Annotated in this window: 56 protein-coding genes and 9 pseudogenes (1 of these 65 running past the window's edge); 18 read left to right on the forward strand and 47 right to left on the reverse strand. The window is 56.1% G+C overall.

Going from position 1 to position 55,995, the window contains the following annotated elements; translation table 11 throughout:
* Nucleotides 1-809 (forward strand): annotated as a pseudogene (gene mepK, locus AC0L7S_RS11895) (peptidoglycan L,D-endopeptidase MepK); it begins 945 nt to the left of the window's first position.
* A 464-nt stretch (nt 810-1,273) separates the two neighbouring features.
* On the opposite strand, the gene AC0L7S_RS11900 reads toward mepK, so the two are convergent.
* Nucleotides 1,274-1,921, reverse strand: coding sequence for a 2-dehydro-3-deoxy-phosphogluconate aldolase (locus AC0L7S_RS11900; protein WP_473471134.1), 648 nt, complete (start codon nt 1,919-1,921; stop codon nt 1,274-1,276).
* An 87-nt stretch (nt 1,922-2,008) separates the two neighbouring features.
* Nucleotides 2,009-2,902, reverse strand: coding sequence for an N-acetylmuramidase domain-containing protein (locus AC0L7S_RS11905; protein ID WP_473471136.1), 894 nt, complete (start codon nt 2,900-2,902; stop codon nt 2,009-2,011).
* 185 nt (nt 2,903-3,087) lie between these two features.
* On the opposite strand from AC0L7S_RS11905, the gene trhO reads away from it, so the two are divergent.
* The 3 genes and pseudogenes from trhO to AC0L7S_RS11920 all read left to right on the forward strand — a co-directional run bounded on the left by trhO (nt 3,088) and on the right by AC0L7S_RS11920 (nt 5,833).
* Nucleotides 3,088-4,017, forward strand: a complete 930-nt coding sequence (trhO, locus tag AC0L7S_RS11910) for an oxygen-dependent tRNA uridine(34) hydroxylase TrhO (RefSeq protein WP_473471138.1) — start codon at nt 3,088-3,090, stop codon at nt 4,015-4,017.
* Between the two features lie 104 nt (nt 4,018-4,121).
* On the forward strand, nt 4,122-4,862 hold the full coding sequence (locus tag AC0L7S_RS11915) for a tellurite resistance TerB family protein (protein WP_473471140.1): 741 nt from the start codon (nt 4,122-4,124) through the stop codon (nt 4,860-4,862).
* 217 nt (nt 4,863-5,079) lie between these two features.
* A pseudogene (locus AC0L7S_RS11920) lies at nt 5,080-5,833 on the forward strand (SDR family oxidoreductase).
* A gap of 25 nt (nt 5,834-5,858) precedes the next feature.
* On the opposite strand, the pseudogene AC0L7S_RS11925 reads toward AC0L7S_RS11920, so the two are convergent.
* Nucleotides 5,859-7,051, reverse strand: a pseudogene (locus AC0L7S_RS11925) (pyridoxal phosphate-dependent aminotransferase).
* Nucleotides 7,052-7,191: 140 nt separating this feature from the next.
* On the opposite strand from AC0L7S_RS11925, the gene AC0L7S_RS11930 reads away from it, so the two are divergent.
* From AC0L7S_RS11930 to denD, 4 genes and pseudogenes are all read left to right on the forward strand, one after another.
* A complete protein-coding gene (locus AC0L7S_RS11930) occupies nt 7,192-7,824 on the forward strand; it encodes a GNAT family N-acetyltransferase (protein ID WP_473474278.1) in 633 nt (210 codons plus the stop codon).
* Between the two features lie 14 nt (nt 7,825-7,838).
* The gene (locus AC0L7S_RS11935) at nt 7,839-8,819 is read left to right on the forward strand and encodes a cation diffusion facilitator family transporter (protein ID WP_473471141.1); all 981 of its coding nucleotides are present in this window, start codon (nt 7,839-7,841) and stop codon (nt 8,817-8,819) included.
* Between the two features lie 45 nt (nt 8,820-8,864).
* Complete coding sequence (locus AC0L7S_RS11940; RefSeq protein ID WP_473471143.1) at nt 8,865-9,074, forward strand: hypothetical protein; 210 nt, start codon at nt 8,865-8,867, stop codon at nt 9,072-9,074.
* A 1-nt stretch (nt 9,075) separates the two neighbouring features.
* Nucleotides 9,076-10,046, forward strand: a pseudogene (gene denD, locus AC0L7S_RS11945) (D-erythronate dehydrogenase).
* A gap of 165 nt (nt 10,047-10,211) precedes the next feature.
* On the opposite strand, the gene AC0L7S_RS11950 reads toward denD, so the two are convergent.
* Genes AC0L7S_RS11950 through AC0L7S_RS11960 form a run of 3 tightly spaced genes read right to left on the reverse strand, consistent with a single transcriptional unit; the run spans nt 10,212 to nt 12,888 of the window.
* A complete protein-coding gene (locus AC0L7S_RS11950) occupies nt 10,212-11,237 on the reverse strand; it encodes a nickel/cobalt transporter (RefSeq protein WP_473471145.1) in 1,026 nt (341 codons plus the stop codon).
* Between the two features lie 4 nt (nt 11,238-11,241).
* Nucleotides 11,242-11,904: a DUF1007 family protein gene (locus AC0L7S_RS11955; RefSeq protein WP_473471147.1), complete on the reverse strand. Its 663-nt coding sequence runs from the start codon at nt 11,902-11,904 to the stop codon at nt 11,242-11,244.
* A gap of 39 nt (nt 11,905-11,943) precedes the next feature.
* On the reverse strand, nt 11,944-12,888 hold the full coding sequence (locus AC0L7S_RS11960) for a LysR family transcriptional regulator (RefSeq protein ID WP_473471149.1): 945 nt from the start codon (nt 12,886-12,888) through the stop codon (nt 11,944-11,946).
* A 714-nt stretch (nt 12,889-13,602) separates the two neighbouring features.
* Between AC0L7S_RS11960 and AC0L7S_RS11965 the strand changes: the two genes are divergently transcribed.
* Together AC0L7S_RS11965 and AC0L7S_RS11970 are read left to right on the forward strand one after the other, a co-directional pair.
* Nucleotides 13,603-14,736: a type III PLP-dependent enzyme gene (locus AC0L7S_RS11965; protein ID WP_473471151.1), complete on the forward strand. Its 1,134-nt coding sequence runs from the start codon at nt 13,603-13,605 to the stop codon at nt 14,734-14,736.
* A gap of 62 nt (nt 14,737-14,798) precedes the next feature.
* Nucleotides 14,799-15,365, forward strand: coding sequence for a GNAT family N-acetyltransferase (locus AC0L7S_RS11970; protein WP_473471153.1), 567 nt, complete (start codon nt 14,799-14,801; stop codon nt 15,363-15,365).
* Nucleotides 15,366-15,489: 124 nt separating this feature from the next.
* Here AC0L7S_RS11970 and AC0L7S_RS11975 read toward each other — a convergent pair whose 3' ends face one another.
* From AC0L7S_RS11975 to flhA, 7 genes are all read right to left on the reverse strand, one after another.
* Complete coding sequence (locus AC0L7S_RS11975) at nt 15,490-15,774, reverse strand: SCP2 sterol-binding domain-containing protein (protein ID WP_473471155.1); 285 nt, start codon at nt 15,772-15,774, stop codon at nt 15,490-15,492.
* A gap of 198 nt (nt 15,775-15,972) precedes the next feature.
* Nucleotides 15,973-16,494 (reverse strand): hypothetical protein, encoded by a 522-nt coding sequence (locus AC0L7S_RS11980; RefSeq protein WP_473471157.1) that lies wholly within the window; start codon nt 16,492-16,494, stop codon nt 15,973-15,975.
* An 18-nt stretch (nt 16,495-16,512) separates the two neighbouring features.
* On the reverse strand, nt 16,513-16,938 hold the full coding sequence (locus AC0L7S_RS11985) for a hypothetical protein (protein WP_473471158.1): 426 nt from the start codon (nt 16,936-16,938) through the stop codon (nt 16,513-16,515).
* Nucleotides 16,939-16,941: 3 nt separating this feature from the next.
* Nucleotides 16,942-17,496: a rod-binding protein gene (locus AC0L7S_RS11990; protein WP_473471160.1), complete on the reverse strand. Its 555-nt coding sequence runs from the start codon at nt 17,494-17,496 to the stop codon at nt 16,942-16,944.
* A 106-nt stretch (nt 17,497-17,602) separates the two neighbouring features.
* Complete coding sequence (locus AC0L7S_RS11995; protein ID WP_473471162.1) at nt 17,603-17,986, reverse strand: hypothetical protein; 384 nt, start codon at nt 17,984-17,986, stop codon at nt 17,603-17,605.
* Between the two features lie 5 nt (nt 17,987-17,991).
* Nucleotides 17,992-18,744 (reverse strand): flagellar biosynthetic protein FliR, encoded by a 753-nt coding sequence (fliR, locus tag AC0L7S_RS12000; RefSeq protein WP_473471164.1) that lies wholly within the window; start codon nt 18,742-18,744, stop codon nt 17,992-17,994.
* Complete coding sequence (flhA, locus tag AC0L7S_RS12005) at nt 18,741-20,828, reverse strand: flagellar biosynthesis protein FlhA (RefSeq protein ID WP_473471165.1); 2,088 nt, start codon at nt 20,826-20,828, stop codon at nt 18,741-18,743. Before flhA ends, fliR begins: the two co-directional genes overlap by 4 nt.
* Nucleotides 20,829-21,187: 359 nt before the next feature.
* Here flhA and AC0L7S_RS12010 point away from each other — a divergent pair.
* Nucleotides 21,188-22,950: pseudogene (locus tag AC0L7S_RS12010) on the forward strand (chloride channel protein).
* 102 nt (nt 22,951-23,052) lie between these two features.
* On the opposite strand, the gene AC0L7S_RS12015 reads toward AC0L7S_RS12010, so the two are convergent.
* The 33 genes and pseudogenes from AC0L7S_RS12015 to AC0L7S_RS12175 form a co-directional block, all read right to left on the reverse strand.
* Complete coding sequence (locus AC0L7S_RS12015; RefSeq protein ID WP_473471167.1) at nt 23,053-24,699, reverse strand: MFS transporter; 1,647 nt, start codon at nt 24,697-24,699, stop codon at nt 23,053-23,055.
* 144 nt (nt 24,700-24,843) lie between these two features.
* Nucleotides 24,844-25,110 carry a flagellar biosynthesis protein FliQ gene (gene fliQ / locus AC0L7S_RS12020; protein ID WP_473471169.1) on the reverse strand — a complete coding sequence of 89 codons (267 nt, stop codon included), beginning with the start codon at nt 25,108-25,110 and terminating at the stop codon, nt 24,844-24,846.
* 87 nt (nt 25,111-25,197) lie between these two features.
* Nucleotides 25,198-25,602: a flagellar hook assembly protein FlgD gene (gene flgD / locus AC0L7S_RS12025; protein WP_473471171.1), complete on the reverse strand. Its 405-nt coding sequence runs from the start codon at nt 25,600-25,602 to the stop codon at nt 25,198-25,200.
* Nucleotides 25,603-25,604: 2 nt separating this feature from the next.
* Complete coding sequence (flbT, locus tag AC0L7S_RS12030; RefSeq protein ID WP_473471173.1) at nt 25,605-26,045, reverse strand: flagellar biosynthesis repressor FlbT; 441 nt, start codon at nt 26,043-26,045, stop codon at nt 25,605-25,607.
* Entirely contained in the window at nt 26,042-26,389 is a 348-nt protein-coding gene (gene flaF / locus AC0L7S_RS12035; protein WP_473471174.1) for a flagellar biosynthesis regulator FlaF, read from the reverse strand. Before flaF ends, flbT begins: the two co-directional genes overlap by 4 nt.
* A 14-nt stretch (nt 26,390-26,403) precedes the next feature.
* Nucleotides 26,404-27,453, reverse strand: a complete 1,050-nt coding sequence (locus AC0L7S_RS12040; protein WP_473471176.1) for a flagellar hook-associated family protein — start codon at nt 27,451-27,453, stop codon at nt 26,404-26,406.
* A 2-nt stretch (nt 27,454-27,455) separates the two neighbouring features.
* Nucleotides 27,456-28,906: pseudogene (flgK, locus tag AC0L7S_RS12045) on the reverse strand (flagellar hook-associated protein FlgK).
* Between the two features lie 30 nt (nt 28,907-28,936).
* A complete protein-coding gene (locus tag AC0L7S_RS12050; protein WP_473471178.1) occupies nt 28,937-30,193 on the reverse strand; it encodes a flagellar hook protein FlgE in 1,257 nt (418 codons plus the stop codon).
* Between the two features lie 95 nt (nt 30,194-30,288).
* Nucleotides 30,289-30,956, reverse strand: a pseudogene (locus AC0L7S_RS12055) (response regulator transcription factor).
* Nucleotides 30,957-31,164: 208 nt separating this feature from the next.
* A complete protein-coding gene (locus AC0L7S_RS12060; RefSeq protein WP_473474279.1) occupies nt 31,165-31,731 on the reverse strand; it encodes a transglycosylase SLT domain-containing protein in 567 nt (188 codons plus the stop codon).
* On the reverse strand, nt 31,685-32,050 hold the full coding sequence (locus AC0L7S_RS12065) for a hypothetical protein (protein ID WP_473474280.1): 366 nt from the start codon (nt 32,048-32,050) through the stop codon (nt 31,685-31,687). The genes AC0L7S_RS12060 and AC0L7S_RS12065 overlap by 47 nt, the downstream gene beginning before the upstream one ends.
* Complete coding sequence (locus AC0L7S_RS12070; RefSeq protein WP_473471180.1) at nt 32,040-33,083, reverse strand: hypothetical protein; 1,044 nt, start codon at nt 33,081-33,083, stop codon at nt 32,040-32,042. Before AC0L7S_RS12070 ends, AC0L7S_RS12065 begins: the two co-directional genes overlap by 11 nt.
* Nucleotides 33,080-34,450 carry a chemotaxis protein MotC gene (locus tag AC0L7S_RS12075; protein WP_473471181.1) on the reverse strand — a complete coding sequence of 457 codons (1,371 nt, stop codon included), beginning with the start codon at nt 34,448-34,450 and terminating at the stop codon, nt 33,080-33,082. Before AC0L7S_RS12075 ends, AC0L7S_RS12070 begins: the two co-directional genes overlap by 4 nt.
* Complete coding sequence (locus AC0L7S_RS12080; protein ID WP_473471183.1) at nt 34,447-35,769, reverse strand: MotB family protein; 1,323 nt, start codon at nt 35,767-35,769, stop codon at nt 34,447-34,449. Before AC0L7S_RS12080 ends, AC0L7S_RS12075 begins: the two co-directional genes overlap by 4 nt.
* Nucleotides 35,766-36,380 (reverse strand): hypothetical protein, encoded by a 615-nt coding sequence (locus AC0L7S_RS12085; protein ID WP_473471185.1) that lies wholly within the window; start codon nt 36,378-36,380, stop codon nt 35,766-35,768. The genes AC0L7S_RS12080 and AC0L7S_RS12085 overlap by 4 nt, the downstream gene beginning before the upstream one ends.
* Before the next feature lie 8 nt (nt 36,381-36,388).
* A pseudogene (fliF, locus tag AC0L7S_RS12090) lies at nt 36,389-38,046 on the reverse strand (flagellar basal-body MS-ring/collar protein FliF).
* Between the two features lie 123 nt (nt 38,047-38,169).
* Nucleotides 38,170-39,156, reverse strand: a complete 987-nt coding sequence (locus AC0L7S_RS12095; protein ID WP_473471187.1) for a flagellin N-terminal helical domain-containing protein — start codon at nt 39,154-39,156, stop codon at nt 38,170-38,172.
* Between the two features lie 309 nt (nt 39,157-39,465).
* Nucleotides 39,466-40,464: a flagellin N-terminal helical domain-containing protein gene (locus AC0L7S_RS12100; RefSeq protein ID WP_473471189.1), complete on the reverse strand. Its 999-nt coding sequence runs from the start codon at nt 40,462-40,464 to the stop codon at nt 39,466-39,468.
* 351 nt (nt 40,465-40,815) lie between these two features.
* Nucleotides 40,816-41,547: a flagellar type III secretion system pore protein FliP gene (gene fliP, locus AC0L7S_RS12105; protein ID WP_473471191.1), complete on the reverse strand. Its 732-nt coding sequence runs from the start codon at nt 41,545-41,547 to the stop codon at nt 40,816-40,818.
* The gene (locus AC0L7S_RS12110; protein WP_473471192.1) at nt 41,544-42,035 is read right to left on the reverse strand and encodes a flagellar basal body-associated FliL family protein; all 492 of its coding nucleotides are present in this window, start codon (nt 42,033-42,035) and stop codon (nt 41,544-41,546) included. The genes fliP and AC0L7S_RS12110 overlap by 4 nt, the downstream gene beginning before the upstream one ends.
* 24 nt (nt 42,036-42,059) lie before the next feature.
* Nucleotides 42,060-42,764, reverse strand: coding sequence for a flagellar basal body L-ring protein FlgH (gene flgH / locus AC0L7S_RS12115; protein WP_473471194.1), 705 nt, complete (start codon nt 42,762-42,764; stop codon nt 42,060-42,062).
* The gene (locus tag AC0L7S_RS12120) at nt 42,761-43,348 is read right to left on the reverse strand and encodes a MotE family protein (RefSeq protein WP_473471196.1); all 588 of its coding nucleotides are present in this window, start codon (nt 43,346-43,348) and stop codon (nt 42,761-42,763) included. Before AC0L7S_RS12120 ends, flgH begins: the two co-directional genes overlap by 4 nt.
* A 9-nt stretch (nt 43,349-43,357) precedes the next feature.
* Nucleotides 43,358-44,416: a flagellar basal body P-ring protein FlgI gene (locus AC0L7S_RS12125; RefSeq protein ID WP_473474281.1), complete on the reverse strand. Its 1,059-nt coding sequence runs from the start codon at nt 44,414-44,416 to the stop codon at nt 43,358-43,360.
* Nucleotides 44,386-44,595 (reverse strand): hypothetical protein, encoded by a 210-nt coding sequence (locus AC0L7S_RS12130; RefSeq protein WP_473471197.1) that lies wholly within the window; start codon nt 44,593-44,595, stop codon nt 44,386-44,388. The genes AC0L7S_RS12125 and AC0L7S_RS12130 overlap by 31 nt, the downstream gene beginning before the upstream one ends.
* On the reverse strand, nt 44,592-45,065 hold the full coding sequence (flgA, locus tag AC0L7S_RS12135) for a flagellar basal body P-ring formation chaperone FlgA (RefSeq protein ID WP_473471199.1): 474 nt from the start codon (nt 45,063-45,065) through the stop codon (nt 44,592-44,594). The genes AC0L7S_RS12130 and flgA overlap by 4 nt, the downstream gene beginning before the upstream one ends.
* A 10-nt stretch (nt 45,066-45,075) precedes the next feature.
* Nucleotides 45,076-45,864: a flagellar basal-body rod protein FlgG gene (flgG, locus tag AC0L7S_RS12140; protein ID WP_473471201.1), complete on the reverse strand. Its 789-nt coding sequence runs from the start codon at nt 45,862-45,864 to the stop codon at nt 45,076-45,078.
* Nucleotides 45,865-45,875: 11 nt separating this feature from the next.
* On the reverse strand, nt 45,876-46,205 hold the full coding sequence (gene fliE / locus AC0L7S_RS12145) for a flagellar hook-basal body complex protein FliE (protein ID WP_473471203.1): 330 nt from the start codon (nt 46,203-46,205) through the stop codon (nt 45,876-45,878).
* The gene (gene flgC / locus AC0L7S_RS12150) at nt 46,205-46,621 is read right to left on the reverse strand and encodes a flagellar basal body rod protein FlgC (RefSeq protein ID WP_473471205.1); all 417 of its coding nucleotides are present in this window, start codon (nt 46,619-46,621) and stop codon (nt 46,205-46,207) included. The genes fliE and flgC overlap by 1 nt, the downstream gene beginning before the upstream one ends.
* Before the next feature lie 6 nt (nt 46,622-46,627).
* Nucleotides 46,628-47,008 carry a flagellar basal body rod protein FlgB gene (flgB, locus tag AC0L7S_RS12155; RefSeq protein ID WP_473471206.1) on the reverse strand — a complete coding sequence of 127 codons (381 nt, stop codon included), beginning with the start codon at nt 47,006-47,008 and terminating at the stop codon, nt 46,628-46,630.
* 82 nt (nt 47,009-47,090) lie between these two features.
* Entirely contained in the window at nt 47,091-47,801 is a 711-nt protein-coding gene (locus tag AC0L7S_RS12160) for a hypothetical protein (RefSeq protein ID WP_473471208.1), read from the reverse strand.
* The gene (fliI, locus tag AC0L7S_RS12165) at nt 47,782-49,182 is read right to left on the reverse strand and encodes a flagellar protein export ATPase FliI (protein ID WP_473471210.1); all 1,401 of its coding nucleotides are present in this window, start codon (nt 49,180-49,182) and stop codon (nt 47,782-47,784) included. Before fliI ends, AC0L7S_RS12160 begins: the two co-directional genes overlap by 20 nt.
* Before the next feature lie 33 nt (nt 49,183-49,215).
* Nucleotides 49,216-49,937: pseudogene (gene flgF / locus AC0L7S_RS12170) on the reverse strand (flagellar basal-body rod protein FlgF).
* A 6-nt stretch (nt 49,938-49,943) separates the two neighbouring features.
* Nucleotides 49,944-50,750, reverse strand: coding sequence for a DUF1217 domain-containing protein (locus tag AC0L7S_RS12175; protein WP_473471211.1), 807 nt, complete (start codon nt 50,748-50,750; stop codon nt 49,944-49,946).
* Between the two features lie 111 nt (nt 50,751-50,861).
* Between AC0L7S_RS12175 and motA the strand changes: the two genes are divergently transcribed.
* The 7 genes from motA to AC0L7S_RS12210 are packed head-to-tail and all read left to right on the forward strand — an operon-like array spanning nt 50,862 to nt 55,761.
* Entirely contained in the window at nt 50,862-51,737 is an 876-nt protein-coding gene (gene motA, locus AC0L7S_RS12180) for a flagellar motor stator protein MotA (RefSeq protein WP_473471213.1), read from the forward strand.
* 35 nt (nt 51,738-51,772) lie between these two features.
* Nucleotides 51,773-52,123 carry a hypothetical protein gene (locus AC0L7S_RS12185; RefSeq protein ID WP_473471215.1) on the forward strand — a complete coding sequence of 117 codons (351 nt, stop codon included), beginning with the start codon at nt 51,773-51,775 and terminating at the stop codon, nt 52,121-52,123.
* A 29-nt stretch (nt 52,124-52,152) separates the two neighbouring features.
* Nucleotides 52,153-52,698, forward strand: coding sequence for a FliM/FliN family flagellar motor switch protein (locus tag AC0L7S_RS12190; RefSeq protein WP_473471217.1), 546 nt, complete (start codon nt 52,153-52,155; stop codon nt 52,696-52,698).
* A gap of 39 nt (nt 52,699-52,737) precedes the next feature.
* Nucleotides 52,738-53,169: a flagellar motor switch protein FliN gene (gene fliN, locus AC0L7S_RS12195; RefSeq protein ID WP_473471219.1), complete on the forward strand. Its 432-nt coding sequence runs from the start codon at nt 52,738-52,740 to the stop codon at nt 53,167-53,169.
* A gap of 46 nt (nt 53,170-53,215) precedes the next feature.
* Nucleotides 53,216-54,232, forward strand: coding sequence for a flagellar motor switch protein FliG (locus tag AC0L7S_RS12200; RefSeq protein WP_473471221.1), 1,017 nt, complete (start codon nt 53,216-53,218; stop codon nt 54,230-54,232).
* Nucleotides 54,233-54,247: 15 nt separating this feature from the next.
* Nucleotides 54,248-55,330: a flagellar biosynthesis protein FlhB gene (flhB, locus tag AC0L7S_RS12205; RefSeq protein WP_473471223.1), complete on the forward strand. Its 1,083-nt coding sequence runs from the start codon at nt 54,248-54,250 to the stop codon at nt 55,328-55,330.
* Nucleotides 55,327-55,761: a hypothetical protein gene (locus AC0L7S_RS12210; RefSeq protein ID WP_473471225.1), complete on the forward strand. Its 435-nt coding sequence runs from the start codon at nt 55,327-55,329 to the stop codon at nt 55,759-55,761. Before flhB ends, AC0L7S_RS12210 begins: the two co-directional genes overlap by 4 nt.
* Nucleotides 55,762-55,766: 5 nt before the next feature.
* Here the strand turns inward: AC0L7S_RS12210 and AC0L7S_RS12215 are convergent, their stop codons facing one another.
* Complete coding sequence (locus AC0L7S_RS12215; protein WP_473471227.1) at nt 55,767-55,964, reverse strand: response regulator transcription factor; 198 nt, start codon at nt 55,962-55,964, stop codon at nt 55,767-55,769.
* Between the last annotated feature and the right edge of the window lie 31 nt (nt 55,965-55,995).

The raw sequence follows: 55,995 nt of genomic DNA on the forward strand, positions 1-55,995 counted from the left end.
CTCGTCCAAAAGCCGATGTTGGCGTTCAGACACCCGACAACGTACCTTTCGCTGTTGCTGATGCGGGTGATTCGACGGCTTCGGTACAGGCGACGCCTGTGGCGCAAGCACCGACCGATATTCCTTTCGGTTCAGCCAAAGCCGATGCGGCTCAGAACGCGGAAAACTCGGAAGCACCCATCGCCGTTGCCTCCATTGTTCCGCTGCCAACCTGGCGTCCTGATGGCAGTCTCCCAGCGCAGGGGAATGACACGACGACGCTTCTGGCGCTGGCGGCGACTTCGCGCTCAGATGATACGAAGGCGTTTTCCGCACTGCCTTCGCTGCGCCCGGACGACGAAGTCAAGACTTTACTCGAAAAAGCGTCGGCTGAAGAATATCAGGTTGCGTCTTTGTCGAGTGAACGCTCCGCATTCAATGACCCGACCGGTGTCGATGCGGCTACGCCTCGCATGGCTGTGATGAAGCGCTCCGCTGGCTCTGACCCTGCATCAGTGATTGGTGGAACCGTCAAGACGACGCGCAAGGAAGCACGCGCCAAGGCGAGCGACCACAAGCCTGAAGCAAAACCCGTGGTGGTCGCGGCGGCACCAAACTCTGCCCGCTGGGTTCTGCACAGCAATGATTATGTTGCTGAGGTTTCAAACCCCACCACCGCGCCACGCTTTGCCTACAATCTCGTTCGCAGGGCTCCAAGTGAAGTCTATACGGATGGGTTCAAGTCGGGAACCAGGGTGGCCAATGTCAACCATTTCACCGGTATGGCTGTGAACTTCCTGTCGGTAGCGCGTTTCGGACCAAGTAGCTGATAATTTGGGGGCATTGGCCTCTCCTTACGGCAACCGTTCTCTTAAAATGACAAAAACCGCGTCTGGCTGCCAGACGCGGTTCTTTTCTGATAGAATTACCGAGCCGCTCCACCTATTTGTTTTCACGCAATTCCAGGAAGATCGCGGCACACTTTCCCTGAGATTTTCCCAACAACTACTGTTGCAGAATTCAGTTCTGCGGTCATCACGGCCTATGTGGCCCCCCTCTGCCCTGCCAAGTTTGCTCAAGGCGGCATCTCCCCCTCAGGTGGGGAGATCAGCTTTCATTATGTCTTTCGCCAATCACCGACCTTGCGCAACAAGCACCATCAACGGCGATTGGCAATCTCCCCCTTGAGGGGGAGATGTCCGGCAGGACAGAGGGGGCGCGAAGGACGCAAACCTATATGCAATTGAAACCTGGAAGCAGTTTATTCCTAATGTCCGAACATAAGGCGCTGCGGTCATGCCGCCTTGCGCTGGTGCAAGCTCGCGGCGTTTCGTGCCAGAGCCTCGATCTGGTCCCATTTGCCATCCGTGACCAATTCATCGGGAGCGACCCAGGAGCCGCCAACGCAAATGACGTTTGGCAGGCTCAGATAGTCACCGGCGTTGTTTGCGCTGACGCCTCCCGTCGGGCAGAATTTTACATCGGAAAGAGGTGAAGCCAGAGCCTTGAGAAATGGCGCGCCGCCAGCCTGCTCTGCTGGGAAAAATTTCAGAAAGCGCAGACCGGCTTCGCGTGCGGCCATTATTTCCCCCGGCGTTATCGCACCGGGCAGGAAGGGAACGTCACTGTTATTAGAGGCTGCGAGCAATTGTGGCGTGATGCCGGGGCTGACGATGAATCTGGAGCCGGCAGATGCTGCGGCTTCAAATTGCCGAGCGTCCAGAATGGTTCCGGCCCCGACGATTGCTTCCTCGACCTCAGCGGCAACGCGCCTGATCGCCTCAAGCGCATCAACGGTTCTAAGTGTGATCTCGATTGCCGGAAGTCCGCCGCGCGCCAGCGCACGAGCCAATGGAACGGCGTCGGCAATGTTGGTTATCTTCAATACCGGAATAACTGGCTGGCCATTGAGAAGTGCTGGGAAATCTTCGGTTTTCGGCATGGGTGGACCTTCGCGGAGGCTTCAGAATTCACAATTCAACCGATTTAACAGAAGCGGCATTGTGAGTCCACGAGGGTGTGCCGGTGCTCACATTCGGCTGGAAAATTTCTTGATGAGCAAAACAAGGAACGAAAAGAACCGGATGATCGTGCTTTGTGCAGGTCGCGATGTGTGGAGGGCCGTTCTCGTCTTTTTGCCCACTATACCATCAGCACGAAGACCGTGGTCAGACTGGAATCGGGTGGTGGCGGCAAGGGTCGCTCCACCAAAGATACCATCGGCGTCCACCGGATAACCGTGTGCAGTGAGGCTGTGTTGCAGATCGACAATTGCGCTGCTGCGCGCGCCGCGTCGCAGGACTGCCGGTTGCACGGTTGCCGGACCACCAGTCGATTGGTCGCTGCTATAGCGGCGGTAGGCGTCGGCAATCTTCAGGTGGTAGGCGCTCTTTTTGTAGGCCGGGCCGTTGTAGCCCAGTGCAAATGCCTGCCAATCATGTGTGCGCAATGCACTAGCAAGGCCGGATTTTTCGATTAAGCGGACCATCAACATTATCTGACCGGTTGCGCCGGAGCGCGCGTCTGCGACAAGCGCATCGACACTGGCGTAACCCAACCATGCCCAATGCGCACCCATGACCTGCCCGAGACCCCAGGAAACCGACTCGTAGGCGGCGTTCTTGTCGATGGAAGCGGCCTGCCGCAACAATTGCCAACGACCAGCTTGCGTCGGTGGATTGGCAATGGTGCCTGCCACGGGAGAGGCAAGACCGAGTTTACGTGCATTCGTGCGCCGATCTCCGCTTAGCCTCCGGTCGAAATAGTGCGCTTCAAAGCGGATCAGCGGTTCTTCTGCGCCATCGACAATGGCAAATACATTGCCTGCGCTTTCAACTTCGGCAACCGCCAGCAGACTTGCCGGTTCAATGTCGGCATCAGTGGCCGCTGCAGTGATTTCACGGATGACGCTTAGGCTGAACATGATTGGCTCTATCCCCGGCTGTGTTCGTGGAGGAATTGTCAGGGGTCGGGATCAGGTGGGGACAAATGATATGGGTTCGTTTCGGGTTCGCCAGCCAACGCACTGAATAACAAGCATGGTTTTTGTTTATCGAAATTTGTGATGTGGCTTGAATCCACGCCTGCGACGCGATACCGCCTATCGCCATGACCGCTTGCGCCACTCAGCAGACATACAGCGTTGCCGCGCTCTACCGGTTTTGCCGGTTGGCGCGCTTTGAAAGCCTGCGCTCGCCGCTTGCTGCTTTCTGTCGTGAGAACGGCATAAAGGGTACGCTGTTATTGGCCCCGGAAGGCATCAATGGCACGATTGCCGGAACGGAAGATGGTATTTCTGAAGCGATCGCCTATTTGCGGTCCATCCCCGAATTTGAAGGTCTTGAGGTCAAGTTCAGCAATTCGTCCGATATGCCCTTTCATCGCATGAAGGTGCGGCTCAAGCGCGAAATCGTCACGATGGGCGTCGAGACGATTGACCCGATGCAAAGCGTTGGCGCCTATGTTGCGCCTGGAGACTGGAATGCGCTGATTTCCAATCCTGATACCGTCGTCATCGACACGCGGAATTCTTACGAAGTGTCGATTGGGACATTCAAGGGCGCGATTGACCCTGAAACGACGAGTTTTCGCGAATTTCCGGAATGGGTGGAAAAGCATCGTGAAGAACTCGACGGTAAACAGGTGGCCATGTTCTGCACCGGAGGTATCCGTTGCGAGAAGGCGACCGCATATCTGAAATCTCTTGGCATCAGGGATGTTTTCCACCTCAAGGGCGGCATACTCAAATATCTGGAGGACGTTCCAGACAACCAAAGCCTGTGGCAGGGCGAATGCTTCGTTTTCGACGAGCGTGTTTCGGTGTCGCACGGGCTCGTCGAAGGTGACATTGAGCTTTGCAGGGCATGCCGGCATCCCTTGACGCCAGATGAGCGACTTTCGCCAAAATATGTAACGGGCATTTCGTGTTCGCATTGTCATGACACGCGCACAGAAGCTGATCGGGCGCGCTATGCTGAGCGTCAACGGCAGGTCGAGATCGCCGAACGGCGAGGCAAGGGCCGCCATATCGGCAATTGACGGGTGTCGGCAAAGCGGTTGTGCGTCATTGTAATGTCAAGGTTTGAAACCTACCTCATCAATGCGTGAAATGAGCCCGCGCCGGGCCAACTCTGGAGGTACTGATGTTCGATCCCAAGAAACTGCTTGACGATCTGCTTGGCTCCACGATTCCAGGCACCGCGTCCACCGTGCGCGAAAAAGCAGGGCAAGCGGCTCAATACGCAAAGGACAATCCATTGGCTGCAGGCGCGCTGGCCGCAGTGCTGCTTGGGACGGGGGCAGGTCGTCGGGTTACTGGCACTGCCGTCAGGCTCGGTGGGTTGGCGGCAATCGGCGGGCTCGCCTACAAGGCCTATCAGAATTATCAGAATGGCAAGGCACCGGCTGACACATCAGTTAATGGTGAGCCGGAATTGTTGCCTGCTCCCACGGATACCGCGTTTCATCCTTCACAAGCACCGCAAGGTGAAAGTGAGTTTGCGCTGATGCTGGTGCGGGCGATGATTGCCGCTGCCAAGGCAGATGGCCGCATTGATGATGAAGAGCGACGCAAGATCGGCGACAAGCTTAGCCTGTCCGGCCTTGGAGCGGATGTCGAGACCTTTTTGAGGACCGAATTGGAAGCGCCGCTTGATGTCGATTCTCTCGTGGCTGCTGCCCAGACTGAAGCTCAAAGGGTGGAGCTTTATACAGCTTCCCGGCTTGCCGTTGATCCCGATACGCGTGCCGAGCGCGGCTATCTCGATCTTCTTGCAGGGCGTCTTGGTTTGCCGGATGCGCTGATCGAGCATGTGGAGGCAACTGTTTCGGCGGCAAAAGCGCCCGCATCGGCGACGCCCGAGAATACAGGTTCGCCGTGGTAGGGTGATCACTGTATAGGGAGAACGCGCGCAACTTCATTGCTGTGTTAGCAATTCGTTAACCCATCTGGCGCATCATTTTTGGCAGTCGGATCGGTTTTCCTCCTCCCAACTGGTCCAGATCGGGGCGGTCGCCAATGACCGCCCTTTTCCTTTCAGGTCACTGCGTTGAGTTGTCTCACGACACGCATATCCTGAAAACGCGCGAATGAGAGCAGTCATGGCAACCAATAGAACCGCTATTGTAACAGGAGCGGGCACCGGCGTTGGCAAGAGTGTTGCTAACGCCTTGCTCAAGGCTGGGTGGAATACGGTTTTTTGCGGCCGGCGCAAGGAACGCCTCGACGAAGCCGTGTCACAAGCAGGAACGACGGAGGCCGATGCCTTGGCCGTCGCGTGCGATATCAGCAAGGCTGATCAGGTTGAAGCGTTGTTTGATGCGGCGGTTTCTGCCTATGGGCGGGTCGATCTTCTCTTTAACAATGCAGGAATGAGCTACAAATCGACGTTGATCGACGAGATACCGGTCGATGTCTGGAACGATGTGGTAGGCGTCAACCTCACCGGCTCGTTTTTATGCGCGCGCCGCATTTGGTGTCATGCGTCATCAGCAACCCATGGGTGGACGCATCATCAACAATGGTTCGGTGTCGGCTTATGTACCGCGCCCTGGTTCCGTTCCTTATACCGCGACGAAGCACGCGATTACCGGTCTTACCAAAACATTGGCGCTGGACGGCAGGCCCTTCGACATCGCATGCGGCCAGATCGACATCGGCAATGCTTTGACGGAAATGGCAGCACCCATGACGGTTGGCGTGCCGCAGGCCAATGGCACGATCGCTGCCGAAGCGGTGATGGATGTTGACCGGATTGCGGATGCGGTCGTTCACATGGCAAGCCTGCCGCTTGATACTAATGTCCTGTTCATGACGGTAATGGCAACCAAGATGCCCTATGTCGGACGTGGATGAGGGGTGATGAGGGCTGAAGACTGCTTCAGCCCATGCCTTTCGCTAGAAATCTTTCAATCCGCTCCAGTGCGCGTAGGATATTTTCTTCCGAGTTGGCATAGGAAAGGCGCATATAGCCTTCGCCCAATATCCCGAAATCCGGACCTCCGATCAACGCGACCCCCTCTTCTTCGAGCAGGGCGGCGGCCAGTTTTTTGGCCTTCCAGCCGGTCTCGGCGATATTGGGGAATGCGTAGAATGCCCCTTTGGCGTGATGCAGGAAACGCCGGGCAAAGCGTTCAAGCCCTCGACCACCACTTTGCGGCGGCGGTCAAAGGCACGCATCATCTTCTCAACCTCGTCTTGAGGTCCGTCGATGGCGGCAATGCCGGCGTGTTGGCTTGGGGCGTTGACACAGGACCAGCAATTGACCGCCAGCTTGCGCACCTTGTCATAGAGATGGGCGCTTGGCCCGGTGTTCGGCCAGATTGACCATCCCATCCGCCAGCCGGTCATTGCCCAGGTCTTGGACCAGCCATTGAGCACAATAAGGCGGTCGCGAATTTCAGGAAACTGCAACAGCGAACAGTGTTCTTGTGCGTCATAAGTCATGACGTCATATATTTCGTCGGAAAGGATTGCCACATCCGGGTGGGCTTCCAAACCTTTGACGAGCTTTTTAATTTCGTTTCCAGGCGTCACGCCGCCGGTTGGATTGGCAGGTGAATTCAAAATCAGGAGACGTGTCCTGGGCGTAATCAGCGCAAGCGTTTCCTCGGCAGAAAAGGCAAAGCCGTTTTCCTCACGGATCGGCACGGGGACGGGCTTTGCTCCGGTAAATTCGATCATCGAACGATAAATGGGGAAACCGGGGTCAGGATAGAGAATTTCGGCACCCTCCTCGCCAAACATCAAAATTGCCGCAAACATGGTGGGCTTGCCGCCGGGCAGGATCATGATATTTTCCGGCGATATTTCCACACCGGTGGTGGTATGTGTCCGGCGCGCGACCGCCTCACGTGTGGCCAGCAGGCCATTTGCCGGTGTGTAGCCATGATGGCCATCGCGCAAAGCCTTGATCGCTGCCTCGACGATGTGTTCGGGGGTCTGGAAATCGGGCTGACCGATGCCCAGATTGACAATGTCTCGTCCTTCGTGGGCAAGTGCGGTGGCTCGTGCCAGAACCGCGAACGCATTTTCCTCGCCGAGACGATCGAAAGCCGAAATTGTGTGGAGCATTTTTCCTGTCCGTTTGGTTCTTACCGCCTGGATGCTTTCATGTGAGCCTGCTGCAGCAATGTCAAATGGAATGGAGTGGGCCTGTGACTGATGAAGCTTTGAGGGGATGGCAGCCGCGTCCACGGCCCGAACGCAAGGTTATGGAGGGGCGTTTCGTGCGGCTTGAACCACTGGATTCAACCTCGCATGGCGACGGTCTTTATGAAGCTTCTGCTGTGCCTGACGCGGCAACGCGATTTCGCTGGCTTTTCGAGGAACCGCCCGTCAGCCGTGAGGCATTTCAGTTGTGGCTGGCTAAAGCCGAGACAAGTCTGGACCCGTTGGTATTTGCCGTCATCGACAAGGCCACCGGCAAGGTTGCGGGCCGTCAGACGCTGATGCGGATCAAGCCGGTTCATGGGGTTATCGAAATCGGCAGTATTTATTGGGGGCCGCTCATGTCTCGCAAACCCGCAGCGACGGAAGCGCAGTTCCTGTTTACGCGATACGCGTTCGACGATCTGGGATATCGGCGCTACGAGTGGAAATGTGACAATGACAACGCGCCGTCAAAGCGGGCTGCCGAGCGGTTCGGCTTCAAGTTCGAAGGCATCTTCCGCCAGCATATGGTGGTAAAAGACAAGAATCGCGACACAGCATGGTATGCGATACTCGACGAGGAATGGCCTGCACTGCGAAAGGCATATGAGGCATGGCTTTCTCCCGAAAATTTCGATGGCGAGGGTCAGCAAAAAAGACGGCTTGAGGACTACCGCGCCGACTTCGGTGCCTGAAAGGCAAGCAAAGAATGGCACACACGCATCCCCACGACGATGGATCGCATGATCACAGCCACGGTATTGGTGGCGGGCATGTACATGGTTCGACCGACAAGGGCAGGGTGCTGATTGTCGCCTGCCTGACCGGCGGGTTCATGATTGCCGAAGCCCTGGGTGGGTGGCTTACCGGGTCGCTCGCTCTTCTGGCCGATGCCGGCCACATGCTGACCGATAGTCTGGCGCTCGGCCTTGCCTGGTATGCGTTTCACCTTGCAGAGCGGCCCGCCACGGGCCGCCTGACCTATGGGTTTGGCCGGGTCAAAACGCTGGTTGCCTATACCAACGGTGTCGCCATATTCGTGATCGCGCTCTGGATCGTCTATGAAGCCTGGCAACGCTTTGTCGATCCGCCTCCGGTTCTTGGCGGACCGATGCTGGTTATTGCTACGATTGGGTTGGTCGTCAACATTGTCGGATTTCTTGTCTTGCACGGGGGTGATCGTGAGAGCCTGAATATGCGCGGTGCGCTGTTGCATGTGCTGGGCGATCTGCTTGGCTCGGTTGCGGCCATTGCCGCGGCCATTGTCATTCTCGCTACGGGCTGGACCCCGATCGACCCAATCCTATCAGTGTTCGTGGCGGTGATTATCCTGTCTACCGCGTGGAAACTGATGCGTGAGGCCGCCCATTTGCTTCTTGAAGGCGCGCCTGCAAGTTTGGACAGGGACGACATCGTTGATGATCTGGAGGCAAATATTGCCGGATTGCGCGAGGTACACCACATGCATGTGTGGTCGCTTGACGGGACCAAGAACATAGCAACTCTGCATGCCTGCCTCGACAATGGTGTTGATGCGCATCAGGCTGTCAGTGCAATCAAGAAACGGCTTGCTGCCAGTCATGGGATCAGTCATGCGACCGTTGAGCCGGAGTTCGAGCATTGCGCCGATAGCGTGGACGAGCATGATCATTCACATGATGGAGCCGCGTCTTTTGGTCATAGCCGTTAGAGGCGGAACAATGATACATGGGTTCCATATTCAAGCTGAGTTTTGATGATGGATCGTGAAACCAGAAGCACGGTAATTGCGGCCTTCCTGATCGTGGTGGGGTTCGCAGCCTTTGCATATTATCTTCCCACGATAATGCTGGCGGCTGGCAGTGTGTCGACACTGCTGGCAATTGCAGTTGCCGTTGTCTTCCTGTTCATTTTGTTTGTGTTGTTCTGGCTGCGTGGACGTAGCCAACGCAGCCGTGGGGACTGACATGCGCGTCCTGATCACAGGTGCAGCCGGTATGATCGGCCGCAAATTGACTGCGCGATTGATCGGTGATGGCGAACTATGTGGCCGGAAGATATCTGCGCTCGACCTGCACGATATTGTCGACGTGCAAGCACCAATACAGGCAGGGATAAAGACCGCCACCCATACCAGAGATATGGCCTCACCTGGCGCGGCCGCAGCATTGATCGCGTCACGACCCGATATGATTTTTCACCTTGCCAGTGTCGTCTCGGGTGAGGCGGAAGCGAATTACGAACTTGGCTACCGGGTCAATCTGGACGGCACCCGCTCGCTCCTTGATGCGATCAGAGAAGCCGCCTACAAACCGCGCCTCGTCTTCACGTCGTCAATTGCCGTATTTGGAGCCCCCTTTCCAAAGCTTATCCCTGACGACTACCACCAAACGCCTTTGACATCTTATGGCACGCAGAAGCTGGTTGGTGAGGCATTGCTTGCCGATTATACGCGGCGCGGTTTTCTTGATGGCGTCGGTATCCGGCTTCCCACGATTTGTGTTCGACCGGGCAAACCCAACAAGGCGGCGTCCAGCTTTTTTCCGGTATCATCCGCGAACCGCTCAACGGTATCGAGGCAATATTGCCTGTGCCTCGCGCGGTAATACACACGCATGCCAGCCCGCGCTCCGCAGTGAATTTTCTTGTTCACGCAGCGCAAATCGACGGAGAGATGGTGGGGCCGCATCGCAACCTTACCATGCCAGGAGTCGGGGTTAGCGTTGGTGAACAGATCGAGGCATTGGAGCGGATCGCTGGTCGCGAAGTGGTGGAATTGATTCGTGAGGAGCGTGACGAGGCAATCTGGTCGATTGTCAAAAACTGGCCAACCCGGTTCGAGGCGCGGCGAGCAAAAGAACTCGGGTTCAAGGCGGAAACGACCTTTGATGAAATTATCCGCGCCTATATCGACGACGAGTTAGGCGAACGGCACTAACACATTGTGTCGTGACCTGGATGCTCCAGCATTTTAATGGAGCATGGGACTTAGCCGAGAGGCGGATTCCACTTTCGGTCCCGCACCCTTGATTGGCAATCAATATATTGATTCTGGAAACATCTTTAGCTTTTTGTTTTTGCAGTATTTTCAGGATCGAGTTTTTCAGGCGCTGAGACTTGCCGACAGGAGCAGCAAACCCAGCACGAAAATAAAAGCGGCGCCGCCAATCTCGACTGCGGTATGGATACGGTTCCCGAGTTTGCCGCCACCAGCAAGCAGCACGGCCCAGTTCTTGGCACTCACAGCCAAAATTGCCAAAGCTGAAACGGTGATCGCAGTTCCCATTGCCATGGCAAGCACCGAGAGAATGCCGGCGGCCCACAACCCGTTCAGCAAAGCAAATGAAAGGACGATGAGTGCGCCTGAACAGGGGCGGATGCCAACGGCTGCGACGGCTGACCATGCGGTGCGCCAATCAAAGCGGTCGCCAGTAAGCAGGGCAGGATCGGGGGCGTGCGAGTGGCCGCAGGTTGAACAGATGTCTCCATCATGGCTGTGTCCATCATCATGGAGATGGTGATCGTGGCCATGGTGATGGTTAGGGTGGGCGGCTGACAGATCGTGGGCAGGGCTTGCGCCGAACAGGCGGCGGATTGCCGGCCCGGCTTTTCTCCATAAAAGCCACGCACCAAAAGCGGTGACAAATACATAGCTGGTAATCTCAAGGAACCATGCCGCATCGGTCATCGAAACTGATGTACCGCGCAGGATGAAATAGGCGAGCAGCATCACCACAATTGCTGTCACTGCCTGCAAAAGCGCGGACACAAATGAGAGCAATACGCCGCGCCGCAGCGCCACCTCATTGGCTACCATGTAAGACGATATAACTGCTTTGCCGTGGCCGGGGCCGGCAGCGTGGAAAATGCCATAGGCAAATGACAAGCCGACGAGCAGCCACAATTTGCTGCCATCGGTGCGCATGGCTTTCATCGCTGCAGCCAGTGACCGGTAGAACGCTTGCTGGTGCTGGTTGATCCATAAGAGCCAGTGCGCAAACAAGCCGGTTGAGGGAACCATTGTGTCATTGGTGCCGATGCCGAGAGAGCTTTGCGCATGGGCGTTTGTGACCAGATGGATTGCCAGAAAGGCAAGCACCATGCGTGGGAGCGTTATCTTCAATGGCATGTCTTCACGCCTGGCAGTTGAGTTCGAGCTTGGTCGCAAAAATCTTGCTCATATCGGTGCCGGTCGGGTCATTGAAGAAGGCGTCCGTCAGTGAACTCTGATTTTGAGAGATCGCGGTGTCGGGGTCGGGGCGAATGACGGTTTTCGTGCAATTTGAGGGCAAGCCGTCGACCGCCATATTGGCATCTTCGGTGAAATCGATGGCCGTGTAGAAGGTTGGATCATAGACACCGAAATCGATCTTGCCCGACAGATTGATTGGCGTTGCCGGTTCGGATTCGAACAGGATGATGAGTTGATCGCCGTCGATATTGGCCATGAGATGCGTGGGAGCATTCATCTTCACGTCTTTGCCGTTGACCGTGACGAGTTGGAAATAATCATATTCGGCAAGTGAAGCAAAGACAGTGTCGGCCACGTCTTTCAACTCACCGTCATCCAGTTTCAGGTCGGAGTTCTTGTCGAACTCCAGCATCACCGTGCTGGTGAACAGATCATCGAAGCGCCACAGATGCCTGAGCGACTTTACCGACCGGTGATCCGCATTCAGTTCAACGTCAAGACGCGCTTCGGCAAAAACGTGGGGGTGCACGCGCGCGGGCGTTGTCGTGGTCAGAAGTGTCGTCGAGACCAGGGCCGTCATGAGTGATAGGTATTTCAGGTGCATGTCAGGCGCGAATCCTTGCGACGATGAATTCAGCGACGATCACCATAAAACGGGCGAATTTGGGACCAGTGAGGTTTCTTCTTGCTCAGTTTTTTCATATGCCTTGAACCACTGGGCAAGGAAATCGACAAAAACACGTACCTTTGCCGGCAGGTAGCGCCGATGCGGGTAGACTGCAAAGATGCCGCCACCTTCAGGAACCCGCTCATCCATGATGGGAACCAGAGTGCCCTTGGCGATTTCGGGAGCCGCGATGAAGTCGGGCAATACCGTGAAGCCCAATCCTGAAACAGCGGCGGCGCGTGCTGCCATCGGACTGTTGACCTCAATCGGACCCGACACGGCGATGCTGATCATATCGCCGGTTTCACTGCGGAAGGGCCAGTTGGTGAGCCAGCGCCCGTTGGTGTCGATGATGCATGGCAGGCGAGCGAAGTCTTGCGGACGTGTGGGCATGCCATGTTTGGCAATCAGTTCTGGAGAGCCGCAGATACGAACAGAAAACGGTGCCAGCCGTTTGGCAATGAGCGATGAGTTTTCAAGCCGAGAGATACGAATTGCCAGGTCGAAGCCTTCTTCGACAAGGTCGACAAAACGGTCGTCCAGATGAATGTCGAGGACGATGTCTGCGTGATCCTTGGCAAAGTCCACCAGCGACTGGCCAATCGGTGCGTCGGCGAATGTACGCGGGGCCGACAATTTTATCCGTCCGCGCACGTCGCCAGAGGATTCGCGAACCGTTTCGGAAAGAGTGTCTACCTCGCGCACGATTTCCGAGGCGCGCCGGTAATAGGTGTGGCCGGTTTCGGTCAGTGAGAACTGGCGGGTGGTGCGATTGAGCAGAAGTGCGCCCAACTCATCTTCCAGTTCACGCACATATTTCGACAAAAGCGCCTTGGAGCGACCAATCTTGCGTGCGGCGGCGGAGAAGCCTTCTGCCTCGACCACATCGATGAAAGCGCGCATTCGGGTCAGCGTATCCATGCGGTCTTATATCCTTATTGAATACCGGAAGTATGGAGGCTTGGCGAATCATTGATACGCCTCATCGCAGCCGTGTTTTGGTTACGTCGTATTGCAAACTGGCGACAGGGATTTGGCGACGATCGGCTGCCAATTCAAGGCAAAAAGGGCGCGCATGACGCAGATATTGGAGAAGATGCGCGATACCCGATTAACGGGCGATGCAGATTTTTCAGTTTTCCGGCAGAATTCTATTGATTGTGAAAGACAATTTCCCTATATCGCGCTTGCCCAAAGTCGCACGTGCCTGTGGGTGTCCGCTGATCCTCGAATGGCGAGGAAATCGGTAAGGTAACTGGAGCTAACCCCTCCAGTCGGTTTAGCGGCCAACCGCAAAATCGAGGACATCTTGAAGCAACGACGGTGCGGGCCTTTCTGGTTCTCTTCCGGCTGTCCAAAAGCCGGGGTTACTGAAGAGGCACACCATCATTGCCGGCAGTGCGGACGGGTCTTCTCCCTCAGAGATATCCTGACCAAGCCAAGGCAGACAAAGCGAGCCGAGGCCGGGCAAGGCCAAGGTTCACCGCCGCGAGACGGTATTTCATGGTTCCGGTGTTTCCACCGGCTGGTTCCGTGGAATTTCGTATCGCCTTTGTCCATTGCGTACTCATACGGCTGATGGCCGGTGTTTGCGCAGCCTTTGTGCACGCTTGAAAAGCGTGTTTGGAGAGACCTATGGCCACTCAGCGTATCCTCGATTTCCTCGCCACCCGACGTCCCGGCGGTCCTTGCCTGGTTGTCGATCTCGATGTCGTGCGTGACAATTACCAGGCTTTCGAAAGGGCAATTCCGGGTTCGCGTATCTATTATGCCGTGAAGGCGAACCCGGCCCCGGAAATCTTGCGCTTGCTCGCGTCGATGGGATCATCCTTCGATACGGCATCCGTTGCCGAAGTCGAGATGGCGCTTGATGCTGGCGCGTCTGCATCGCGCATTTCATTTGGCAACACCATCAAGAAAGAGCGCGACATTCTTCGCGCATACGAACTGGGTATCCGCCTTTTTGCCGTTGATTGCGTCGAAGAAGTTGAAAAGGTCGCCCGCGCGGCCCCTGGTTCACGCGTTTTTTGCCGCGTTTTGACGGACGGCGAAGGTGCCGAATGGCCGCTTTCGCGTAAATTCGGTTGCGTGCCGGCAATGGCTGTCGATGTGCTGCGGCGCGCGCGCGCGCTTGGCCTTGACGCTTATGGGGTATCTTTCCACGTTGGGTCGCAGCAAACCGATCTGGCGGCCTGGGATCGTGCCCTGAATGATGCAGCGCAGGTGTTTGCTATCCTGGCCAATGAAGGCATTGTGCTTAAGATGGTCAATATGGGCGGTGGATTTCCGACGCGCTACCTGAAGGATGTACCTGAAGCCAAGGCTTATGGGCAGGCGATATTCGATGCGCTGTCCAGGCATTTCGGCAATCGTATTCCCGAGACAATCATTGAGCCGGGCCGTGGCATGGTGGGCAATGCAGGCGTCATCAAGTCTGAAGTCGTGCTGATTTCAAAGAAGGCCGACAATGACAATTTGCGCTGGGTCTATCTCGATATCGGCAAATTCGGTGGGCTTGCCGAGACGATGGATGAAGCCATTCGCTATCCAATTCTAACCCGGTACGATGGTAGCGAAGTCGCGCCATGTGTTCTTGCCGGACCCACATGCGATTCTGCTGACGTGATGTATGAGAAAACGCCTTATCCGTTGCCTCTGTCCCTGACCATTGGTGATGAGGTTCTGATCGAGGGAACGGGTGCCTACACAACCACCTATTCCGCGGTTGCCTTCAACGGTTTTGAGCCTCTGCGATCATATGTGATCTGAGAGCGCACTCGGCGTTCGATTTCGCATATTGGAACATTGTCCGCTTATGAAGGAATGCGGAAATGCAACTTGCCAGGACACTACCGGTTTTCGCGCCGGGTTTTACCATTGTTGCCGAAACTGGCGCTGATAAAAGCGTGCGTGAGGCGCTACTCGACCGTGCAATGGGCTTGGGGCGCAAGCGCAAGTCGTCCGAGAAGCTCAGGCGCAACTGCCGCCCATCGGAGGGACTTTCTTTTGCCGCCCGCGATGCGTCGGGCGCCATCGTTGGTTCAGTGCGGTTGTGGGATATCGCGTTGGGAGAGGGTGGGGCGCCGGCTCTGCTGCTTGGCCCGCTTGCCGTCGATTCGGGGTGGAAGAATGCGGGTATTGGCTCGGCGTTGATGCGCCACGCCATTTGTGAAGCCACGCGCCTTGGTCATTGTGCTATTCTATTGGTTGGCGATGCTGCCTATTATGGGCGTTTCGGCTTTTCCTCGGGCAAGACCGGGGCACTTGCCATGCCCGGTCCCTATGAACCGCATCGCTTGCTGGCGCTTGAGCTGACCTGTGGTGCCATGAACGATGCTAAAGGAACGCTCAAAGCGATGGGGCGAAAGGAAGCTTCTTCGAAAGCTATTGCGGCTTGAAAACCTGGGGTGCCGATTGAAGACATGGCACCGTCGCCACAAATGAGAACCACATCGAGAAACGCCGCCATCACGGGCGGCGTTTGCGAGTTCATGAAGATGCCTGATTGGGCGTATGTGCTATTCAGCCGATCAACTGGCTAAGAGCCATGGCCACCGACATATCGCCATCAACCTTCAGTTTGCCGTTCATGAAAGCCATTGTCGGATTGAGATCACCTGCAATGAGTGATTCCAGATCGTCAAGTGTCAGGCTGATGGTACAATCCGCTGGCCCGTCATCGGTCGAAATGGTTGTGCCGTCGATGACAATGACGCCATCGCTGCCAGTGTCGAACTTGACTGATCGGTCGAAACCGGAACTGGCCACCTGGGGCTTGAGCTTGTCGGCGATGTCTTGAATGCTCATGGCATTTTTCCTTCACGGTTTACGCATATGCGCTTGTCTGATTTGATCCGGACATTGCCGTAGCGGTCCGGCGGCGAATGTCTGTGCGCCGTCGAGGGGACGTATAGCTATAAATTGACGTTTACGTCAATGTTACTGTGTGGTGAGTGACTTCGTTTCCAATGAATTTGGATTGATTTGGCCCTATATCATCATGATCTAATGCTCGGCGGATGCGTTCGTCTCGCTCGGGGTTTCCCTGGAAGGTCGCGTGCGGCGGCGAATGGCGTTGTCGCGAATATCGGCTTTCGACAGGAAGTCGATTTGGTCGACCAGAACTTCACTTATCAGGTCGGTGCCGATGCGGGCATTGATCTTGTCGCGAATGTTTTTTCGGAAATCGTCCAGATCGATCGTCGACTTGTCCGCAATGTCGATTTGTGGATTGCCATAAAGATAGGAATAGACTTCATCTGTGATGAGAGCGGACGCCGGGACTGACAGTTTTGCCAGCTTCGCAGACTCGACCGTATATACGAGCTTTGTCAGGAAATAGCCTTCAACCTTGGAATTGTGGACGAAGGGGACGGTCATGACATCGCTGGTGATGGACTCCAGACCGCCAAGGAATGGCTTCGGCGGTTCGCCGCTTTGCTGCGTGGCTGTGGTTTGAAACGAATAGAAGACCGCTCCGACGGTAGCGGCACAAATCCATAGGGCTGCGACGATAAATTTGACCATCGAACTATGTCATCTCGCTCATGTACGAGACCATCCGAACTCACCAGCGGAATAGGTGCCGTCGGCTTCCGCACTTTGTATCGCATTCTTCAAGAGGTTCGCGACTTCGTTGACGGCGCTCAAATGAGCAAGGATTGCTGCTTCGTTCTTTTCCAGCTTGTGGCGCAGGCGCGTAAGGCCATCGCGATGCTGCGATGCTATTTCCACGTTGCTGGCACCTTTCATGGCGCGGTTCAGCTCATAGAGATGCCTGCTTTTCCTCGCATTCGAGGCTTTGATGTCAAAATTGGCATCGGTACGGATGCCTGCTGTTTCTTCTTCGACTGCCTCCTCGATGCGCCCGATGATCGCGGCGAGGTTGCTGGGTACGGGAGGCGATGGAGGCGGCTCGTGAACGGCCGTTCGTGCCGGGAGGTTCGATGCGAATTGCGAATAATCACTCATCAGTTACGCTTTCGTACGTGTTTCATCGGTGAGCCCGTTATCACCTAGTGATCTCGTCATTTTCATCTGGAATTCTTGAACCATTGAGGTTGAGAGGCGTGTTTTGTCGTCGATGGCGGCTCCTTGAAGACCGGTTGAAACCGGACCAATCGGCATTTTGCGCTTGCCGTCCATATAGTGATCGGCCAGCAGCGAATTGGCGATGCCGATACCGCCACGATCGGCCATGACATCGGCAAGCCGTTGGGCAAGTTGTGATTTCCACATGTCACCCGCAAGACCCTTGCCATAGACGCCTTCGGTGCCTTTCGGCAGCATGTTCTGGATGAATGTCTGCAAGACCATCGCTTCAAACCGCTTGAATTTGTCAGCCGGATTCGCGTTCTGCGTATCTGTGTCCATAGATGTGCGTGAGATTGCTGTCGCCTCACTAACCGAAAATGGTTCAGCGCTACCGCCTGCCCGTCGCATCAACTGGGCACGCGCTGCTGCGACCTCGGATGGATCCACGGCGCGTGCAACGTCGAGAACGATGTCGGTTGGTGGAGAAATCGCCAATAATCGTCACCTTCTGCCGGTTGTTGAGAGGATTATGGGCCAACAAGCTTGTGGCAGCCTGACTTTTATTCCGCCAAGGGGAAACTGCGGGGTAGAAGCAGCCGCTTCAGCGTTTAGACCGCCGTTGCTCAATGATATCGAGACGTTCACGGTCCGAGTGCTCGCGCTCCTCGCTTTGGCGTGCATCGCGATATGCGCGCTCAACCATATTGGCGCGCGCCGTGGCCGTGGCGATATTTTGCGCCTCGTGGCGCGCGCTCTCAAGATTGGCCTCGCTTCGTGCCGCAGCGCCAGCGATCCGTTGGTGATAGAGGTCGGGAAACAGGTCGGACAAGGTACCCGGCTGATCAAACCGTTTAATCAGTGCCGCGGCTTCCTCTTCGGCCGTTGCTGCTGCAGACAGGAAATTTGCATGGCGCGTTTCGTGCAAGGCTTTCAACTGCGCCTGCACATGGACGAGTTTCTTGAGGCGGTCTTTTCGCGAAGTCATGCGCTCTACCGTGCAAGCGTCATGTCAACGAAACCACTGACAAAGAGTGACAACATCGTACCGAAGGCGAAATAAACGATGATCAACCCTCCGGTGATGACGAAGGGCAGCGAGATGAAGTAGATAGGAATCTGCGGTGTGAGTTTGTTGACGAAGCCGATGGTCAGATTGACCAATATGGCATAGGCGATGAAAGGGCTGCCCAGACGAATGACCAGAAAGAAGCTTTCTGACAATGTGTCGGTGATATCTACGAGTGCTGTCTGGGGATTGAAGAAGACGTCGACCGGTGCGACGGCGTAGGATGTGACAAGCGCGCGGATTACCTCGTAATGGAAATCGAAGACAAAAAGTAAAAGCAGTGCCGAAAGCGAGATGATCGCAGCCAATGCTGCTTGCGGCTCGGCTTCCTCGATCGCTGGCCCGCCCATGCTGTTGAAGCCGATCAGCATGGCGATTGCGCCACCGATGAACCGCAGCGATTCCATATAGAGGCGCGTCATGGCGCCGATCAGGCCGCCGACAAGAAGTTCCGAAGCAATCATTGGCGCAAACACTTCGGGCCGCGTGTCGACGAACGGATAAATGCGGTCCCACAGGAAGGCCAGCAGACCGCCCGTTGCGGCAATGGCCACAAACAATCTGACCTGCAAGGGTACGCGTGCGCTGGAAAGCCCCGGCATTATCATGAAGCATGCGCCGATGCGGCAGAAAGCAAGGAATGCCGCAAGAACCGCACCTTGCGCCAGTGCACTCACGATATCGTACCAAGAACCCTGATCTCGACGCCTTTGGCAATCTCGACATGAGACAGAACGGGAAGCGTCGTGAACATGCGTTCGATGATCATGCGCACATAGGGACGGGCATCGGGCGCGGTGACCAATACGAAGCGTTCGCCCGTTTCGAGGTGCTTACGGATTGCCTTGGTGGCATCCTGGCCAAATTCCTCGAGTTGACGCGGGTCGATATCGAATTCGCGCACCTCGCCCTTACCGTCACGCTTCAGGCTTTGATGGAAGGCGAGATCCCAGCGGTTGCCAAGGCGCAACACCTTCAACACGCCACCCTCGGTGAGGTCCCCGCATATCTGCTGGGCCATGCGGATACGCACATGTTCAACGATCTGTTCGGTGCGGCGTACATGGGGTGCGATCTCGGCAATCGCTTCGATGATGAGGTGAAGGTTGCGGATCGATACGCGCTCCGCGAGAAGTAACTTCAGAACCGCCTGAAGGCCGGGATAAGAAATGTGAGAGGTGCAAATTTCGTCGCAGAGCTTCCTGTATTCGGGGTCCTGGCGTTCCAGCAATGCCTTCATGTCCTTGTAGGAAAGGAGTTGTGGCAGGTTGTTGCGGATCACTTCCGACAGGTGGGTCAGCAATACCGACATGTTGTCAGCATAGGTGAATTGCTCGCGCTTCAAATCTTCCGCAAAGGTTTCCATGACGGAGTAGGCGCGCATGCCAAAGGCTGGTTCGCGCACTTCCTCACCGGGAATATCGGGCAGTTCGCGTGTGCCCAGCAGCACCATGATCTCGCCCACCCGCATTTCGTATTCGGCGACAACGGTGCCGTGAATCTTGATTTGATAGCTCTTCGGCGGAATTGCAAAATCGTCCGTTAGCCGAATTTCAGGAACGACGAAGCCGTATTGTGTCGCAAATTTCTTGCGCATCTTCGACATGCGAAAGGCGAGTTCTTGATGTGAGGTCAACAGTCTCGTCGAAAGCTGCTTGCCAATCAGAAGCTCGATTTCAGCCGTGGCCAGTGAGGCTTTGACTGAATTCTTTTCTTCGTCGGCCTTGACCGCAGCCTCGCTTTGAACTGCCGCTTCCTTTTCGGCCAGTTCGCGGTTGAGGCGCATGGGGATAACGTAGCCCAACCCGGCCATTGCGGCGGCAAGAACGATGAACGGCATCATCGGCAGGCCGGGCATGACACCAAGCAAGGCGAGCAGGGTTGCTGCCACGTAGAGCGCGCGGGGGTGAGCGCCAAGTTGACCGAAAACGGCCTGGTTTGCCGAACCGCGTGTTCCTCCCTTGGAGACCAGCAGACCGGCGGCAAGAGAAACGATCAGGGCGGGTATCTGGGTGACGAGCCCATCGCCGACCGACAGCTTGATAAACACATTGGCGGCTTCAGCCATGCCCATGTCGTGGCGCAGATAACCGATGGCAATGCCGCCCACAATATTGATCGCGGTAATGAGGAGACCGGCAATGGCGTCGCCGCGAACGAATTTGGACGCGCCGTCCATCGAGCCGAAGAAGGAGGATTCTTCTTCGAGTTCCCGGCGGCGTAATTGCGCGGTCTTGTCGTCAATCATACCCGCAGAGAGATCGGCATCTATCGACATTTGCTTGCCGGGTATGGCGTCAAGTGTGAAACGGGCACCGACTTCGGCGATACGCGTCGCACCCTTGGTGATGACGATGAAATTCACCACGATGAGGATCAGAAACACGATCAGGCCGATGACGAAATCGCTCGACATGACCAGTGTTGCAAAGCCACTGATGACATAGCCGGCGGCGTGTGTCCCTTCGTTGCCATGTGAAAGGATCATGCGCGTCGTTGCGATGTTGAGCGACAGGCGCAGCATCGTTGCGATCAGGAGGATAGTAGGGAACGATGAAAAATCGAGCGGGCGATTGATCCAAAGCGCCACCATCAGGATCAATACTGAAAGCGCGATCGAAAAGGCCAGACCGACATCGATCAGGAAGGCCGGGATTGGCAGAAACAGAACCGCCAGAATGATGACGATACCAAGTGCAAAGAAGACGTCGCGACCGTTGCGCGCCGGCACTCCTGCATCGATACTCTCGCTGACCGCCATCTCGCCTCCGTACCAAGCGCTTAAGCCTGACCATCATTCATGACCTGGCGGGGCGCAAAACAGCACCCGATATTGCCGACACTAGGCTTCCAAGCTTGTGCGAAGGTGGGACGATGAAAATGCCAGATACCTCAAAGACTTGTGTTGGAGAATAAGACGCTGTAGTGCGACAGATGGCGCACTTGTGCCATTGGGCGTAAACTGTCTGATTTTCGCCACAAATTGCTGTTTACCGCAGCAATAATCTGTCATGAAATCAAATGGCTTCCTCCCTGTTTTGCAGTATGCGGTTGTGGGGTTCAGATAGGCCAAATTCCCCCTCTTTCGCGTCGCGGATCGCCGGTGTCATCCAACAACACATTTTTGCCAATGCCCGCAGGCTGCGTACTGTGGTGGTGGAGTCTTTGCCGCTGCTTCAGGCTCGTGGCGTGGCAGTTGTTATTCTTGCCGGCGTGGTCGGTGTGATGGCAGGTGCTTTGGTCAGGGCGATGAGCGAACTGGTGCAAACATTGCACTGGTTTCTTTTGGCTTGCAGCCGGGTGGGCGCCTCTCGGCGATGTTTTCACTGAACAGTTCGACCCAGGCACTCATGCCCGCTATTGGCGGGGCGATTTTGGGCCTTACCGTAATCTGGCTGCGGAAGAGAAGATATCGTACCCCTGTCGATCCGGTCGAGGCCAATGCGCTTTATGGGGGGCGCATGTCGCTTACTGATACCTGGATCATTGCTATCCAGACGATGATTTCAAGCGGCTTTGGCGCTTCGGTCGGCCTGGAGGCAGGCTATACGCAGGTGGGTTCAGGCTTGGCGTCGCGGCTGGCCAAAACGTTCAAACTGCGGCGCAATGATGTGCGCATTCTCGTCGGCAGTGGTGCAGCAGGTGCCATTGCGGCTGCATTCGATGCGCCGTTGACTGGCGCATTTTATGGATTTGAGCTGGTGATAGCCGTCTATTCGATTGCCAATCTGGCACCTGTGATGACAGCGGCCGTCAGTGCTTCGCTGACAGCGGAGATATTTGGCGGTGCGCCATTTCCGCTTGAACTCAACGGTCTGCCAGCACTAACGCCCAGCCAGTATATTCCGTTCTTGTTGCTGGGGTTGATCGGTGGCGGTGCTTCCATTGCCATCATGTATCTGGTGACCCAAACGGAGCGCGTATTTGCCCGCCTTTCTATCGACCCGTCACTTCGCCCCTTTATCGGTGGATGCGTTGTGGGTCTGCTTGGCCTGATAACACCGCAGGTTCTGTCAAGCGGACATGGCGCGCTACACAGGGAATTTGCGATGAATTACGGTCTGGCGACAGTTGCCAGCGTGTTCGTGTTGAAACTTGCCGCGTCCAGCATCTCTCTGGGATCGGGCTTTCGTGGCGGGCTGTTTTTTGCCTCGCTGTTTCTTGGAGCGTTGCTCGGAAAAATCTTTGCCGGTGTGATGATTCTGGTTGCTCCCAAGATGGGAATTGAACCAGATGTCGCTGCTGTCGTCGGCATGACCTCGCTTGCGGTGGGTGTTGTTGGCGGGCCGTTGACGATGACCTTTCTGGCACTTGAATCGACGCGCGACCTGACGCTGACCGGGGTGGTTCTCGCAGCCTCGATCATGGCTGCCATACTGGTTCGCGAAACCTTTGGATATTCGTTCTCGACGTGGCGTTTTCATCTGCGTGGTGAAACGATCCGCAGTGCCCATGACGTCGGCTGGATGCGTAGTCTGACGGTCGCCTCGCTGATGCGTCAGGATGTTCGAACGATACTCGCATCGACGACACTTGCCGAATTTCGTGAGCAAGTACCAATCGGGTCGGCCCAGCGAATTGTCGCTGTGGATGCCGATGGAAACTATTCAGGCGTCTTGATCGTTGCCGAAGTTTATAGCGCTCCTGCAACGGACACCAGTTCCGTCCTGACTCTGGCGAAGTTCAAGGACGCATTTCTGGTGCCGACAATGAACGTCCAGTCGGCTGCTGAAATTTTTCAGCGGGAAGGCAGCGAAGAACTGGCCGTGGTCAAGAGCTTCACCGATCCGTCAGTTGTCGGCCTTGTCACTGAAGGACATCTGATGCGCCGCTACGCAGAAGAACTCGACAAAGCACGGCGAGATTTATCGGGCGAGGGATAGAGCGGTTCATGCTTTGATTGAACCGCTCCAAATGTTGTCTTTGCGCAAACCCTAACGGCAAACCACTGCACACTTTTCCCGGAATTGCTCTCGCGCATTAGATCAATGAAGGTCGATCGGCCCCTTGGGTGTGACGATTGCGGGTTCGGCACTTGTCGGGCGCTCGATCATGCGGCGGACATGCGGCCTCTCGGTGCCGCTGTGCAATGCGCGAATACGTTGCGTTATCTCTGCGTCGGCATGGGTGGCGCGCGTGTTGTGGCGAACATATTCGAGCCATGTCGGGGTATGGTATGTTTCAATCCAGATATCCGGATTTTCCAGATCGCGGGCCAATGTCCAGTTGCGGGCGCCGTCGCGACGGCGGATGCGGCCGCGTTCAGCCATGAGTGTGATGAATTCGGGCAGGTTTTCTTCCCGTATCAAATACTCGATCGTGATCGCAATCGGGCCGCTGCGTGGCTTGAGGTCAAGTGAAAGGAGCGGTTCCGTCCACCGGTTGAGGGGGTCGAGATTTGCCGTTATCAGTTGGGGCAGGGGAACGAAAAAGCCAAGCGCGCCACCGGCCAGCATTGTTACACCGGCTGCAATCAAGGCGGCTTCCACGCCATAGGCCTCAGCGGCGGCACCCCACACCCAGCTACCTAGTGCAATTCCACCAAAAGTGGCCATCTGATAGATGGAAAGCGCCCGGCCAACGACCCACCGAGGCGTTGATAACTGGACGGTGACATTGAAATGCGACAGCGCCAGCACCCAGCACGCACCACCGATGAGCAGGCCAAAGCTGGTCTGCCATGCCTGCGTGCCGAGCGCCGCGATCCACGCGCATATTGCGAAGCCGGCAAAAGCGCAGCGCACCATGGTTTCGCTGGCTAATATCTGGCGAAGTTTTCCGCTCAGCAGCGCGCCGCCCACGGCGCCGAGGCCGAACGCGCCGAGCATGATGCCGTAGGTGAGGGGGCCGCCTAGGACCAGATCGCGGGCAACCAATGGAAGCAGCGCGAGGATAGAACCGGTGGTGAAACCGAATATGGAGGCGCGCAGCGAGACATTGGCGATGTTGGGCGACATGGCAACATAACGTATTCCAGCACCCATGGCTGCTGCGAGCGTTTCGCGTGGCAATTGCGCTTCGAGCAATTGTGGCCTCCAGCGAAACAATACGAAGATCAGTCCAACATAGCTTGCAGCATTGGCGGCGAAGGCGGCTGAGGCACCGGCGGCGGCGACGATGATGCCGCCAATGGCCGGGCCAACGCTGCGGGTGAGGTTGAACCCCATTGAATTGAGAGCAACGGCGGCCGGCAAATCGGGGCGAGGCACCATATCGCCGACCGAGGCTTGCCATGAGGGATTGTTGAGGGCCGTGCCGCAGCCAATCAGGAATGTGAAGCCAAGCAACAGCCACGGTGTCAGCAATCCATAATAGGCGAACAGGGTGAGCAGGATCGAAACGACGAACATGAAGCACTGCGCGATCAGCATGACGTGTCGTCTGCCAAAGCTATCGGCAATCGCGCCCGCCACGAGTGAAAACAACATTACCGGCAAAGCGGTCGACGCCTGGACAAGAGCAACCATTCCTGTCGATGTCGAGATGGATGTCATCAACCAGGCCGCACCGACGCCTTGAATCAGGCTGCCGAAATTCGATGCCAGGCTGGCACTCCAGACATTGCGAAAGACAGCATGACGAAATGGCGCAAGAGTCGAGCGGGGGCCGTCTTGCGGTTCGTCGTCGATCATGCGTGTTGTTCCGCGTTCATTGCGGTGCTCGTCACCTTTGTCAGAAGTCTATTATTGTGCCTTGTTGTCACAATAGACGATGGGAGCGCAATGGGAGAACGCGTTTGCACACCGTTGTGGTTGGCAAATAGGTCACGGACTTCGTCAGAAGCCGGTCTGGACCCGCTCAAATATCACGTTGGTGAAAGCTGAAATCTGGCTGCCGATAAAGGGCCCCGTCAAAGCGACGACCAGCATGATCGCGACGATTTTCGGCACGAAAGTCAGGGTAATCTCCTGAATTTGCGTGAGTGCCTGAATGAGCGCAATGCCGATGCCGACCGCCATTGCGACCAGCACTACCGGCGCGGAAGCGGTAAGCACCGTCCACACCGCATACTGCATGATATCGAGCGCGTCAGCTTCATTCATGGGTAATAGTTTATGCCATTGCAACAGTATGAAAAGACATCAAATCTTGCGGTCATTTCACACAGTTGATTCCTGCGGTCACAAAATTCAACTGGCGTCTTTGACTGTGACGCCCGGCCCCACAGTCACTTCGCTGCCATCTTGCAACACCGCGATAAGACCGCCAGTTGCCAGACGAACCTCCTTGACGGTGCCGGTCGTTCCTCCGTCGGCGGACGTTAGTGAGTGTCCGATCAGCGAATCGGCTTGTGCAAGTGCCGAAGATTGCAAAATCTGGTCGAGTTTGGTGTTGGTTTGAACCGTCTGCTCGACCTGGGAGAAGGTTGCGAGTTGCGACACATACTGCGTCGAATCCATCGGCTTTGTGGGGTCCTGGTTCTTCATCTGGGCAATCATGAGTTTCAGGAACGAGTTGTAATCGACGGATGTCTTCGACTTGGCCGTGGTCTGATTGGCCCCAGCCGGTATTGTCGTGGTCATGTCTACATTCATGGTCAGCGCGCTCCCACGGCTATCGGGCGATCCATGCCCATATTGTTGTCATCGCCTTGAAGGACACTCTGTTCCAACGGATAGAGCGAGCGAATAGCCTTCAATGCCTCGAATACATGGTCCTCGCTGACCATGCGGTCGACCTGCTTGAGTGTGTTGCAGATGTGTTCGTCCTTGAAGCTTGCTAGCATCAGCGGCAGGGAGCGGCGAAACATTTCGCGTGCTTCGCTTGCACCTTCGGGCGTCATGAGGATGATCTGCAATATGAAATAGAGCTGCCTGAGTGGCGTGGACGCCTCTTCAGGTTGCAGCACATGGCTTTCGAGCAGGAATTGCACATCGTTGAGAAGTTCCACTGTCACCTTGCGGTCGACGCGGATGACCGCACCGTTCAGATAGATTTTTTCATTCGGCTTTAGCGAAAGCTTGAATGTATTGTTCATTGAATACCGTCCCGTATGATTTGCGAGACTTCGATGATGCCCTCGAAGTTGTCGGTGCGCCCCTGGCGGATATCCTCGGCTTCGCGCAATACCCATAATCCGATCGAGATCAGATTGGCGCGAAGCTCTTTTGGCAAAGCATTTTCACTGGAGCCGAGATCTTCGACAAATGTCGTCCACACGCGATTGGTGAAATGCAGCGCTTCGATAGCTTCCTGCGTTTCATGTCCGACAGCTGCGGCCGCTGTCAGCAAATCGATGGAGCGGGTGATAAGCTGGCGTTCGCGATCCTTTGCATCGGCAACGGAGTCAGTCTGTATGTCGGCATAGGAGAATTGATACATCGCTGTTCCGATCGTCAGGTCAGATAGTTCAACAGGCTGAGTTGCTGGATGCGCGCAGTAAGCGCAAAGGACGTCTGTATGTGTGTCACCAAATCGTTGACACGGTTGGCCGCCTCATAGGGGTCCACACTCTCGAGATCGATGATATGCCGTTCAAACAGGTCAACCTGCGTGCTCATTCTGTCGCTGGCATCTTCAACGCGCTTTTGTACTATCCCGGTTTGCGCCTGTAGTTGACCGAGGTCGCCGATCGCTTCTCCCGTGAGGGAAAGTGCCCGCGCGGCAACGGCCTGCTTTGCCTCCTGACCGAGATTGCTTGAAAACAGGTCGCTGACAATCGTTGCCGCCATCGTGAATTTTCGGGTGCCGTCATTGTTTGCGCTGACGGAGGACTGGGTGGTTTCGTTGAGCGATATCCGGCTGACGATCTGCTGGTCCGTCGCGCTCGACCAGTTGGCTTGCCAGCCCGCGCCAAGAAATTGCGGCTCGACATCGTTTGTGAGAAAATCGTTGATGTCTGCTGCGGAAATATTGGCGGCAGCGGGGTCGTTTTGCGTAAAACCGAAGCGCGTGACGAAGGCCGCGTCGAAGGCGGTTTTGGCCGGAGAGCCGGGAGCAAAGAAATTGTCGACCGGCTTGACGTCAGTGTTGGTGCCGGCAAACAGATACTCACCATTAACGCTGGTATTGAGGATCGTGGTCAGCGATTGCAGCGCAGCCTTGCCACTATCGGACGTTATGGAGTTCGACATATCGCCCGAAGCGGCGGTCGTGAGGCTGGAGAGAAGGTCTTGCGCCGCTCCGGTCATCTGGCCAAGCGCGGCCTGGGTGGTGGACAGGCGCGAAGTGACGAGCGCATTGGAATCGACGATGCTGTTCAGACGGTCGAGATCGCGGTGAAAATTGACGGATTGCGAGGTGTTGGTGCCAAGTGCCAGGCCAGTATCCGCGACCTTGCCGGTGTTCATCTCTTTCTGGGCCTTGACCAGATCGACCTGCATGCGCGTCTGGGAATAGCGCATGGCATTTGAAACGGCGGCGGATGAAACGGATACGGCTTTCATGGCTATCGAACCGCCTCAAGCAATGTATTCAGCATTTGATCGACTGTACTCAACATCCGGGCGGAAGCCTGGTAGGTGTGTTCAAGATCGAGCATCAGCGACATTTCCATATCGATGTTGACGCCGGTTTCGTTGGATAATGCCTCTGCGGAGCGTGTTGCGAGTGCTTCTTTTGTATCGGCGGCGTTGGAAGTCTGCTGGCGCACACCTTCGAACCAGCCAATCGAATTCGAAGAATAGGTCGTGACGCTGGATGTCGCGGAAATCCCGGCGGCAGGGCTGAAACCCATCGGCGCATCAAGACGATCACCATAGGAGATCAGGAGATCAGCGTAGGATGCACCCCCGGTCGGATTGGCAACATAGGCAGCGCCGTTTGCGCCACCGTCGCGCAGGAGCGCCGCATTGCCACCGGCACTCGGGTCCATCGCGGCGTTGATGCTGATCTGGCCGGCCAGTCCATTGACCAGCGTGCCGCTGGCAGGCACTGCGGGCGCACCAGACCAGGTAAAGAGACCGGTTGCGTCGGGCTGGGCAGGTGCGGTTTCTGAAAATGCGGTGATCAGGCCGCGTGAGATTTCGTCGAGCTGGCTCTGCATGGTGTTGGCGACACCATCACGAAGTTGTAGCAGGCCTGCCAGTTTACCGCTGGCATCAGAATTACCAGACCCCGGTGAGACCGCGACATTGTCGATGTAGACCGTGTTGCCGGTTACGCCGGGAGCGTAGCCGGGGAGGGTGTGAAACTCACAGAACGTGGGATGGTTTCAAAAAGCGTTGTGCCATCCGTGGTGGTGATGACCATATCATTGTCACCACGCGTGAACGTGGAAATGGGCACATATTCCGAGATTTTCTTCAACAGTGCATCGCGCTTGTCCAGCGCATCAGACACGTCGGTTCCCGAGCGTGTGCCCGAAATAATCGCTGTGTTGGCATCATGAAACTGACCGAGCAAATCGTTGAGCTGGCCAACTGCCGTAGATACCTGGCTATCAATGTCGGTGCGGAAGCCTTGTATTGCGTCTGTGCCATTGTTGAGCGATTGCATCACCTGGCGAGCTGCATCGATGACGCTGGCCCCAACATTCTGGTTGGACGGCGATGTCGCATAAAGCTGCAATGCCTGTTGCAGCTTGCCGATTGCGGTTGAGGCCGAATCGGCATTGTCGACACCGTTTACGGCAAGTTGGAGCCTGTCCATGCCGCCGGACATGGTGCTCTGTCCGCTCCATGCCGACAATGCTGCCATGTTTTGACGGAAAAGTTGCTCATTGGTGGAACGTTGTATGTCTACCGAGCGCGCGCCGGGTGCGGTGCTGACGACAACTGCCGTGCGGCGCGAATAGTCAGGGTTCGAGGCATCCGACACATTTCGTGAGACAATACTGGTCTGGCGCGAAGTTGTCAGAAGCGCAGACTGGGCAATGCTCAATGCGGATGATAGCGACATGCTACACTTTCGCGGCGCGAAGGCCGTTCATTATCTCTTCAGGTTGACGAGAACGTCCATAAGGTCGGAACCAGTCTGGAAGACTTTGGAATTGGCGGTATAGCTGCGCTGGGAAGCGATCATATTGGTCAATTCCTCGGCTATATCGACATTGGAGTTTTCAAGGGCACCGGAGACAATGCTTCCCAGTTTCCCTTCGTTGGCAAAGCCAATAGTGACGGCACCTGAATCGCTACCTTGCGCATAAATATTACCCGCCATCACGCTGAGCTTGTCGGGGCTTTGAACATTGGCCAGCGGTATCTTGTAGAGCGCCTTGGTGGAGCCGTCCTGATACATTGCGTAAATCGTACCGTCCTGGCTGATCTGGACCTTATCGATGGCGCTTGGCGCGTTGCCGTCAGTTGCTGCACCGGAAACCGAAAAGCCGGTGCCAAGTTGGCTAAGCTTGGAAAGATCGAGATTGAAGGCGGCACCGTTGGGAACTGTCAGCGCGACGCTGTCGACTGCACCGGTGAGTTTGCCCGTGGTCATGTCGAATGTCAGGTTTGACGTACCGAGCGGACCGCTGCCATAGGGAAAAGATGTTCCAGGCGTTGCCTGCGCCTGATCGAACACGGATACGTCCCATGTGCCGGTGCCAGTGTTTGTGAAGTAGACGTCGAGCAGCACTTTATTGCCAAGATTGTCATAAGCGACAATCGAGGATTTGTTTGTGTATTGGGCAGTCGGGCTATTTGTGGATGGCAGGTCAGCTGGTGCGACAGCGGTCGCGCCGCTCGGCAGGTTGCCGGTGTAGTAGCCCTGAGAACTTGGTGTTGCTGTCATTTCGCTATCGGAAATGGAGACGGGTTCGAGCCCGTCGAAGCCGTTTACTGTGGCTGCCGGTGTTCCGTTTTCATAGCTGTAGGCCATCAATTGATAGCCTGCGGAATTGACCAACTGGCCGTCACCGTTGGGTACGAATGCACCAGCACGGGTCATATAAGGCGTGCCGCCCGGGTCTTGGACAACGAAGAAGCCACCGCCATCGACGGCAAGATCGGAGACCGAGGTGGTGTATTGCAGGACGCCTTGTGCGTTGATCGAATTCCTGACGGATGTGGTCACGCCGCCGGAATTGTAGCTGCCGCCCGTATTGGGCATGATGAGGGTGGAAAATTCGGCCGAGGAACGCTTGTAGCCGGTCGTGTCGGCATTGGCGATGTTGTCGGCTGTCGTCGACAGGCGGTTGGCCTGTGCTGCCATGCCGGAAACGCCGGTCCGCATCATTCCATATAGGCTCATCGAAGCGTCTCCTCAAATTCCACAAGGGTGGTGGTGAGGGTAATCAATCTGTCTTGCGCGAAGCTGGCGGTGTCGCGCGCTCCTTGCCGGAAGCATCAAAGTGCCAGCCGATAACCGAGGAATCGTTTGGAATCGATTGGATCGCTTCCGAGCTTCTCGCGGAGCTTCTTGCGAAGCTTGCTAATGTGGCTTTCAACGACGTTTTCTTCGACTTCCTCATCGAATATGCCGTAGATGGCGTTGAAAACCTGGGTCTTGGTGACGCGCCGGCCACGGTTGCCAGCCAGAAATTCCAGAATGCGCCGTTCACGACGTGGCAAAGGCAACGACTGGCCGTTGATCTCCGGGTCACGGCCATCTGTAAATATGCGCAAGGGGCCGATTTCAGCGTAGTTGGCGTCGTCTTGAGCCCGGCGGCGAATTGCTGTGATGCGGGCAAGGATTTCGCGGATATGCACCGGCTTGCGGATGACATCGTCGACGCCGGAATCAAAAGCCTGAGCGTATTTTCAAGCGAGTTCTGTTCGCTGAGGGCGATAACCGGAGCACCTGTGCGCCCTCTGATCTGGCGCGGCGAAATGCTTCCCTCGCGACAATCGCCAATCAGGAAAGCCCTGACAGCCTTCAAATCATCCTCAGCCGCGCACGAAACCCATTCGCCAAATTCGCCGGGCGCGAAGCCGGCACAAGCCACACCTTCACGGTCAAAAAGTGAGTTGTAGCCTTCTGTTACAAGCTCACGTTCGTCAACGATTACGATCATCGGCCGCCCCCGAATCATTTCAATTGCCCCTGAGGGATAGGGGTAGTCGCAGGCTGGAATCCTGAACAACCGTCAATTCTTGTAGCTAGTTTCTTGGGAGTCAGAAATTGCGCCGGTTGTAGAGCTGCCATTTCAGGGCTCTCTGAGCGATCCGAATATCGAGCTGTGTCACGCTATCCGAGCGTTTTCAATGAGCGACGAATGCATCTTATGGGTTGCAAAACGAACGCGCGTTCCGGGTCCATTTTCCGAAGCCGACGGCGACCATGTTGGAGATGACGCGGCAGACGTAGATTTTCTGGGCGGGATTATTATTGGGTCCAGCGTGGTAGCGCGCGACGGCCATTGACCATGTCTCATGGCGGGCATGAAGGGCGGCCAGAAATCGCGCTGCATAGTCGACATTCTGATGCGGGTCGAGCATGTCATTGACGCTGCGAAAATGTGAGGCATGGTAGTAGTGATTGATCTGCATGCAGCCGAGGTCGATCAATTTCTTTCCCTGTTCGCGGGCTTTTTTGACGATCGCCAGAGCATCGCTCCGGGTTGCGGGAAAATATGCTTTTCCTTCTATATTCAAGGCATTAGGTTGTAAACTTCCTTTTTTTCCAGTCTCCGATAGGCCTACGGCATAAAGAATTCCGGCTGGAATGCCGTAGCGATCGGCGGCGCGCAAAATCTCACTCTCGCATGGATTTGTGGAGGCAATTGCCGGGCCAATAATGATGCTAGATAAACAGATCGCTGCGAGTAATGGTGCGAATCGCTGCGCCATCGCGCCGGGAATTTTCACCATCATTGTTGCGGTTCCTACCTGATTGTTGACCGCTGGATCCATCGCTTTGACTACCTGAATTTCCAGATTGGAATGATTGCTGATCACGCCCGAACGATGCATTGGTGAAGCCACCGGCGTCCGGTCGCGCTGCTGCCGTAGCTGCAACAGAGGGTTGTAGTACTGTTATCTTGCCAACATCGAAACCGAGATCGCGCAGCGACCGCGTGATCGTCTCGGTATCGGAAGAAAGACGTCTGTGAGCTTCATGGGATTCGGGCTTAATTTCAATCGAGAGTTGTGAATTACTAAGGCGCATGTTCACATTCACGACCCCCAACTCGGCCGGATGAAGTTCTGATCTTCAACATATGTGTCGCTGTTGCAACAAACAGTGGCGATGTTGGTGGTGCGCCGTTGCCAACAAGTGCCTGATTTGAACCAATTTTGGAGGCAAGCGCGCTGACCAGACTGGCACTCGTTTGGTTCGGTAGTTGCGCTGCCGGTGCAGGAAACGACTGGTGTGCGACAATGGTGACGCGTTCAGTGTGAGAAGCATGCCTGTCTGCGTTGGTGTTTTTGGCGTTCTTTCCATTTTCGTCGACTTTGTCGAGCATGGCTTTTTCGGGTTGCAGGTCATCCATTTGCTGGTTTGGAACTTTGCCTTCGGAGTTCAGCACATGTTGCGAGGCGTGAACCATGCCGAATTGACCTCGGCGTGACCCTGCCGTTTGAATGTCAGCTTTGTCTTGCCCCTTAATCTTCTTCATCAGGTTATCAGTCAGGTTAGTGGACGACGTGCTGTCAGCTTCCTCGCTGGTCAAACTCGTGAGGGGAAGACGTGTATCTTCGTCTGGCAAGACTGCGGATTTGTTTTGCTGCGAGGCCGCGTCGGGCATGTCACTCGCAGCCTTGCCCTGTTCGTTCATGGCGGGCTTTTGGCTGATGCTGGAAAGTTTTATCAGCATTGGCAAGAGATCATGGCCTGCGAGGACGTGATCTGCGCGCGGCGTGGGCTTTCGGATTTTTGCGTTGCCACCATCATCGGCGTCCATTTCGGTCGAATCGCCATTGATGCCCTTGGTCACAACTTTCAGTCGGTCCGATGTGTGAGCAGTTTCTTCAATGTCTTCACTGTTCGTCGCATTGGCGAGCTGGTCGTAGTTTTGTTTTGCGCCATCTGGGCTTGCATGTTTGGGTGCTGCCATTTTCGTTGTGGTCGATCGACCTTTGCTTCCTTGCAGGATGTCATCGAAGGAATTTGCTTGGCCGCTATCTTTCGTCGATCCGCTGCCGGAACCTGAACGGGGAGACAATGATGCCGGGACGGGTTGGCTGGCGTTGACTGTCATTGCGGAGCGGCTCCAAGCAATTGGTCTATCTTGGCGAGTGTGCGGCGTGATTTGGCGATTGCTTCGTCAGTCGGGTCGTTCGTGTCGATGGGTGTGATTGTTTTGGCCATGTCCGGCGCTTGGGTTGTGTCTTGCGCCGTCGATATCTGTTGTGGCGCAGCTTGCGGTTTTTCCATGATGCCTTCGACCAACGGCAGCTCAGGATCGTCAAAGGCGGAGGCCTGAGGCGTGATGTTTGTCTGATCCGATTGCTGGGCGGTCTGTGGCGCTGCTACCGGTTTGGGTGATGGGGTAGGGCTTTGTGAAATGTCTTGGGGAAGCGTGACGACTTCACTGATGACAGCACGCGCGGCGTCAAGCAGGGCGCGGTCACGTTCTGAAAGACGGCTGGGATCTATCTTGCGCAATTTGTCGTGCGCATCCGCTACAGTTTCGGAGGTGACAGTCGAAAGGCTGGCATATAGCAAGGCGCGCGGGTCATCATTGCCGGGCGTTTTGTCGCCGCCATGCTCGGCCTTTTCGGAGGCAAAGCTTGAAAGGTCGGTATATCCGTCGATGGCGGCACTACGCGCGATGCGAAGGTAGATGACCTTTTCCCGTTCCGGGTCCATCATGGCGGTAATGTCTGCGATCTTTTCGCGGCTGATGGCCATATGCAAGGCGACAACGCCGTTCACGAAAGAGTCCGCAAATTGACTGGCGTAGGGCGAATAGAGATAGCGCTCGACATATTGCGTGGATGCAAGCGCAAAACGTGCGGCATTTCCTGTTGCAGCCGCGATGGCGACCGAACGACGCAATGCTGCTTCCTCGACCAATGTGCCGGGGCTGAGCAGTCGCGCCTTGTCAAGCAAGGTCAATGCTTGAGCCGGATCTTCCGTGGCCAGGAGTGAGCCTTTTACAAGTGCGACGAAGGCTCCAAGATCAACTGGCAGCGCCATCGGGTCTATGGATTTCAGTGCTTCGATTGCCGGCCCGGGGTGGCCTTCGAGATAGTCGATCACGCCTTCGGTGAGGGTCTTGTTGGTGTCATCAAGCTTGATACGTGCACTGGCAGTAGCGATAGTGAGCGGATTGCCACCGCTCATTCCGTACACCAGTAATGCACGGAAATTTTTCGGTTCCTCGAAATCCTCGGGCCCAGCCTCACGAAGACGACGATCGATCATCTCAAGCAGTTTGCCCTGCATGGGAAGGGCCGCGTGATCGCCTGATGCGAGGCGATCCTGAACCAGTTGCAAGGATCGAACCAATTGGTAAGGCTGGAGGCCGTCTTCGCTCCATGCGGCAGTGGAAGCCAGCAAGGTGGCGACTACGGCAGCCGCGATTTGCGGCATTTTGGGGAGAATGCGGACAGATAACATCATCCGTCAGTTTCCAGCAATATCTCGATGCGCCGGTTTACTGCTGATAACGGGTGCGCTTTGTCTTTCAGGTGCCTGTCGGCGAAACCTGCGACCTCGGTGATGCGACGTTCGTCGACGCCACCTCGAACCAGCATGTAATAGGCGGCATGCGCACGCGCGGTCGAGAGACGCCAATTGTCATAGTCCTTGCTTCGGAACGGGCGCGCGTCTGTATGACCCTGGATGACGATGGAACCCTTCTGACTGTTTATAACGCGGCCGATCTTATCCATGGCCAGAACCAGATCGTGGCGTGGCAAGGCCGAACCGATTTCAAACATGCCGAAATCGAGTTGGTCGGTAATCGAAATGACCACTCCTTTGTCGGTGGCCTCCACCGAGATGCCAGAGGCAACCTTTTCGCCGGATTTGAAGGCCGCCGCGAGTTGTTTTTTCATAGCGGCGGTTTGCTTGATGGTTTCCGCAGTTGGCCCTTTCTCCACTTTCTTGGAGTGGAGTGGTTCGCTTATTTTCGCTTCTTTATCCGACTTATCCTGATTGCTGCTCTTGCTGGCTGCGAGTGCTATCTCATTCGAGGCACCATTCAATTGGCCTGATTGCGCTTTTTCAGGGGATGGTACCGGAGGCTCCGCTTTGACGGCGGGTCTTGCGATGTCGGCGACCTTGTCGCCGGGCTTGACTGGCTCTCCTTCAATTTTCGCCCTAGCGGCGCTGGCTTCGGCGCCCGGTGTTGCGATTTGCTGTGACCAGAAATCTGGGGCGAAGGGGTCGCGATAGGATTGGCCACCTTCAGCGCCTGTGGATGGCCCGGAGGTCTGGGCACCGCCGTCGCCTTTTTCACTGACATTTTGCATGGTGCCTGTTTCGTTGGCGATCTCGGCAAGCACGGCGTAAGGGTCGGCGAAAAGGCGTTCATCTGCCGGATGGGTTTGAACCTGGGCTTGTTCTTCCTGATCCTGCTTTTTCGATGAACCGGGGCTGCCTGAACCATCCTGACCGCTCTTGCTGGTTTCCTGTTGCGGAGCTTCGCCGGTAAAATCAGGCGCGGCGGGACCATCGCCAAGGTCTTCAAGCCCCTTGCGGCTTGCATTTCGATCAATCAGTTTGATCGGATTGAAATAGCTTGCGACCGCGGCTTTGGTCTGCTCGTTGGCCGCGTTGACCAGCCACATGACCAGGAAAAATGCCATCATCGCAGTCATGAAGTCGGCGAAGGCAATCTTCCATGCGCCGCCGTGATGACCGTCTTCTCCGTCGCCATGACCACGGCGAACGATGATGATTTCCTGTTTTGGCTCGGCGGCCTCGGCCATGCTCATGACAGGATTTCCGTCAAGGCGGTTGACCATTCTGTCATACGTGTTTCGAACACGACGTCGTTGACCGCAACAGTGAGATCGAAGCCGGGAGCTTCGATGAATTCAAGATGTTCGGCGCGTGTACCCAGCGCGGTTTTCAAAGGCTCAAATAATGACAACGGGCCCTGAACGCGAACCCGAATGGCCTCCGAATCCGTCATGGCTTCGGCAACCACGCGTTCAAGTGCTGCCAAAGAACGTGCTTGCAGTTCGGTGCTCAGCACACCGCCCATGGTTCGCGCGGTAGCAGTTCCGATGATCCCGACGATTTCCGTCTGTGCGGTTTCCAATCGCGCTGTAATCGCTTTTCCGATATCGGTGCCAAGCGTCTCCATGAAAGCTTTTGCTTCATCGGCATTGGCTTGGTGCACGGCCTCGATTTCGGCTTTATGCGCCGAGGTCAAACGTTTTTCCAATGCAACTTCCGCCTCTGTGACAGCCTCAGCTATAAGGACGGAAATATCGGCTTGTGGTGCGATTTGAGATCCCTGTTTCGGAACTGAAGGGGCACAACCTGCCTCAATGCGGCCTTTGCTAGCAGCGAAATCGGGCAGTAAGTCGAATAATGCCATTGCAGACATCACCCGGCTGCTTCCTGCGCCGCCCATTTGCGCAAGATTTGTGCGGTACGCTCTTCATTAAGATCGACCATGCGGGTTAGCCGCTCCTGCGGAGCTGGACGAAGTTTGTGGCGCAGATCATCAAGCGGGGCGGGACCTGTTGCGCTGCCCGAATCATTTGCCAATGCGGCAGGCGGTGGTGCAGAGGCACCCCCGTATTCGCCGGGTTTGGAGTGGGCAGGGATTGTTGAACTTCGGCGAAACTTGGTCCAGCTACGGCTGCAGGGCGGGGTGCGAGTGCTGCAGCCATCGGACGCAATCCAAAAAACGCGACGAGGAACACAACCACGATAAATGCACCCGCATTGATGAGCGAGCCGGTGTACTGGCCGATTGCGTCCATCATTCCAGGCTGCGCGATCTGTTCACCGTCAAGGCCGTCGATGAATTCTACGGCCGAGACGTCAATCACATCGCCGCGCTTTTCGCTGAACCCTGCTGCCGAGGACACCATTTTCTGAATTTCGGCGACCCGTGCTGCTATTTGGTCAGGCGTCGCATCCTTGCCCAAAATTGTTGCCAGCCGCTGCTGGTTAACAACCACCGCAATTGACATTCTGGTGACGGAATATCCGTTGGATACGGTGGCGATCTTCTTCGAATTGATCTCGTAATTGGTGATTTCTTCCTTACGGTCATTTTGCGAGGTTGATTGTGGACCTTCGGTGCCCGGTGTTTGGGCTTCGGGCAGATTTTGCTCGACACTGGCGGGTGTCGATGCTTGCTTCTGGCTGCTGTTTTCGTTGTTGCGCACGGTTTGTACTGACCGCTCGACGCGCGAATTCGGGTCGAAAATGGTTTCTTCAGTCTGGCGGCTATCGGTGTTGACATCTGCCTTGACGCTGGCGCGGAAATTATCCGCCCCGAGATAAGGCGTCAGTGCGCGGCGAATGTTATCCTCTATCTGTCCTTCGACGGTTTGTTCCACACCGAGCGTGCGCACGGCGCTGGTGTTTGATGGATCATCACCCGATGCAAGAAGGTTGCCCGCAGTATCAAGTACCGTGACCTTATCCGAAGAAAGGCCCGGTACTGCGGCGGCGACGAGTTGGCGGATCGACATTGCTGTCTTTTCGCTGTTGAGCCCGGAAAAGCGGATTACGACCGAGGCAGAAGGCTGTTGCTCGTCGCGGCGAAAATTGGCGCGTTCGGACATGACGATGTGGACGCGCGCTGCCTTGATACCGGAAAGAGATTGTATGGTTCGGGCGATTTCACCTTCAAGCGCACGTACGCGGGTAATTTGCTGCATGAACGAGGTGAGGCCGAGCGACCCGACATTGTCGAACAGTTCATAGCCTGCGTTGGCGCTGGTTGGCAGACCTTTTTCGGCCAGAAGCATACGTGCCTGCGCAGCCGTGCCGGCAGCCACCAGAACACTCGTTCCGTCTGATCCGACATCGAACTTTAGTCCCGCTTCGCCAAGCACCATGCCGATCTGATTGACGTCGGACCGCTCGAGGCCAACATAAAGCGTCTCGTAGGCCGGGCGGTTGAGATAGATTGATGCGACCGCGATTATGGTCATGACGGACGCGGCGATGGCAGCCAAAATGGCCAGGCGCTTGCCTCCAAATGCCTGGAGATTGTTGACGATAGCTTGAATCTGTTCCGGCACTGCTTGTCGGCTCCCAAATGATTGCCCGTCGCAAGACTAGCGCTTGAAGCTTGTGCGAAAATGAAATGGGCCGCGCTTTTGGCGCGGCCCACTCAATGAATATGAGGTGTTTGAACCCGAGGGTCAGCCTTTGAAGAGCGAAAGGATGTTTTGCGAGTTCGCATTGGCAATTGACAAGGATTGGATGCCAAGCTGCTGTTGCACTTGAAGCGCCTGCAGACGGGTCGATTCCTTGCTCATGTCAGCATCGACGAGCTGACCGACGCCGCGGTCGATGGAGTCCATCAAATTGCTGGTGAATGACATCTGATTGTCGATCTGCTTCTTGGCCGCGCCGAGGACCGTTGCAGCGTCCGTCATGTCCTTGAGAGCGCCTTCGACTGAGCCCAGCATGTCTGTAAGCTGCGTGTCGCTTGCGCCTTTGACCGTGATTGTTGAAATCCGATAGGTATCGCCAGCCGCCGAAGCTGCACCGAGTGTCGGGTCCTGGGCTGTGGCGGTACGTGCGCCCGTGGCGAGACGGTCGGCGTCGAGGATGCCTGCATCGAGGCCGCTGGTCAGGCCCGCGTCGTAAAGCTTGATGCTTTGTACCTTGATGTCGATAGTCCCGAGCGTGACCGAACCGGCGGAATTGCGGTTGTATGCGGCAACGATGCTGACGTCATCATAGGTGCCGGGGACAGCCGCAGCACTGGAGTCTACACCTAGCCAGTTGGCTCCCGAAAATGTCGCGCCGTCCGCGTAATTTTTCAGCTGGGCCTGCAGGGCTTTCAATTCAACGTCGATCTTGTCTTTGTCCGAGCCGGACGCGCCATTGGCAGCAACGACTTTGACCTTGATTTCGTTGATGGTTTCAATGGCCTTGTTCATAGCCGTGTAGGCGGTGTCGACTTTCGAGGCGCCGAGACCAAGGGCATCCTTGACCGTAGACATGGCCTGATTGTCGGAACGCATCGTTGTGGCGATCGACCAGTAGGCTGCGTTGTCCGCGGCTTCGGCAACGCGATAACCTGTCGAAATGCGCGATTGCGTCATATCCAGCTGCTTGTTGGTCGCGCTTAAGCTCTGCAGCGCAGTCATAGCAGATGCGTTGGTCATAATGCTTGCCACTGGTACCACCCCTTCCTGATACTATCTGCGGAATCGCGCACAGACGCGCCAACAGAGACGATTGGTTAACCATAGATAGGACCTCATGGTTAATAACCGATTAAGGAGAGTGGCGAAGTTGGCTGAAATCGAATGCATGCCGCCCAAAAGTGTATAGCGGTTTTGGGACAACGACATGCATGAAAACAATGGCTTCAAGCGCGCTGCATGAATCCCTTTGGACGCGATGCTCTAATGCAAAAGGGCCGCGCTTCAATGAAGCGCGGCCCTGATATGAATTGAGCTGCCAGCCTTGGCTGGCGGCGTGAATTAGCCGCGGAAGAGCGACAGGATCGACTGCGAACCGCTGTTGGCGATTGACAGAGCCTGGATGCCGAGCTGCTGCTGGACCTGAAGGGCCTGCAAGCGGGTCGATTCCTTGTTCATGTCTGCGTCGACAAGCTGGCCAACACCACGGTCGATGGAGTCCATCAGGCTCTGCGTGAATTCCTTTTGGCCATCGATGCGGGTCTTGGACGCGCCAAGATTGGTCGCGGCGGTCGTCATGTCCTTGAGTGCGCCTTCGACTGAACCCAGCATGTCAGTGATCTGGCTGTCACTGGCGTAAAGTGTTCCGTCCGTCAAAGTCATGGTCGATATTTTATAGGTATCGCCGGCTGCAGAAGCCGCGCCAAGCGTTGCGACCTGTGCCGCTGCTCGTCCACCGCTCTTGTCGCGGGTGCCGTCGAGGATACCAGCGTCCGTTTCGTCGGTTTGACCCGCGTCGTAAAGCTTGATGTCCTGAACCTTGACGTCGATGGTCCCAAGCGAAACCGCGCCGGCCGAATTACGGGTGTAAGATGCAACGATCTTGACGTCATCGAACGTACCGGCAGCAGACGTGCCCGACGTGGTGTCGGTCGACAGCCAGTTGGCGCCGGAGAACGTTGCCGAGTCGGAGTAGCTTTTCAACTGACCCTGCAGCGCCTTGATTTCGATGTTGATCTTTGCCTTGTCTGAGTCGGATGCGCCGTTGGCGGCAACCAGCTTGACCTTGATCTCGTTGACGGTATCGATGGCCTTATTCATGCCGGTATAGGCGGTATCAACCTTGGAAGCGCCTAGACCGAGGGCGTCGGAAACTGTCGACAGCGCCTTGTTGTCCGAACGCATCGTTGTGGCGATTGACCAGTAGGCGGCGTTGTCGCTGGCGGTGGCGACGCGATAGCCTGTGGAAATGCGGGATTGGGTGGTTTCGAGTGCCTTGTTGGTTGAGTTCAGGCTCTGCAGGGCGGTCAACGCCGAAGCGTTTGTCATGATACTGGACATGGATACACGTACCTTGTTTTTACAATTATTTTTATGACATACCGGCCTGTCCGGTATGACGGTGCGGCATCATGCCCGTGATCTTGAAAACTCAATCACCCGCCATCTGAAGCGACTATGACAGTCACTCACTACAAAATGCATAAGCGGTATGGTTAATGAATGGTTTTTTCATCGTAAGCGCATAACCAGCGCCCCCGGCAGAGTGACGGGCTAGATCACGATGATTTAGGATCGAATCGATCTAAAATCATGAACGTGATCGATTCCAATAAGTTGGAGCGGGATGCGGGCGGAAAACCGGTATCCACTTTTCCTCATCCCGCTCATAAGCTGACTGCCTTGTTGCGATCAGTTGAAGGATCGCACCAGACTGCCGACGAGCAGGTTCCATCCGTCGATCAATACGAAAAACATGATCTTGAATGGCAGCGAGACGACTGTCGGCGGTAGCATCATCATACCCATGGCCATGGTGATGGTCGCCACGATCAGGTCGATGACGAGGAAAGGCAATACGATGAGAAAGCCGATCTCGAAACCACGGCGTATTTCGGAGATCATGAAGGCGGGGACGAGGATGCGTAAATCCACCGCGTCTCTTGCTACCGTTTGCCCACGCTCGCGGGCGAGGTCGGCAAACAGGTCGAAATCCTTGTCGCGGACGTTTCGCAGCATGAATGTGCGAAATGGATTAGATATTTTATCCAGCGCTTCGCTCTGGCTGATCTCGTTAGCCATTAACGGCTTGACGCCGCCATTCCATGCCTGATCGAAGGTTGGTGCCATGACGTAGAATGTCATGAACAGGGAAAGCGAAATAAGGATCATATTGGCCGGTGTGGACTGAAGGCCAATTCCGGCGCGCAGAATCGAGAATGCGATGACAAACCGGGTGAAGCTCGTCACCATGATGAGCAGGCCAGGTGCCACGGACAAGACAGTGAGCAGGCCAAACATCTGGATGATGTAGCCAACAGTGGTGCCATTGAACTGACCAATGCCGCTAAGATCGATCTGCTGGGCAGCAGCCGTCGTTAGCGTCGCAAGAATAATGGCGAATGCGGTAATCAGTGTTCTCATTCGAACAATAGGGTCCTTATAAGGACGTCCTTGACGTGCCCGTCGCTGCGGATCGCGGCGCGCTCTTTAAGGTCGGCCTTCAAATGGAGATAGCCGCTGGCACCTTCGATCTGGTGCATTTTTACGGTTCGCAACATCGCCAGCAAATCCTGATGGACAGCTTCTATCACCTCGGTTGGCTGGGGTTCGTCGAGCAGGAGCGAGGCATCCATGCGAACCCATACTTCGGTTGGCGCGGCGAGGTTGGTGGTGATCGGGGCAAGTTCAACCAGTGTCGGTTTCGCGTCCGCTGTCTCTGCAGGTTCACCCGATTGAGCGTCCTTCTCACCATGTGTCGATGCTGCTTTTGCGGGTATTTCCGAATTCTTCAAATAGGTGCCTGAAACCCAGCCGATACCGAGCGCGGCGCCGGTCATGCCAAGAAGCATGGCAATCTGGACGATTGCCGACGGTCCTTTCGGTGCGGGAACCTCTTCAGTATTCGCCACGGCAGCGCTTCCTCGTGCCATCTCTTAAAATGGTAGAACTTGATCCAGTATTTGCTGGCCATAGGCCGGCTGCTGGATCTCGGTGATGCGGCCACGGCCGCCATATGAAATGCGGGCTTCAGCGATGCGTTCGTATGAGATGGTATTCTCCGCGCCGATGTCAGACGGGCGCACGATTCCCGCAATATTCAAAACGCGAAGTTCAGCGTTTACCCGTACTTCCTGCGATCCCTTGATCATCAGATTGCCATTGGGCAGGACGTCGGTAACGACCGCGGCGACATTGAGATCGATGGTTTCTGAACGCTCGGTCGCACCATCGGCATTGGTTTCGGTTTTCGATTTGAGGCTGCCGTCGCCGCTTCCACCGGTGGAGGCAGATTCCCAGCCGACTTTGGCGTCATATCCCAGCGAGCGACTTGCCGTGCGGCTGCGGTCATTCTGGTTCTTGAAGCGAGCCTTGTCGTTGATCTTGATGTTGACGGTAAGGATATCGCCCGTGTGAAGTGCACGCGGATCGGTAAAGAGGCGGCTTTGCTGGTCGTTCCATAGCGAGAATTTCTTGACCGGCTTCGCGGGGGCTTCGGGATATTGGTAAACCGAGCTGCTTCCTTGCTCTATGCCGGAACCTACGGGCGACAATGCCGGTTCCTTGCCAACTTCGCGCAGGTCGCTGGCGCAACCTGAAAGCAGCGCGATTGCACATATGGTCATGGCGTTGCGGATCATGAGGGATCTGTCCTGCGGGCGGCACTTGCCATGATGACGGTAAGCTTGGCTGCGGCCTTTTCATCCATTTCGTTGAGGATGACACCGGCCTTGCGTGAATCGAGCTTCATTAAAATTGCAGCGGCGAGATTGGAATCGACAATGGCCAGCCGTGCTGCTGCCGCGTCGGGTTTCATATCGGCATAGATATCGACCACGCCTTCTTCTGCGCGCGCCAGAAACACTTCTCGCCGTTTTAGCCAGGTTTCGTATTCGTCGCGTTTTTCTTCGAGCGCCTTGATGCGCTTGTCGACTTCGTTTTGCAGTTGTTTCAGTTCAGCCGCCTGCAAGGTATAGCGCCGGTCGCGCGCTGCATCGGCAATATTGGAACAAAACCGCTGAACCTCGCTTTCATCGCTTGCTGAGGGTGCTGTCTTCTTTGCCAGTTTCTGTGGTTTGGTTGCGGCCGGGGCGCCTGGCAAGACCTGCCTGATTGTCTCTGCACGAGCCGGTCCAAATGTTGCAAGCAACAGAGGCAGGGCGCATGCGACAGAAAGCCCGAGCGCTGCCGATTTCATATTCCAGTTAAATAGACGCTTTTCCATCGCTCTAACCTATTGGAGGACCAAATCGGCCTGGAGCGCGCCAGCCGACTTGATGCCTTGAAGGATTGCGATAATGCCATCGGGTTTGACTCCGAGGCGATTGAGACCTGAAACGAGCGTTTCCAAGTCAGACCCATCCAGCACGGCAACGCGTGCATCAGGCTGTTTGACATCAACTGCCGTGTTGGGTTCAACGGCAGTTACACCGTCAGAGAAGGGCTCTGGTTGTACAATGCGCGGAGCTTCGGTTATGCGCACTGTCAGCGTACCGTGACTGATGGCTACACGAGATATCTTGACCTGATTGCCGATGACGATGGTGCCGGTGCGTTCGTCAATGACGACACGGGCAGGCGTGTCGGATTCGACTATCAGGTTTTCAAGTTCCGCAACGAAGCGAGCAGATGAAATACCTTTCGGCTTCTTGATCGCAACCGTTCTCGCATCCCGCTCGGCGGCCAGGCGCTTGCCAAAGCGTCGCTTCGTATAGGCGTTGATGGCATCGGCTATGCGCACCGCGGTGGAAAAATCAGGATTGCGCAGTTGCAAGGTAAGATGGGTTTGATCGCCGAAAGCTGCCTCGACGGCGCGTTCGACAATAGCGCCATTGGGCACACGCCCGGATGTCGGAACACCCTGCGTTACCTGTTCAGCCTGACCTTGGGCTGTGAAGCCGGAAACGATGACCTGGCCCTGGCCGACCGCGTAGATTTCGCCGTTGGCGGCCTTTAACGGTGTCATGATGAGCGTGCCACCTGTCAGCGAAGACGCGTCGCCCAGAGATGAGACGGTAATGTCGATGCGTGCGCCTGACTGTACGAATGGCGGCATGTTCGCGGTGACGATAACGGCAGCGACATTCTTGGCGCGAGCGCTGCCGCCTTGCGTGGCAATTCCAAGATTTTCAAGCATGGCGCGGATCGACTGCTCGGTGAAAGGTGAGTTGCGCAGACTGTCGCCCGTGCCGGCTAGCCCAATAACAAGGCCATAGCCGACAAGCTGGTTATCGCGTGCGCTTTGCAATTGCGCGATGTCCTTTATGCGCGAAGCAACCTGACCGGGGGCAATGAACTGGGAGCCGCTGCAACTTCAAACATGCGCGCAGCAGTGGCCGAATCATAATCGATGTCGCTGACGCCGCCGTTTTTGGCGGCAAGTTCGCGCTTCGCCTTGGCGGTGAGGCCATCGGCCAGCGCAGGCTGCATGCACAGCGCTGCAACTATTGCAAAGACCAGACCGCGCTTCATGCGCCGACCCTGATGGTGCCGTCTGCCATCACTGTGCCGGAGAATACCTTGCCGCTGTCGACGTTGCGAACCTTCACCAGATCGCCGGCTGCACCCGCTTGAAGGCTCACGGCGGTTGTCGAAATGGTTAGCCCGCCGGCAACGAAATAGACTTCGACCGAAGCTCCCTGCACCACCAGCCATGCGTCACGGATGGCGCTGTCGGGAATGTAGCGACCCGGTACCAATGTTCGTTTTGCAACCTTTCCGTCGAGCTGGTCGATTTTGGTGGCGACGGCATTCGGCTTGCGCTTGCCCGGAACAAGCGTGACCTGCTTGAGCAGGCCGATGGAAATGGTTTCGCCCGGATAAATGACGCGATTGGGAATGAGCACGACCTCTTGCGCCAATGCGCCAGCGGAGCCGGCAAACAAGGCCAAGGCAACCACGATATGGCGCAAAGCGAGACGGGAGATACGTGCGGGTGTCATGATCTATGATTCATCTAAGGTTTTTGGAGACCACTGACGCCATTTCGTCGGCGGCCTGAATGACCTTGGAATTCATCTCATAGGCGCGTTGGGCCGAGATCAGTTCGGTAATCTCCTTGACCGGATCGACGTTCGAGCTTTCGAGATAGCCTTGCTCTATGGTGGCGTATCCGGGATCACCGGGCACGCCGACATTGGCGGGGCCGGAGGCAACCGTTTCCTGGAAAAGATTGTCGCCAAGAGGTGCCAGGCCCGCTTCGTTTGCAAAGGTTGCGAGCGTCAATTGTCCGAGGTTTTGCAAATCTGCCTGACCCTCGACACGGGCGAACACCTGTCCGGTCTTGTTCACGATTACCTCAACTGCATCTGGCGGCACATTGATGGCGGGAACGACATTTGCGCCGTCAACGGTGACAAGCTGGCCTGTGGCGTTGGTGTTGAATGCGCCGGCTCGACTGTAAAGTGTACCACCATCCGCACTTTCGATCTGGAACCAGCCTTTGCCGGTCAGGGCCAGATCGAAATTATTGCCGGTGTTGGTCAGTGAACCTTGCGTGTGGACGTTGCGCACCGCCGTTGTTTTGACACCAAGACCGATGGATATGCCTTCGGGCACGATTGATGAATTGGCCCGGTTCGGAACGCCTTGACTGCGGTCGACCTGATACAGGAGATCGGAAAATTCGGCGCGCGCGCGCTTGTAACCGGTGGTGTTGATGTTGGCGATGTTGTTGGCAATGACTTCCAGATTGGTCTGCTGGGCGTTCATGCCGGTGGCGGCGATAGCGAGTGCTTTCATAAGAAGACTCCTCAGATACTCATACGGGTGACATCAAGATAGGCGCTGACGATCTTGTCGCGAATGGCAACGGCAGCCTGAAGGGTTTGTTGCGCGTTCATGACCGCATCGGCCACTTCGCGCGTGTTGGCATTTCCTTTCAGAGCTTTGATGGACATCGCTTCGGCATTTTCCATCGTGCCAACTCCTTTTTCGGCCGCTTGCGCCAGGGCCTGTGAAAAAGAGGTCGTCATGCCCCCGCTGGCAGGCGGTGTTGCGCTGCCTTGCAGTGGGCCTGTTGTGGTGCTGCTGGACCCACCAACTGGAAGATTGAACTGAAGCGCGCCGATAGGGCCGATCATCACTGGTTCCTCATCAAGTCGATTGTCATGGAGATCAAATCACGCGCTTGCTTGATGACCTGAAGATTGGCCTCATAAGAACGGTTCGCCTGGGTCATATCCGCCATTTCGACAAGGACGTTGACGTTGGGCATCTTCACATAACCCTTGTCGTCCGCGGCCTGATTGCCGGGCTGGAACTCGACTGGAAAAGCTGAGGGGTCACGGTCGATCGAACTGATCTCAACGAGATTGCCGCCTGATGCCCGGTCAAGCTCACTTGCGAAACTGACAGTCTTGCGGCGATATGGATCGGAACCGGCGCTGGTGCCCGTCGATTGAGCGTTGGCCATGTTCTCCGAAACAATGCGCAACCTCTCGGATTGTACGCTGAGGCCTGATGCGGCGACCTTGAGAGCGGCGGTAAGAGCGTCCATTGCGCGTCAGCCCTTCGTTACCGACATCATCATGGAATGAAATGCCTTGACGATGGCTGTGTTGAGTTCGAATGAGCGGCGTACCTCGCCGGCCTTCATCAACTCGTTTTCCATCACGACAGTATTCTTCGATGGAAGGGCAGGGCCGGTATATTCCTGCGGCTTGACCGTGAATCCTGCATTGGTTGCCTGCGTGCCAAGATGCCCGCTTTGGGTGGCGCGCAGAGATACATCAGTTCTGTCCAGAACTTTTTCGAAGGGCTCAACGTCATTGGCGGTGTAGCCGGGCGTGTTGGCGTTGGCGATGTTGCCAGCGATTGCCGACTGTCTGACCGCCAGCCATTGCGACTGCTTGGACGCGAGGTTGAAAAGGTTGACGGGCTCCATGATGCTCTCCGGGCAAGTTTCCAGAGAATAGGGCGTCAGTCTTGCGTGGGCCTTGCGCGAAATATCGAAGCTGCGATCGTCGCTATTTCGAGATCGGAACCACCTGATCGGTGCTGGTAACCAGCACCCAGTTACCCTTGCGCCGCTCGATGGAGGCGACGTGGCTGGAGTCCGGCAGTTTGGAACCTTTCTGGACCACCCATAGACCGGCATCGTCTTCGATCATGGCACGGCCATTTGCAACGAGGATGAGGCGGAAAGCGAGTTTATCTGCCGGATAGGGTTGCTGGCCGGCATCCACAGGCTTCTTAGCCGCTTCGGCGGGGTCGGGAATATTACCGGTCGAAAACAGATCGAGGTTCTTGCTGAGGTTATCTTGTGCTTCCAGCGCAATGTTGGACGTTGCCGATCCAGAGACCACGGCCCGCCCCGAATTATCGCCTTTTCCGCCGAATTTGATGGTTTGTACGCCAAACTGATCCGGATTGAAGAAAATATACCAGGGGAAGAGCGCGCAGATCAGCCCAAGCGTTACCCCAAGCCCGGCGAGGACGAAATCGCTACGCCGATCCGTCTGTTTCAATCTTGGAAATTTTGCAGCCGGCGGACGTGGCCATTCGGTTCTCATGGCCGATCCAGCCAGCGGTGGTTTGCTCTTGGTATCGGATTTGGAGAACAGGCCCGATAGCAGGGATTTGCGCGCCGTTTCCGCCTCGTCTTCGGTGGTAGCCTTTGCCAGCAGGTCATGCAGCAAGGTCTCGGTGCGCTCTCGTTCACTCAACGGTGTCTGCATTCTGATGAGCCTTCAATCGCTGGGCAAGATCCGCGAAGGGATCGGGAGACGGACTGTCGCCTGGTGCTTGTGCAAGTGCCTCATAGATCAAAGGCACCTGATGGACCGCCATGTCGAGTTCTGGGTCGGCACCGCCTTGATAGGCGCCGAGCAGACGGATATCGCGCGTGTCTTCAAATCGTGAAATCATCGATTTCAACTTCGTCACAAGGATGCGTTGCTCCTTACTCCATGCCTTGTTGGCAAGTCTCGATATGGATGAAAGCGGGTTTATAGGCGGATAGCGTCCCTGTTCGGCAATCGCGCGGTCGAGCACAACGTGACCGTCAAGAATGCCACGCACTGAATCTGCAACGGGATCGTTATGGTCGTCGCCATCGACAAGGACTGAAATGATGGCGGTGATCGATCCACTACCCGCTTTGCCCGGACCCGCACGTTCGAGTAATTTCGGCAGGTCGGTGAATACCGAAGCCGGATAGCCGCGGGCCACTGGTGGTTCGCCCGTTCCTGTTGCCACTTCGCGCAATGCATGGGCAAAACGTGTGATCGAATCCAGGATAAGCAGGACGCGGTGCCCCTGATCGCGGAAATGCTCGGCAACACGCATGGCGGTATCCGGCGCGCGACGACGCATCATGGCGCTTTCGTCGCTGGTGGCTACGACCGCAACGGTCTTTGCCATGCTTTTTTCGCCGATCGTATCTTCGAGGAATTCGCGAACTTCGCGTCCACGCTCGCCAATCAGGGCAACGACGACCGTATCGAATGCGTCGGCACCGGCAAGCATGGCGAGCAATGTCGATTTGCCGACGCCGGAGCCTGCAAAAACACCAAGCCGTTGGCCAAAACAGAGAGGCGTGAAGATGTCGATGACGCGAACGCCGGTCGTGAAACCTGTATCCACGCGCTGACGATCCATTGCGCGTGGTGCTGCATCCTCGTTTTCGCCAGCCCCTCTTATCAGTGGCGGTCCCTTGTCGATGGCGCGTGCCAGGGCGTCTATGGTTCGCCCCCGCCATGAGGAATGGGGGATGACCGTGAGCGGGCCGCGCCGAAACACCACGTCGTCGATACCTGCATCCGCGTTGCGTTCAAAGGGTGCCACGCTCACCTCGTTACGGCCTACCCGCACGATCTCGCCGCGGCTCGTGGCGTTGTGGCCGCGATGCTCGACCAGATCGCCCAGTCTGGCGACATCGGACAAACCCTTTACCGTGTAATGGGTGGAGGCAACTTCGGTGACACGCCCGCCACGTTTCAATATTGTGTGGGTGTCATCAAAACGCTGCCATATCCGTTCAAGCATGGCCAAGCGTGCGTCTTCAACATGCTCGGCGCCATGCTCGGTTGCACGAATTAACGCGTTTTGTGAAGACATCCGGGCGTGATCTGACGACATCCGGCGCGGTCGCTATTTCGAGCCGAGCGTCTTGATCGCCTCGTCGACGGAAGAGCCGCTTTGGCGCATCATGGCCGAGATATTCTCGAAAGCGCGCTGGACCTGGATGAGGCGGGTCATTTCAAGAACCGGGTTCACATTCGATTCTTCCAGATAGCCTTGCGCAACACCTGAGTCGGCACGGTCGGTGATCGGTTGCGGATCGCTGGGGGAACGACGCCGGAATTGCCGTAGCGTACGAAATTGGCTCCGGGATCAAAGCTGAACAGGCCGATAGCACCGGCCAACTGATTTCCTTGGCGCAGCGAGCCATCGGCACCTGCCTTGGGCGGGCCGCCGCGCGGGTCGAGTTGTATCGGTGAGCCGCCAGCATCGAGCACCGGATGTCCTTCGATCGACATGAGTTCACCGTTCTCGTTCATCGAAAACCGCCCGTCACGGGTCATCACCGTTCCAGCGGGCGTATCAATGGCGAACCAGGCGTCTCCCTGAATGGCGAAGTCGAGCGGGTTGCCGGTCTGCTTTATGGCGCCGTGGGCGCTTGACAGATAGGTATTGCCTGTCGAGGTGAACGACACGGCTTTCGCGCCGGTGCCAGAAACGACATCCTCGAACTTGATGCCGGTAGCGCGGAAGCCAACAGTCGAGGCGTTGGCAACATTATCTGCGATGGTGGTCAGGCGGCGTTCGAGCGCGATCTGCGAGGAAAGGGCGACATAGAGGCTGTCCTGCATGATGCTCTAGAACCTTAATTTCTGCATTGCCATGAGAAGATCGGTGGAAACACCGACGGACGTCGGTTGCGCGAAAAGCACGCTGATCGAGGTTTGTGCCGTCGATGTCGGGTGATCGATTTCGTAGAGGCTGGTGAAGCGGGTAATGAACTTCCCAAGCTTCTCCGGGTCGGAAAGATCGCTGATATCAAATTTGGATTCGAAGAGTTTGACCTGCTTGTCGATATCGGCGGATGCAAAAGAGTCAGGTAGGCCGAAAGCGGTGCGTACGACGCTGGACAGCGCCTTGTCGGCAAGAACCTGATACCAGTTGTCCAATTCTGGAGCCTTGCGCTGAAAATAGAGCGCCAGGCGCACGCCGTCATTGGATTGCCCAGCATCTTCTTCCAATGTCTGGCGCATATATTTGTCGACAACGGGTTGTTGCGCGGATGTGTAGGTGGTCGCCAGATCACCACGGTCGGCGAAATTGAATGCTGACACGAATTCAGCGTAGCGCTTGTCGGTGAGTTTGTTGGCGAAGCTATCGTCGTCAGACACACCTTCTTTCAACGCCTTGACCATGAATGCCTTGGCGTAGTCCATGTCCTTCAGGCCAAAGGCCTTCATGGCGTATTTGAACAGCCGGTCATCCTTGACGAAGTCATCAATCGTCTTCGCCTTCGTGATGTTGTCGAGATAATATTCGGTCTCGCGGCTCACCACGGGCTGCTGTTCAATACGGTCAATTGCCTTGGGAAGGTCCTTGGCAATGAGTTGGTAGCTGACAAATGTGTTCAACGAAACGCGCCTCCGGTCGAAGCTATTACGCATTATTATCCGCATATCCTTGCGCGAAGCTGAATCGAAAAGACCTCGATTCAAGCCTCACACAAGGCACACGCGCTATCAGATGCTTTCTTATGGTGAAGGAAGGGGCCGGCAGTGGGCATTCTGATCGGACTGGTGGTCACGCTGGGCTGTGTTCTCGGCGGCTTCATGGCGATGGGCGGGCGTCTTGATGTTCTGTTCCAGCCTTGGGAGGCCGTCGTCATCTGCGGCGCTGCGTTTGGCACTTTCCTCGTCGCCAATCCCATGAAGACCGTGAAGGATACGGGCCGGGGCATTATGGAAGCCTTCAAGCAGGCGGTGCCGAAGGAACTCGATTATCTGGAAACGCTTGGTGTCTTGCATAGCCTGATGCGTGAACTGCGTTCCAAATCACGCAGCGAAGTAGAAGCCCACATCGACAATCCCGAAGAATCCGCAATCTTTCAGGCTTTCCCGACCGTCCTCAAGAACCATGATCTGACGAGCTTCATTTGCGACTATTGCCGCATTATCATTATCGGCAATGCGCGTTCACATGAAATCGAGGCTCTTATGGACGAGGAAATCCACACGATCCGTACCGACAAGTTGAAAATCTATCATGCGCTGGTGACGGTCGGAGACGGCTTGCCAGCTCTTGGCATCGTTGCCGCCGTGCTTGGCGTGGTCAAGGCTATGGGTCACATTGATGAGTCGCCCGAAATCCTTGGCGGGCTGATCGGTGCGGCACTTGTCGGCACGTTTCTGGGCATCTTCATGTCGTATGCGGTGGTTGCTCCGATTGCGACCAAGGTCAAGACAGTGCGTGAAAAGAAGAACCGCCTCTATGTCATCGTCAAGCAAACGCTGCTGGCCTACATGAATGGTTCGTTGCCGCAGGTGGCAATCGAATTCGGACGCAAGACGATTTCGTCCCATGACCGACCCACGATCGATGCCGTTGAACAAAGCACGATGAATACCGGCTCGGCTGACAAGAAGGCTGCCTGAGTAATGAGCAACAAGGCGGGGAGCACCACGTTGTCATGACCGACCCGGCAGAGGCCCGTTCTCTTGTAATTGAGCGTCTGGTTGGCGACAGTGGCGATTCCGCACAGGTTATCGGTGCGGGCCGTTCGATGGCCGAGCGTGCGTTGCCGTTGATCAACAAGAGCCTTTCAGTCGATGCGGGCGCACCTGTTAGCGTTGACTTGCAAGCGGTCGAAGTCGCCCGTGTGACTGACGCGCGATCGAACGCAGGCGAAACCTTTGCTATGAGCATTGTTGCATCGCCGATCTCGTCGGACGCGATGACGATTGTTATCGACGGGCAGGCTATCGCGGTTATGGTTTGCGCGCTGTTCGGGGGGACCCCGATCAACCGGTTTCGCCGATAGCGCGCGAGTTGTCACAAGTCGAAACGGATGTGGCGACATTGGTTTTCCAGCATGTTGCTGAAGCCCTCAATGGTTCGGGTCACCGTTCGCTTGAACTTCGATTGCCGCTGCCTCGCGCCATATCCGGTATCGAAGCGAAGCGGCGAGTGCTGCGTGATGGTGCTGCCGTGCGCATCGTTTTCGGCATTTCGACACCAACCGATACCGGAACCGTAACGATTGTTATTCCGCAGCGTGTTTTATTGTTGCAGCGTAGCGGTGCCGACGCAGATGATGCCGATGGCGATGCCGGTTCTGAGTGGCGCGCGCGGTTTTCCGAGGAAGTCATGCGTTCGACGGTTACGCTTGAAGCGACCATGCCCCTGGAAAAATTGACACTTGGCCAGCTTTCCAGCCTGAAAAAAAACCAAGTGCTCGAGATCGAGGAAGTGGCGCAGTCCCATGCGAAACTGTCGGCTCGTGGAAAGCAGCTGTTCGTCTGCGAATTTGGAAAGCTTGGGCAAAATTACACCGTTCGCGTCAAGCAGCCATTTGATGTAACGCAAGATCTGCTGGACGAGCTGGTGCCGGGTTGATTTGGCACCGCGCGGGACGAATTTTTAGGAGACGACACCATGGACAACACCAACGAGGAAGCCGAGCCGGATGTTGCTGAGGCCCCTGACGTTGCAGACGCTCAGGTCGATGCAGATGCCCCGGACGAGCAACTCGACCGTGCGATTGAAGAATTGCGTGGCGTGCTTCAGGAAGAAGATCGACGCCCGGATATCGCGTTTCGCGAAGCGGGTGCCACAAACACCAACATCATCATGGATATTCCCGTTGATGTGCAGATCGTTCTCGGCACTACGGAGATGCCGGTTTCGGAGTTGATGACTCTTCAGAAAGGCTCGACCGTTGCATTGAACACACGTATCGGCGAGCCGGTGGATGTGGTCGTCAATGGCCGCAGGATTGCCCGGGGCGAGATCACGGTGCTTGAGAGCGATAGTTCACGCTTTGGTATCCGCTTGACCGAGATTGTCGCAGCGGCCAAAAGCGCATGATGATGTTTGGCGTGCTATCGCTGCGGCTGGAGTACGGGAGAAGGGCATGACGACAGCACTGACGCTCAACCGTCCTCAAAAAGCTGCCGCGATTTTGGTGGCGATGGGCAAACCATCAGCCAGCAGACTGCTGAAATTCTTCAAGCAGGAGGAATTGAAGGCGCTGATCGAGGCGGCCCGGTTGCTGCGAACTATTCCGCAAAGCGACCTGGAGCGTATCGTAGCGGAGTTCGAAGCGGAATTTACCGAAGGCGCTGGTCTGCTCGATTCCGCCGACAAGATGGATACGATCCTTAGCGAGTCGCTGTCACCGGAAGAGGTGAGCGCTATCATGAATGGCAGGCAGGAAGAGATCGTTCTGGATGCGCCTGTGCCGATCTGGCCTGAGGTCGAGAAACTTGAACCGGCGCGCCTCGGTTCGTTCCTCGCGGGCGAGCATCCGCAGACTTCAGCAATGGTGTTGGCCAAGCTTGCTCCACAAGTCGCCGCGAACGTACTTCTGACGTTTGAAAAGTCGATGCGTAGCGAGATCATGAAACGCATGGTGACGATGGCAACGGCCCCTGCAAGTGCTGAAAAAATCGTCGAAAACCAAATTCGCAGCCACTTGTTGAACGAGACGTCGACAAAGGACACCTCTGTCGGTCAGGCTCGTGTCGCGAGTGTGCTCAACGAGATGGACAAATCCCATCTCGATGAGGTGATGCAGGATCTTGAGGAAGCCGGAACCCCCGATCTTGCCGGCGTGAAAGCCAGAATATTCTCGTTTGACGATATGGCGCTGCTCACGCAAAAAGCGCGTGTCCTGATTTTCGATGGTCTTTCAACCGAGTTGGTGACGCTGGCGCTACGCGGTACGCCTCCAGAGCTTACCGAGGCGGTGTTGTCGTCCATCGGCGCGCGTGCACGGCGTATGATCGAATCCGAGCTTGGGCAAGGCTCGGAAGGTATTGCGCTTGCCGATATCATGCAGGCCCGCAAGGAAATTTCTTCCGCGACCGTTCGGCTCTCGCGCGAAGGGGCATTCGACTTGCCTGGGGCCGTGATCGACGAAGCAGCCTGAGGGCTCTGATCGACAATGGCCGAGGACGTCGACAAAGACTCCAAAACCGAGGATGCGACCGAAAAGAAAATTCGTGACACCATCGAAAAGGGCAAATTGCCCAGTTCGAAGGAAACCGCGATCTTTGCGTCGTTCGTCGCGATCCTCCTGTTCACGGTTTTCTACGCCAAGGATGCGATTACCGAGCTTGCGGTCTTTCTTTCCGTGTTTCTGGAAAAGCCGGAAGCCTGGCCCATGAATACCGAATCCGATGTGATCACCCTCTACAAGGGGGTGATGATGGAGGTCGGCCGGGCTGTCGTCAGCCTTCTGGTCTTGTTGATCATTGCTGGTATTTCCTCATCCGTATTCCAGAACATACCGCAAATCGTGGGCGAGCGGATCAGGCCGCAACTGTCGCGAATTTCTATCAGCCAGGGGTGGAAACGCCTGTTTGGCGCGCAAGGCATTGCAGAGTTCCTGAAAGCGTTGGCAAAGGTAGGGTTTGCCATCATCGTGCTGGTGCTGACCTTGTCAGGCGACTATCGCAAATTGCTTGCTGGCATGATTACGAACCCATTTGAGTTCGGCATGGTTGTGCGCTCCATACTTGTCGACATTCTGGTCGCAATCGTCTTTGTCATGGCGGCGATTGCCGTTGCCGATATCATTTGGTCACGCTTCCACTGGAAGCAGGACTTGAGGATGAGCAAGCAGGAGGTAAAGGACGAGTTCAAACAATCCGAAGGCGATCCCATCGTGAAATCGCGCATCCGCTCGGTGGCGCGCGACCGGGCAAGGCGACGCATGATTGCGGACGTGCCGCGCGCGACGCTTATCATTGCCAATCCGACGCACTTTTCCATCGCTTTGAAATATGTGCGCGATATCGATGATGCGCCCATCGTGCTTGCCAAGGGGCAAGATCTGGTCGCGCTCAAAATCAGGGAAATCGCGCAGGAGCACAATATCCCGATCTTTGAGGACGTCGCGCTTGCCCGCTCCATGTACAAGCAAGTTTCGGTCGATAGTGTGATCCCGTCGCAATTCTATCAGGCCGTCGCCGAACTGGTGCGGCTTGTCTACTCGAACAAGGCCGAGCGCCGGCAGGGGTCATGAACAGGCAGCCGCACGCAGACACCCGCGAGATCATTGTCGCCCGCGCTATCGAAAGCGTTGTCGGCGAGTTACGGATGATCGACGTTGCCGATTACATAGCCTTTATCCGGCTTGAGCATTTTGCCTGTCTTTCCGATCTTGTGGATTCGGCGACCGAGCTGTTTTTCATGCCGGGAACGCTCAGGCTCGGTCATGGCGGCGAGGCCCATGTCGATTGGAGCGGAAACCCTCGGATCGTTCTTGACCTCGAACTTCGGCCGCGCGGCGTGAGCGTCTATTTCCAGCTTACGCTCAGCGAACACGAGGCGTCGGTTGTGGTGAACTATGTTTCGTTTGAAAAGCCCAACGAAGACCCGGTACATAATACGGATCTGCTGGAAGCTGCCATCAATCACGCGCGCATCTATAAGGAAGAGCCGATCACGGGTTGATCGAGCTATTCGATCAGGCCCAGTCTGAGAGCTTTTGCGACGGCCTGTGTGCGGCTTACGGCATTCAGTTTCTGAGCCGATTGCGTGAGATATTGGTTGGTTGTGTGAACGGAGAGTTTTAGCAAACGCGCTATTTCTTCGCTGGTATAGCCGTTCGCTGTGAGCTTGAGGCATTCCATTTCGCGCTTCGAGATCGCGCGCATATTGCCCCCGTTCCCGGCCGGATGCGTGAGA

It is taken from the genome of Mesorhizobium sp. G2-6-1, from assembly GCF_055809095.1.

Coding starts and splice junctions, on each gene's coding strand:
- AC0L7S_RS12060 (WP_473474279.1), bottom strand. CDS start 31,731: ATGGCGCAGCGATTCGCACCATTACTCGCAGCGATCTGTTTATCTAGC.
- AC0L7S_RS12210 (WP_473471225.1), top strand. CDS start 55,327: ATGAACAGGCAGCCGCACGCAGACACCCGCGAGATCATTGTCGCCCGC.
- flgG (WP_473471201.1), bottom strand. CDS start 45,864: ATGAAAGCACTCGCTATCGCCGCCACCGGCATGAACGCCCAGCAGACC.
- AC0L7S_RS11970 (WP_473471153.1), top strand. CDS start 14,799: ATGCAACTTGCCAGGACACTACCGGTTTTCGCGCCGGGTTTTACCATT.
- AC0L7S_RS12050 (WP_473471178.1), bottom strand. CDS start 30,193: ATGAGCCTATATGGAATGATGCGGACCGGCGTTTCCGGCATGGCAGCA.
- AC0L7S_RS11965 (WP_473471151.1), top strand. CDS start 13,603: ATGGCCACTCAGCGTATCCTCGATTTCCTCGCCACCCGACGTCCCGGC.
- AC0L7S_RS12080 (WP_473471183.1), bottom strand. CDS start 35,769: ATGAGCATGGCCGAGGCCGCCGAGCCAAAACAGGAAATCATCATCGTT.
- AC0L7S_RS12075 (WP_473471181.1), bottom strand. CDS start 34,450: ATGATGTTATCTGTCCGCATTCTCCCCAAAATGCCGCAAATCGCGGCT.
- flgH (WP_473471194.1), bottom strand. CDS start 42,764: ATGATCCGCAACGCCATGACCATATGTGCAATCGCGCTGCTTTCAGGT.
- fliQ (WP_473471169.1), bottom strand. CDS start 25,110: ATGAATGAAGCTGACGCGCTCGATATCATGCAGTATGCGGTGTGGACG.
- AC0L7S_RS11995 (WP_473471162.1), bottom strand. CDS start 17,986: ATGACTTCGCGAAAAGACCGCCTCAAGAAACTCGTCCATGTGCAGGCG.
- AC0L7S_RS11935 (WP_473471141.1), top strand. CDS start 7,839: ATGGCACACACGCATCCCCACGACGATGGATCGCATGATCACAGCCAC.
- AC0L7S_RS11905 (WP_473471136.1), bottom strand. CDS start 2,902: ATGTTCAGCCTAAGCGTCATCCGTGAAATCACTGCAGCGGCCACTGAT.
- fliI (WP_473471210.1), bottom strand. CDS start 49,182: ATGTCTTCACAAAACGCGTTAATTCGTGCAACCGAGCATGGCGCCGAG.
- AC0L7S_RS11950 (WP_473471145.1), bottom strand. CDS start 11,237: ATGCCATTGAAGATAACGCTCCCACGCATGGTGCTTGCCTTTCTGGCA.
- AC0L7S_RS11915 (WP_473471140.1), top strand. CDS start 4,122: ATGTTCGATCCCAAGAAACTGCTTGACGATCTGCTTGGCTCCACGATT.
- AC0L7S_RS11960 (WP_473471149.1), bottom strand. CDS start 12,888: ATGGATACGCTGACCCGAATGCGCGCTTTCATCGATGTGGTCGAGGCA.
- AC0L7S_RS11975 (WP_473471155.1), bottom strand. CDS start 15,774: ATGAGCATTCAAGACATCGCCGACAAGCTCAAGCCCCAGGTGGCCAGT.
- AC0L7S_RS11985 (WP_473471158.1), bottom strand. CDS start 16,938: ATGAGTGATTATTCGCAATTCGCATCGAACCTCCCGGCACGAACGGCC.
- AC0L7S_RS11930 (WP_473474278.1), top strand. CDS start 7,192: ATGGAGGGGCGTTTCGTGCGGCTTGAACCACTGGATTCAACCTCGCAT.
- flgB (WP_473471206.1), bottom strand. CDS start 47,008: ATGGAGCCCGTCAACCTTTTCAACCTCGCGTCCAAGCAGTCGCAATGG.
- flgC (WP_473471205.1), bottom strand. CDS start 46,621: ATGGACGCTCTTACCGCCGCTCTCAAGGTCGCCGCATCAGGCCTCAGC.
- flhB (WP_473471223.1), top strand. CDS start 54,248: ATGGCCGAGGACGTCGACAAAGACTCCAAAACCGAGGATGCGACCGAA.
- fliN (WP_473471219.1), top strand. CDS start 52,738: ATGGACAACACCAACGAGGAAGCCGAGCCGGATGTTGCTGAGGCCCCT.
- flaF (WP_473471174.1), bottom strand. CDS start 26,389: ATGTATCAATTCTCCTATGCCGACATACAGACTGACTCCGTTGCCGAT.
- AC0L7S_RS12215 (WP_473471227.1), bottom strand. CDS start 55,964: ATGCGCGCGATCTCGAAGCGCGAAATGGAATGCCTCAAGCTCACAGCG.
- AC0L7S_RS11900 (WP_473471134.1), bottom strand. CDS start 1,921: ATGCCGAAAACCGAAGATTTCCCAGCACTTCTCAATGGCCAGCCAGTT.
- AC0L7S_RS12040 (WP_473471176.1), bottom strand. CDS start 27,453: ATGAAAGCCGTATCCGTTTCATCCGCCGCCGTTTCAAATGCCATGCGC.
- flhA (WP_473471165.1), bottom strand. CDS start 20,828: ATGGCGGTCAGCGAGAGTATCGATGCAGGAGTGCCGGCGCGCAACGGT.
- flgA (WP_473471199.1), bottom strand. CDS start 45,065: ATGACACCCGCACGTATCTCCCGTCTCGCTTTGCGCCATATCGTGGTT.
- AC0L7S_RS11940 (WP_473471143.1), top strand. CDS start 8,865: ATGATGGATCGTGAAACCAGAAGCACGGTAATTGCGGCCTTCCTGATC.
- fliP (WP_473471191.1), bottom strand. CDS start 41,547: ATGAGAACACTGATTACCGCATTCGCCATTATTCTTGCGACGCTAACG.
- AC0L7S_RS12175 (WP_473471211.1), bottom strand. CDS start 50,750: ATGCGTAATAGCTTCGACCGGAGGCGCGTTTCGTTGAACACATTTGTC.
- AC0L7S_RS12015 (WP_473471167.1), bottom strand. CDS start 24,699: ATGATCGACGACGAACCGCAAGACGGCCCCCGCTCGACTCTTGCGCCA.
- AC0L7S_RS12185 (WP_473471215.1), top strand. CDS start 51,773: ATGACCGACCCGGCAGAGGCCCGTTCTCTTGTAATTGAGCGTCTGGTT.
- flgD (WP_473471171.1), bottom strand. CDS start 25,602: ATGAATGTAGACATGACCACGACAATACCGGCTGGGGCCAATCAGACC.
- AC0L7S_RS12120 (WP_473471196.1), bottom strand. CDS start 43,348: ATGGAAAAGCGTCTATTTAACTGGAATATGAAATCGGCAGCGCTCGGG.
- AC0L7S_RS11980 (WP_473471157.1), bottom strand. CDS start 16,494: ATGGTCAAATTTATCGTCGCAGCCCTATGGATTTGTGCCGCTACCGTC.
- AC0L7S_RS12065 (WP_473474280.1), bottom strand. CDS start 32,050: ATGCGCCTTAGTAATTCACAACTCTCGATTGAAATTAAGCCCGAATCC.
- AC0L7S_RS12130 (WP_473471197.1), bottom strand. CDS start 44,595: ATGAAGCGCGGTCTGGTCTTTGCAATAGTTGCAGCGCTGTGCATGCAG.
- AC0L7S_RS11955 (WP_473471147.1), bottom strand. CDS start 11,904: ATGCACCTGAAATACCTATCACTCATGACGGCCCTGGTCTCGACGACA.
- fliE (WP_473471203.1), bottom strand. CDS start 46,205: ATGATCGGCCCTATCGGCGCGCTTCAGTTCAATCTTCCAGTTGGTGGG.
- AC0L7S_RS12100 (WP_473471189.1), bottom strand. CDS start 40,464: ATGTCCAGTATCATGACAAACGCTTCGGCGTTGACCGCCCTGCAGAGC.
- flbT (WP_473471173.1), bottom strand. CDS start 26,045: ATGAACAATACATTCAAGCTTTCGCTAAAGCCGAATGAAAAAATCTAT.
- AC0L7S_RS12160 (WP_473471208.1), bottom strand. CDS start 47,801: ATGCAGACACCGTTGAGTGAACGAGAGCGCACCGAGACCTTGCTGCAT.
- trhO (WP_473471138.1), top strand. CDS start 3,088: ATGACCGCTTGCGCCACTCAGCAGACATACAGCGTTGCCGCGCTCTAC.
- AC0L7S_RS12085 (WP_473471185.1), bottom strand. CDS start 36,380: ATGGCATTATTCGACTTACTGCCCGATTTCGCTGCTAGCAAAGGCCGC.
- AC0L7S_RS12200 (WP_473471221.1), top strand. CDS start 53,216: ATGACGACAGCACTGACGCTCAACCGTCCTCAAAAAGCTGCCGCGATT.
- AC0L7S_RS12070 (WP_473471180.1), bottom strand. CDS start 33,083: ATGACAGTCAACGCCAGCCAACCCGTCCCGGCATCATTGTCTCCCCGT.